The organism is Sphingobium sp. SYK-6 (assembly GCF_000283515.1).
In the GTDB taxonomy this organism is placed as follows: Bacteria; Pseudomonadota; Alphaproteobacteria; order Sphingomonadales; family Sphingomonadaceae; genus Sphingobium; species Sphingobium lignivorans.
The window spans coordinates 1,193,670-1,251,340 of the sequence record NC_015976.1; the positions used below are offsets into that span (position 1 = coordinate 1,193,670).

The 57,671-nt window shown below is 65.7% G+C and carries 37 protein-coding genes (2 of these 37 cut by a window edge); 25 read left to right on the forward strand and 12 right to left on the reverse strand.

Features of this window, described 5'->3' with window-relative positions:
* On the reverse strand, window positions 1-483 hold the 5' portion of the coding sequence (locus tag SLG_RS05505) for a hydroxymethylglutaryl-CoA lyase (RefSeq protein ID WP_041392708.1). The gene continues 480 nt to the left of window position 1, outside the view; only the first 483 of its 963 coding nucleotides appear in the window; the start codon lies at window positions 481-483; its stop codon lies beyond the left edge, outside the window.
* 116 nt (window positions 484-599) lie between these two features.
* Between SLG_RS05505 and SLG_RS05510 the strand changes: the two genes are divergently transcribed.
* Window positions 600-1,313 carry an IclR family transcriptional regulator gene (locus SLG_RS05510; RefSeq protein ID WP_051003701.1) on the forward strand — a complete coding sequence of 238 codons (714 nt, stop codon included), beginning with the start codon at window positions 600-602 and terminating at the stop codon, window positions 1,311-1,313.
* Between the two features lie 50 nt (window positions 1,314-1,363).
* Here the strand turns inward: SLG_RS05510 and SLG_RS05515 are convergent, their stop codons facing one another.
* The 5 genes from SLG_RS05515 to SLG_RS05535 all read right to left on the reverse strand — a co-directional run bounded on the left by SLG_RS05515 (window position 1,364) and on the right by SLG_RS05535 (window position 8,267).
* A complete protein-coding gene (locus tag SLG_RS05515; protein ID WP_014075451.1) occupies window positions 1,364-2,605 on the reverse strand; it encodes a CaiB/BaiF CoA transferase family protein in 1,242 nt (413 codons plus the stop codon).
* Between the two features lie 2 nt (window positions 2,606-2,607).
* Window positions 2,608-3,804, reverse strand: a complete 1,197-nt coding sequence (locus SLG_RS05520; RefSeq protein ID WP_014075452.1) for an FAD-dependent monooxygenase — start codon at window positions 3,802-3,804, stop codon at window positions 2,608-2,610.
* Window positions 3,805-3,856: 52 nt separating this feature from the next.
* Entirely contained in the window at window positions 3,857-4,804 is a 948-nt protein-coding gene (locus SLG_RS05525) for a cupin domain-containing protein (RefSeq protein WP_014075453.1), read from the reverse strand.
* A gap of 1 nt (window position 4,805) precedes the next feature.
* A complete protein-coding gene (locus SLG_RS05530; protein WP_014075454.1) occupies window positions 4,806-5,696 on the reverse strand; it encodes a fumarylacetoacetate hydrolase family protein in 891 nt (296 codons plus the stop codon).
* Window positions 5,697-5,936: 240 nt separating this feature from the next.
* Window positions 5,937-8,267 carry a TonB-dependent receptor gene (locus tag SLG_RS05535; RefSeq protein ID WP_051003702.1) on the reverse strand — a complete coding sequence of 777 codons (2,331 nt, stop codon included), beginning with the start codon at window positions 8,265-8,267 and terminating at the stop codon, window positions 5,937-5,939.
* A 346-nt stretch (window positions 8,268-8,613) separates the two neighbouring features.
* Here SLG_RS05535 and SLG_RS05540 point away from each other — a divergent pair, with 346 nt between their 5' ends.
* Window positions 8,614-10,089: a carotenoid oxygenase family protein gene (locus SLG_RS05540; protein WP_014075456.1), complete on the forward strand. Its 1,476-nt coding sequence runs from the start codon at window positions 8,614-8,616 to the stop codon at window positions 10,087-10,089.
* A gap of 80 nt (window positions 10,090-10,169) precedes the next feature.
* On the opposite strand, the gene SLG_RS05545 is transcribed toward SLG_RS05540, so the two are convergent.
* Genes SLG_RS05545 through SLG_RS05555 form a run of 3 tightly spaced genes read right to left on the reverse strand, consistent with a single transcriptional unit; the run spans window position 10,170 to window position 12,826 of the window.
* Complete coding sequence (locus SLG_RS05545; protein WP_014075457.1) at window positions 10,170-10,838, reverse strand: TetR/AcrR family transcriptional regulator; 669 nt, start codon at window positions 10,836-10,838, stop codon at window positions 10,170-10,172.
* A 6-nt stretch (window positions 10,839-10,844) separates the two neighbouring features.
* On the reverse strand, window positions 10,845-11,372 hold the full coding sequence (locus tag SLG_RS05550; protein WP_158512683.1) for a flavin reductase family protein: 528 nt from the start codon (window positions 11,370-11,372) through the stop codon (window positions 10,845-10,847).
* Window positions 11,373-11,377: 5 nt separating this feature from the next.
* The gene (locus tag SLG_RS05555) at window positions 11,378-12,826 is read right to left on the reverse strand and encodes a 4-hydroxyphenylacetate 3-hydroxylase N-terminal domain-containing protein (RefSeq protein ID WP_014075459.1); all 1,449 of its coding nucleotides are present in this window, start codon (window positions 12,824-12,826) and stop codon (window positions 11,378-11,380) included.
* A 137-nt stretch (window positions 12,827-12,963) separates the two neighbouring features.
* Here SLG_RS05555 and SLG_RS05560 point away from each other — a divergent pair, with 137 nt between their 5' ends.
* The 8 genes from SLG_RS05560 (at window position 12,964) to SLG_RS05595 (ending at window position 22,346) form a co-directional block, all read left to right on the forward strand.
* Window positions 12,964-14,508 carry an FAD-binding oxidoreductase gene (locus tag SLG_RS05560; RefSeq protein ID WP_014075460.1) on the forward strand — a complete coding sequence of 515 codons (1,545 nt, stop codon included), beginning with the start codon at window positions 12,964-12,966 and terminating at the stop codon, window positions 14,506-14,508.
* 184 nt (window positions 14,509-14,692) lie between these two features.
* On the forward strand, window positions 14,693-15,988 hold the full coding sequence (locus SLG_RS05565) for an MFS transporter (protein WP_014075461.1): 1,296 nt from the start codon (window positions 14,693-14,695) through the stop codon (window positions 15,986-15,988).
* Window positions 15,981-16,703, forward strand: coding sequence for a sulfite exporter TauE/SafE family protein (locus tag SLG_RS05570; protein WP_014075462.1), 723 nt, complete (start codon window positions 15,981-15,983; stop codon window positions 16,701-16,703). Before SLG_RS05565 ends, SLG_RS05570 begins: the two co-directional genes overlap by 8 nt.
* A gap of 43 nt (window positions 16,704-16,746) precedes the next feature.
* Entirely contained in the window at window positions 16,747-18,291 is a 1,545-nt protein-coding gene (locus SLG_RS05575; protein WP_014075463.1) for an FAD-binding oxidoreductase, read from the forward strand.
* A 14-nt stretch (window positions 18,292-18,305) separates the two neighbouring features.
* Window positions 18,306-18,731: a c-type cytochrome gene (locus tag SLG_RS05580; protein ID WP_014075464.1), complete on the forward strand. Its 426-nt coding sequence runs from the start codon at window positions 18,306-18,308 to the stop codon at window positions 18,729-18,731.
* Window positions 18,728-19,192: a hypothetical protein gene (locus SLG_RS05585; protein ID WP_148276503.1), complete on the forward strand. Its 465-nt coding sequence runs from the start codon at window positions 18,728-18,730 to the stop codon at window positions 19,190-19,192. The genes SLG_RS05580 and SLG_RS05585 overlap by 4 nt, the downstream gene beginning before the upstream one ends.
* A gap of 33 nt (window positions 19,193-19,225) precedes the next feature.
* Window positions 19,226-20,839 (forward strand): GMC family oxidoreductase, encoded by a 1,614-nt coding sequence (locus tag SLG_RS05590; protein ID WP_014075466.1) that lies wholly within the window; start codon window positions 19,226-19,228, stop codon window positions 20,837-20,839.
* A gap of 10 nt (window positions 20,840-20,849) precedes the next feature.
* Window positions 20,850-22,346, forward strand: coding sequence for an aldehyde dehydrogenase family protein (locus SLG_RS05595; RefSeq protein ID WP_014075467.1), 1,497 nt, complete (start codon window positions 20,850-20,852; stop codon window positions 22,344-22,346).
* A 533-nt stretch (window positions 22,347-22,879) separates the two neighbouring features.
* On the opposite strand, the gene SLG_RS20815 is transcribed toward SLG_RS05595, so the two are convergent.
* Window positions 22,880-23,785, reverse strand: a complete 906-nt coding sequence (locus SLG_RS20815; protein ID WP_083853321.1) for a tyrosine-type recombinase/integrase — start codon at window positions 23,783-23,785, stop codon at window positions 22,880-22,882.
* Between the two features lie 226 nt (window positions 23,786-24,011).
* Between SLG_RS20815 and SLG_RS20275 the strand changes: the two genes are divergently transcribed.
* The 11 genes from SLG_RS20275 (at window position 24,012) to SLG_RS05645 (ending at window position 52,919) form a co-directional block, all read left to right on the forward strand.
* Window positions 24,012-25,331, forward strand: a complete 1,320-nt coding sequence (locus SLG_RS20275; protein ID WP_014075468.1) for an EAL domain-containing protein — start codon at window positions 24,012-24,014, stop codon at window positions 25,329-25,331.
* Window positions 25,328-25,504 carry a hypothetical protein gene (locus SLG_RS21640; protein WP_158512684.1) on the forward strand — a complete coding sequence of 59 codons (177 nt, stop codon included), beginning with the start codon at window positions 25,328-25,330 and terminating at the stop codon, window positions 25,502-25,504. Before SLG_RS20275 ends, SLG_RS21640 begins: the two co-directional genes overlap by 4 nt.
* A 451-nt stretch (window positions 25,505-25,955) precedes the next feature.
* Complete coding sequence (locus tag SLG_RS05605; RefSeq protein ID WP_051003704.1) at window positions 25,956-27,740, forward strand: ShlB/FhaC/HecB family hemolysin secretion/activation protein; 1,785 nt, start codon at window positions 25,956-25,958, stop codon at window positions 27,738-27,740.
* Between the two features lie 34 nt (window positions 27,741-27,774).
* A complete protein-coding gene (locus SLG_RS05610) occupies window positions 27,775-44,661 on the forward strand; it encodes a YDG domain-containing protein (protein WP_148276504.1) in 16,887 nt (5,628 codons plus the stop codon).
* 262 nt (window positions 44,662-44,923) lie between these two features.
* Window positions 44,924-45,463, forward strand: coding sequence for an invasion associated locus B family protein (locus SLG_RS21645; protein WP_231848761.1), 540 nt, complete (start codon window positions 44,924-44,926; stop codon window positions 45,461-45,463).
* Window positions 45,460-46,032 (forward strand): invasion associated locus B family protein, encoded by a 573-nt coding sequence (locus SLG_RS05620; protein WP_014075473.1) that lies wholly within the window; start codon window positions 45,460-45,462, stop codon window positions 46,030-46,032. The genes SLG_RS21645 and SLG_RS05620 overlap by 4 nt, the downstream gene beginning before the upstream one ends.
* A gap of 28 nt (window positions 46,033-46,060) precedes the next feature.
* Window positions 46,061-46,651 carry a winged helix-turn-helix domain-containing protein gene (locus SLG_RS05625; protein WP_014075474.1) on the forward strand — a complete coding sequence of 197 codons (591 nt, stop codon included), beginning with the start codon at window positions 46,061-46,063 and terminating at the stop codon, window positions 46,649-46,651.
* Between the two features lie 144 nt (window positions 46,652-46,795).
* Entirely contained in the window at window positions 46,796-49,615 is a 2,820-nt protein-coding gene (locus tag SLG_RS05630) for a TonB-dependent receptor (protein WP_041391756.1), read from the forward strand.
* 64 nt (window positions 49,616-49,679) lie between these two features.
* Window positions 49,680-51,089, forward strand: a complete 1,410-nt coding sequence (locus SLG_RS05635) for a purple acid phosphatase family protein (protein WP_014075476.1) — start codon at window positions 49,680-49,682, stop codon at window positions 51,087-51,089.
* A gap of 29 nt (window positions 51,090-51,118) precedes the next feature.
* Window positions 51,119-52,192, forward strand: a complete 1,074-nt coding sequence (locus tag SLG_RS05640) for a phytase (protein WP_014075477.1) — start codon at window positions 51,119-51,121, stop codon at window positions 52,190-52,192.
* A gap of 133 nt (window positions 52,193-52,325) precedes the next feature.
* Window positions 52,326-52,919: a hypothetical protein gene (locus tag SLG_RS05645; RefSeq protein ID WP_014075478.1), complete on the forward strand. Its 594-nt coding sequence runs from the start codon at window positions 52,326-52,328 to the stop codon at window positions 52,917-52,919.
* A 186-nt stretch (window positions 52,920-53,105) separates the two neighbouring features.
* Here the strand turns inward: SLG_RS05645 and SLG_RS05650 are convergent, their stop codons facing one another.
* Together SLG_RS05650 and SLG_RS05655 are read right to left on the reverse strand one after the other, a co-directional pair.
* On the reverse strand, window positions 53,106-53,744 hold the full coding sequence (locus tag SLG_RS05650; protein WP_041391758.1) for a glutathione S-transferase family protein: 639 nt from the start codon (window positions 53,742-53,744) through the stop codon (window positions 53,106-53,108).
* Between the two features lie 195 nt (window positions 53,745-53,939).
* On the reverse strand, window positions 53,940-55,106 hold the full coding sequence (locus SLG_RS05655; protein WP_014075481.1) for a PQQ-dependent sugar dehydrogenase: 1,167 nt from the start codon (window positions 55,104-55,106) through the stop codon (window positions 53,940-53,942).
* Window positions 55,107-55,325: 219 nt separating this feature from the next.
* Here SLG_RS05655 and SLG_RS05660 point away from each other — a divergent pair, with 219 nt between their 5' ends.
* The 4 genes from SLG_RS05660 to nusA all read left to right on the forward strand — a co-directional run.
* On the forward strand, window positions 55,326-55,595 hold the full coding sequence (locus SLG_RS05660) for a hypothetical protein (RefSeq protein WP_014075482.1): 270 nt from the start codon (window positions 55,326-55,328) through the stop codon (window positions 55,593-55,595).
* 241 nt (window positions 55,596-55,836) lie between these two features.
* Window positions 55,837-56,643: a TorF family putative porin gene (locus SLG_RS05665; RefSeq protein ID WP_014075483.1), complete on the forward strand. Its 807-nt coding sequence runs from the start codon at window positions 55,837-55,839 to the stop codon at window positions 56,641-56,643.
* A 232-nt stretch (window positions 56,644-56,875) separates the two neighbouring features.
* The gene (rimP, locus tag SLG_RS05670; protein ID WP_014075484.1) at window positions 56,876-57,442 is read left to right on the forward strand and encodes a ribosome maturation protein RimP; all 567 of its coding nucleotides are present in this window, start codon (window positions 56,876-56,878) and stop codon (window positions 57,440-57,442) included.
* 4 nt (window positions 57,443-57,446) lie between these two features.
* On the forward strand, window positions 57,447-57,671 hold the start of the coding sequence (gene nusA, locus SLG_RS05675) for a transcription termination factor NusA (protein ID WP_014075485.1). 1,380 nt of this gene lie beyond the right edge of the window; 225 of the gene's 1,605 nt are visible here — the first part of the coding sequence; its start codon is at window positions 57,447-57,449; its stop codon lies beyond the right edge, outside the window.

The window sequence follows — 57,671 nt, forward strand, 5'->3', positions numbered from 1 at the left end:
ATCGACCGGCACGTCCCCATCAAAATTGCAGCCGAACGCAGCGGTGACGAAGCCGGTGCGCACCGGGATGCCATGCGCCTGATACATGTCGATCAGCTCGGGCTGCGCGGCGAGCTGCTGGGCCGGGTCGCGGTTCTGGTTGCGCTTGAGGAAGGCGTTGGAAGCATAGAGCGTCAGCTTGCCTTCCAGATGAAGCCTTCCGGTCGCGATCGCGCGCTCGAGGCCGCGCTGGTTGAGCCACAGGCCGGTATACTGGACGCCGGGACGCGGAGTCAGGCCGGCGACGACGGCTTCCGCATCGGCCATGCCCGGCACTTTTTGGGGATGCACGAAGGACGTGACCTGGATATGGTCGAGCCCGGTATCCGCCAGCGCATCGATGAGACGGATCTTCTGATCCGTGCTGATCGGTCCCTTCTCGATCTGGAAGCCCTCGCGGGGGCCTTCCTCCTTGATGTGGACACGCGTGGGCAGGCTGGTCATCATAGAGATCCCCGAGCGATGAGTGGAAGGTGACTTCCCGAGAAAGTCATTGACATAATGGACCGTTGTTCCGTTAAGTAGAACAATATGGACGGAGCAGTGAAGAGAGGATGGCCATGAATTCGAAGGCAGGCGTCGCGGCGGTGGACCGTGCATTCGACATTCTGCATGCCTTCAGCCGCGAGAAGCCGGTGCTCACGCTTGCCGAAATCTCCCGCAACACCGGTCTCTACAAGAGCACGATCCTCCGGCTGATGGGATCCCTGGAGAAATACGGCTTCGTCTGGCAGCGGGCGGATGGCAATTACCAGCTTGGGCCCGGCTTGCTCAGCCTCGCGAGCATCTTCCAGGACAGCTTCAGCCTGCGCGAATTCGTGGAGCCCGTGCTCGAGGAACTGGTGACGGCGACCAACGAAGGCGCGACTTTCTTCATTGACGACGGCAACGAGCAACTCTGCCTGTTCCGCGTCGACGGCCGTCACGCCATCCGGGATTACAACATCCGCGTGGGCGACCGGCGCCCGATGAACAACGGCGCGGCGGCGACGATCTTCCGCCGGTTCACGCAGGAGTCGGGCCTTGCGCTGACGCCCGAGATGTTCATGGCCGAATCCTTCGGCAGCGTCGAACCGGAGATGGCGGCGCTGGCGACACCCGTGTTCGGCGCCAATAACGCGCTGATGGGCGTCCTCACCCTGTCCGGCCCGATCACGCGCTTCAATCCCGAGCATGCCGAGGGGATCAAGCCTGCGCTCGTGGAAGCGAGCATTCGGCTTTCGATCAGCCTCGGGGCATCGCCCGCGCGGTTCGCAGCGTTGCGCGGCGGCTGAGCGCGCGGCACGCGCTGTCGCAAGCATGGATCCCGCTCCCGCCCGCACGATCAGATCGCGCCTTCGGCACGCAGCCTGGCCAGTTCGTCGGTGTCGACGCCGAGTGCCGTGAATACGACTTCATTGTCCGCGCCCAGCACGGGCGGGGCGGATCGGGCGCCCGGGCGACCGTCCCCCAATGCGAAGCCGGCGCGCACGACTTTCACGTCCTCGATCCCGGCCTGTCCCAGCGGCAGTGCCTGCACGAGGTCGCGCGCGACGATCTGCGGATGTGCGAGTGCGCCGGGCACCGTGAGGATACGTCCCGCCGGAATGCCGGCAGCGTTGAGCTGCGTTTCCCAGTCCTGCGCGGTCCTCGCCGCCAACGCTTCATCGAGAAGGGCATTGAGCGCTTCGCGATTGGCCTTGCGCGCCTCGCGATCGACGAAGCGAGGATCGCCTGCAAGGTCGGGGCGCGCGATGATGTCGCACAGCGCCTCGAACTGCTCCTGCTTGTTCGCGGCGATATTGAGCGGACCATCGGCGGCGCGGAAAGCACCGGAGGGCGCCGCGGTCATGTTCTGGTTGCCGATCGGCTTCGCCTCGACACCGGCGATGAGATAATTGGAGACGGCCCAGCCCATCGCGGAGATGGTGGAATCCAGCATCGAAAGGTCGATGTAGCAGCCCTTGCCGGTGCGCTCGCGCCGGAACAGGGCGCTGGCGACGGCGAAGGCGGCGCCCATGCCGCCCAGCGTGTCGCACAGTGGATAGCCCACACGCAGCGGCGCGGATTGCGCGTCGCCGGTGATGCTCATCACGCCGGAATAGCCCTGCACGATCTGGTCATAGGCCGGATTGGCGCTGAGCGGCCCGCTCTGGCCGAAGCCGGAAATGGCACAATAGACGATGCGGGGATTGATCTCCTGCACCGCGTCCCGGGAGAAGCCGAGCCGCTCCATCACCCGAGGCCGGAAATTCTCGACGATCACGTCCGCCGTGCCGAGCAGCTGGGTGAACAACGCCTTGCCGCCCGGCGTCTTGAGATCGAGCGTCACGGACTTCTTGCCGGCATTCTGGGCAAGGAAGGACGTACCCATCAGCGCCTCGTTGAGCGCCGGGGAGGCGCCGAGCTTGCGGGCGAGGTCGCCGCCCGCCGGGTTCTCCACCTTGATGACTTCCGCGCCGAGCATGGCCATCTGATAAGTGGCATAGGGACCGGAGAGCACATTGGTCAGATCGAGCACCCGCACGCCCTCCAGCAGATCGGCGGGCGGCAGGTGGCTTTCGTCGGCAGCGGATCGGGCAATCATGGTCAGATGTCCACGGTCTCGACATCGTAGCTATAGAGCCAGTCATAGCGGTCGTGGATCGGCGCGCGGCTCCACTCGCTTTCCATGTAGCGCACGGCGCCCTCTTCGGTCGCGAGAGCCGCTTCATGGAAGCGGGCGGTGTTGTCCTTGGCGCCGCGCACCATGCGGCTGGTGCGCTCGACACGGGCCCCTTCGTAGCGACGAAGGGCTTCCTGGGGATCGTCATACTTGTCCAGGCAGCGGCCAAGGATGACGCCATCTTCGATCGACATCACCGCGCCCTGTGCCAGGAAGGGCAAGGTGGCGTGGCACGCGTCGCCAAGCAGCGTCGCGCGGCCCTTGCTCCAGACCTGCCGTGGCGTGCGCTCCATGAACGCCCATTTCATGATCGCCGGCGCGGCATGGATCAGGGTCTGCACATCCTCGTGCCAGCCCTTGAAATCATTGGCGCATTCCTCGACGGACCCCTGTGTGTACCAGCTCTCGACCTGCCAGTCGTCGCGCTCGATGGTGCCGATCATGTTCATGAGCTGCCCGCCACGCAGCGGGTAATTGACGAGATGGCCGCCAGGGCCGATCCACGTCCAGCCGACCATCTGCCGCATATGCTCGGGCAGCCGCTCCATGGGGATAACGGCGCGCCAGGCGATCATGCCGGTGAAGCTGGCCTCGTCGTCGCCGAAGAGGGACTTGCGGACAGCGGATTTCACGCCATCGGCGCCGACCAGAACGTCGCCGCTGACGGTGCGCCCGCCGGAGAGGTGCAGGGCTGCCCCGTCGTCCGACACGTCCACATCCTCGACATGGCAGGAGAGATGCACGGCGTCCGGCTTGATGGCCTGCACCGCGTTGATCAGCGTGTTGAGAAGGTCCGGCCGGTAGACCGTCAGATAGGGGTAGCCATATTTCTCGACGGCCATCTTGCCGAGGTCGAACATCTCCCAGGCGCGGCCGGTGTTCCAGAGGCGGAATTCCTTGCGGCGCGGCTCGCAGGATGCCTGGCGGAGCGCGTCGAACACGCCGAGTGCATCGAGCGCGCGCGATCCGTTGGGGCTGATCTGCACGCCGGCGCCGACTTCACCCAGCTCGGGGGCCTGTTCGTAGACGTCGACGTCATAGCCGCGGCGCAGCAGCGACAGCGCGGCGCTCATGCCGCCAATGCCACCGCCGGCGATGATGATCTTTGGCGACTTGCTCACGCGTTGCTCCAGTCTGAAAAGGGGGAAGGGGAGAAGGTCGGGAAGGGCCGGGTCATGGCAGGCGGCTCCGCAGCCAGCCGAGCTTGCGCATCACCGGGTCGTCCGAGACGCGCAGGAGAACGGCGTCGTCCAGCGCGCGGAAGCTGTGCGGGCGCCAGGCCGGGACGGCGACGGTATCGCCGAACGCCCAGGCGTGATGCTCGCCATCGATTTCGGCGATTCCGCGGCCCTGCACGACCGCGAAGATGGCGTTGGCGGTGGTCTGCACGGGCGCCGTGGCCTGTCCGGCCCCGATGCGGTGCATGTGCAGCGCGATGGTGTCGAGCTGCGCCGGGCCGAGTTCGACTACGATGGGAACGTCCGGGCCCTGCCGGGCCTGTTCCGCCTCGAAAGCAGCAAGCGTCTCTTCCCAGCGGAAAGCGATGGGGGCCTGGTCGAGCCGTTCGACCTGCTTTTCGATGCCATCCGGGTGCGGCTCGTAGAACATCGGTTCGAGCAGATGGACGAGCGGCACGTCGAGAAAGTCCATCCAGTAGCATTGCGCCGCGCCGTCATTGGCGTGGGAATGCCAGGCCCAGTTGGGCGTGAGCAGCACGTCGCCGGGGCGCATCTCGACCTGCTTGCCGTCGACCACGGTCGAGGTGCCGCGCCCTTCGAGGATAAGCCGCAGCGCATTGGGTGTGTGCCGGTGGGCGCGCGCCGTCTCGCCGGGGCGGATCATCTGATAGGCAGCGACGATCGTGCGCACAGTGGAATAGACATTGCCTTCCACCGGGTTGAACATGGTGAGATTGCGCCGTTCGGCCTGCTGCGTGTCGATCAGTTCGCCGGCCCGGTCGAGGATTGGCTTCACATCCGCATAATGCCAGACATGCGGCAGGAAATTGCGGCGCGGCTCGGGCCAGAGCGCCGGGAAGCGGCGATGCCATCCGCCTTCCATGTTGAGGCTGGTGAAGCTCCCGTACAGAGCCGTCAGCGCCTTATCGCGATCCGCGCCCATCTCAGGCCTGCTTGATGATGGGCGGAACGTAGGGCTGCGCGAAGACCTCCGTCATGCCTTCCTGGCCCTGCACCACGTCCACGGCCATTTCGCCGACCTGGTCGATCACGATGCGGATGCGATCGCCGTCCACCACCGGGCCGACGCCTTCCGGCGTGCCGGTGGCAATGATGTCGCCCGGCTGGAGCGTCATGACGGCCGAGGCCGTCGCGATCATGCCCGGAATGTCGAGCACCAGGTCGCGCGTGTTGGCCTTCTGGCGCAGGTCGTCATTGACCCACAATTTCATGTCGAGCGTCGCGGGATCGTTCACCGCGTCGGCGGTCGTGATCCACGGGCCGACCGGGCAGAATGTGTCATAGGCCTTGCGGAACACACGTTCCTCGCGGCCGCGCACCACCATGTCGAGCAGGCAGGCGTAGCCGAAGACGACATCCTTCCAGTCCTCCCGCGCGACGCTCCGGCAGGTCTTGCCGATGATGATCGCCAGTTCGCTTTCGTGATGCACCTCGCGCCCCGGGACGGCGGGCAGCACGACCGGGTCGGTCGGGCCGGACAGTGCCGATCCGGGCTTCAGGAAGAAGCCCTGGTTGGTGGCGCGATACTGCGCCTGCATCTCGCGACCGTGCGCGTGGTAATTGACGGGGTAGGCGATGATCTTGTTCGGCCAGGGAACCGGCGTTTCGAGGCTGACCTGCGCCAGCGGGATCCGGGCGAGTCCGGGGAGAGCCGCTTCGATTGCGCCGCGCAGTCCCTCGAAATCACGGATCAGGCGGATCATGTTCATGTCCGGCCATTGCGCCGGGTCGGCCCCGGTCAGCGCCGTGATGTCCGCGATCTCGTCGCCGATCACCACACCCAGCCGTCCACCGTCAAATCTTGCCAGTCGCATCCCGACTCCTGTAAGTTCTATTAGACAGAATATTATTCTGTTTTAGCGAGAGAGAGCAGGGAATTCAACCCCATCCGCTGGCATCGGCTAGAAGTCTGCGCGAAATGCTGCGTGTTCGAGAGAATGGAATGAACGCACCCCGGGCCGGAGCGCAGCCGATCACCTCTGGCTAAAGCCCGCTGGAAATCATGGGGAAGGAAAGGGGGGCAGCCAGCGGAGAGACGGGCTGCCCCCGGGAGATCAGAACCGCACCCGGAAGCGCGCGCCGTATGTGCGCGGCGGAGCGATGTCCTGACCATTATAGTTGTTGATGAAGGGATACTGCTGCGTGCCGGTATAGACCGCCTCGTTTCCGATGTTCCGCACGAAGAGCTGGACGGAATAGCCATTGTCCGGCGCCCGGTAGGTGAGGCTCGCGTTGAACAAGGCATAGGCATCGGCCCGTGCGTTCTCGACGAACTCGGCGGCGAGCCAGCGCGAGGATGCAAAGCTCATGTCCGGCGAGAATTCGATCGCGGCGCCATTGGCCAGGTCGAATGTGTGCGTATAGCTGACCGTGCCGGACCATGTGGGCGTGCGCGGCAGCTGGAAGCCGGTGCAGTCGATCGTCCAGAAGCCGATCTGCGTCGTGCCCCCGGCGACCGGCGTCACGTCGCACGACGTGCGTGCCGAGGGATTGGCCGCCCGATAGTTGCGATAGGAGAATTCCTTGTATTCGCTGTCGACATATTCGACTGCGACCCGGAACTGGTCGTTGCGGGAGGGGAAGAGCGTCAGGTCGATGCTCGCGCCCTTGGCCACGGCCTTGCCGGCGTTGAACAGGGAGGAAACCTGCGCGCCGCCGCGATCCAGCGACGTGAAATTCTCCTGCCGGTCGCGATAATCCATATAGAACAGCTCGGCGTTGAACTGGACCAGACGGTTGAAGAAGCGGTTCTTGGCGCCCAGCGTATAGGCTGTCACTTCCTCGGGCTTGTAGGGGTCGATGTCCGCATTGGACTGGCCGCCGGACTTGAAGCCCGTCGCGACGCTCGCATAGAGCATGCTGTCGGGGCCGGCATCGAACTCCGCGCCCGCCTTGAAGTTCAGCTTGTTGACGCTGTAGGTGCCCTGCACGTTTGTGCCGGCCGACGTCAGGATCTCGCAGCTGTTCTGCGGTCCGGTCCCGGGCGTGGTGCAGCCTGCCGAGCCGAAGAGCGCATAGCGATGGCCGTCGACGCTCTTCTTTTCATCGGTATAGCGCAGGCCGCCCGTCAAGCGCAGCGCGTCCGTCAGCGAGTAGGTGAGTTCGCCGAAAGCGGCATAAGCCTCCGTGCTCAGGTCCGCGACGAAGGCGGTGTCCGAGGCGAAGCCCAGTCGCACCGAATTGTAGCTGTCCTGATCCTCGCGGAAATAATAGCCGCCCACGACCCATTTGAGCTTGTCGTTCGCATTGCCGAGACGGATTTCCAGGGTCTTGGCGTCGGAGGTGGATGGTGCGCCGGTGAACTCGTTGACCGTGTTGAAGTAGAGGGCCGGCATGACGAGGGAATCCGTTTCCACGCGCTGATAGGCGGGGATGACGGTGAGCGTCGCGGGGCCGAGATTCCAGTCGAGATGGGCATTGACGCCCCAGATCGTGATGTTCTGGTACACCTGGCTCGTATCGAGCGGATAGATGCCCGGGGGCGCGGTAACGCGGCCGATCAGCGCGTTCAGGCTTTCGTCGATGGATGTCCAGCGATCGTCGGGGATGATCGGCTGGGGATTGGTGATCCCGGGCGCGTTGGGCGCGGTGGGTTCATAGACCACCTTGCCGGGGCCACGGCCGCCGAGATGCTGGTAGTTGAGGCCGAGGCGCAAAGTGACGTCCGCGCTCGGTTCGGTCTTGAACTGCAGGCGAAAGGAATGATGCTTGTCGTCATCCGTGCCGTCGCTGATATAACCTTCGCGCGAGACGCCCTGGAACGAGGCGCGCAAGGCTGAGCTCGTGCCGATCGGGATGTTGATCGCGCCCTCGGCATTGAAGCCGTTATAGTTCTGAAAGCCCGCGCTTACATAACCCTCGAACGTACCGATCCGCGGCTCGACGGGAATGATGTTGATGGCGCCGCCGGTCGAGTTGCGGCCATAAAGTGTGCCCTGGGGGCCCTTGAGCACTTCCACGCGCTCGAGATCGAAGAAGGTGCCGGCGACATATTGGGTGCGCGCCGCGAACACGCCGTCATAGGCCTGCGCAACGGCCGAGTTGCTGTAGCCGGTCGTGGAGAAGTCGCCCGCGCCGCGGATATAGACCTGGAGCGCCGAACCGCCCTGTGTGATCTGCACGCCCGGTGAGAGGCGGGCGATGTCGGTGGCCTGGGAAACGCCGGCCTGCTGCAGCTTGTCGGCGGACAGCACGTCGATGGAGATGGCCGTCTTCTGGGCGCTCTCGCGCCGGAATTGCGCGGTGACCACGATTTCCTCGGTGGACGCGTCGTTCGCCCCGGCAGCCTCGTCGGGCGCCTCCTGCGCATGAAGCTGCATGGGCATCGTCATCGCACACAGGGCTGCGCCGGCCATCAGACGGACGACGCGGGTCTGCTGTTTCATCATTCCCCTCCAGAATCAGACTAGGTCAAGCGCTTGCCCGCTCTCGAACCGCGCCGTTTATTGTTCTAACTAACAGAACGATGTTCTTTTTAAGAGATCGTCGAGCGCTTGTCAATCGAGGCTGACGGCATGTCCTGGTCTCGCGAGCGGGGCGCGGCCTCCGCGCGCCTCGGAGACGCGGCGCCTTCTGCGGGGGGAGGAGGCGGAGTGGGATTGCATTGACCCGACCGCCAGAAAGCTACTGGACAAGATCACGACTCATTTTTAGAATGGTGTTCTATTTTTAGAACATCGTCGCGCCTTCGGCTGCCAGCTGGCTTCAGACGTTCTGCCTTAGGAGATGCCCATGACCACGTTTCCCGACGTTCCGGCCTTCACCGGTTTCAACACGCCCTCGCGCGTCGAAGCCAATGTCGAGGATCTCAACGTGCATGGGCAGATCCCGCCGGAAATGGATGGCGCTTTCTATCGGGTGCAACCCGAGCACCAGTTCCCGCCCAAGCTGGGTAACGACATCGCGTTCAACGGGGATGGGATGATTTCCATGTTCCGGTTCAGGAACGGCAAGGTGAACTTCACCCAGCGCTGGGCAAAGACGGACAAATGGAAGCTGGAGAACGAGGCCGGGCGGGCGCTGTTCGGCGCATATCGCAATCCGCTGACCGACGATGAGACCGTCAAGGGGAAGATCCGCGGCACGGCGAACACCAATGCCTATATCCACGGTGGCCGTCTTTATGCGCTCAAGGAGGATTCGCCGCCGCTGGTCATGGACTCGATAACGCTGGAGACGCAGGGCTACATCGACTTCCACGGGAAGATGAAAGGCGAGACCTTCTCGGCGCATCCCAAGACTGATCCCGCGACGGGCAATCTATGCAGCTTCGGCTATGCCTCCAAAGGCGTGCTCACCCGCGACATGACCTATTACGAGATCAGTCCGGATGGCGAGCTGCTCTACGATGTGTGGTTCGAAACGCCCTATTACTGCATGATGCACGACTTCGCGATCACGCCCGATTATGCGCTCTTCTCGGTCATGCCGATGACCAGCAGCTGGGAACGGCTGGCGGCCGGCAAGCCGCATTTCGGTTTCGATACCTCACTGCCGACCTATCTGGCGGTCATGCCGCGCAAGCCGGGGACGACGGCGGACGACATCCGCTGGTTCAAGGGCGGCAACTGCTTCACCGCGCATGTGATGAACGCTTTCCAGGAGGGCTCGAAGATCCATCTCGACCTGCCGGTGGCGGCGAACAACATGATGCCCTTCTTCCCGGACATCAACGATGCGCCGTTCGATCCGGTGGCGGGCGCGACCTATCTGACGCGCTGGACCGTCGACATGAACCAGAATGACGAGGACTATAAGTCCGTGCGGCTTTCCGAGATGATCGGTGAGTTCCCGAAGATCGACGACCGGTTTACCGGCCAGAAGAATCGCTATGGCTGGATGGTCGTGATCGATCCGTCCCAGCCGGTCGAGATGAAGGGCGGCAGCGCTGGCGGCTGGGTGATGAACACGCTCGGCTTTGTCGATCTGGAGACCGGCGCGGAGCAGAAATGGTGGTGCGGCCCGGTGTCCTCCATCCAGGAGCCCTGCTTCGTGCCACGGTCACCCGACGCGCCGGAAGGCGATGGCTGGATCGTCATGGTCTGCAATCGGCTGGAGGAGCGCGGCAGCGACCTGCTGATCTTCGAGGCGACGAATATTGCCGGCGGGCCAATCGCGACGATCAACATCCCGGTCCGCCTGCGCTTCGGCCTCCATGGCAACTGGGCCGACGCGGATCGGATCCGGCCGCTGGAACGGGCGGCCTGAGCGGAAGGAAGGCGACGGACCGGGCAAGGCGACGCATTGTCCGGCCGTTCCTCGCGAAGTGATCCAGCCGACAGGCCCCGTCAGCGGGCGAGGCCGCCGCTCACGAGATCGGCCAGCGTATCGCTGGCTCTGGACCAGTCCATCTTGCTGATGTCGAAATCCATGATCGCGGCCAGACGCCCGCCATGGGCCTGTGGATAGAGATAAGTGCCGAGCACGATGGTCATCATGAGGAAGAAGCGCTCCTCGTCGATATCCGGCATGGCCCGGCGCAGCAGCGCGATCAGGCGGCCGCGCACCGGCGTGACGAGGGGACGCGTGATGCTGCGCGCTTCTTCGGAAGGGTCAGTCAGCGCGCAGCAATAGACCATGTGGCTGCGCCGCGCTTCGCCTTCGCTGCCGCTGCGGCTGATGGCGGATTCGAAAAAAGCCTGGACGATATCGCGCACACCGGGCTTGCCCAGCTGCTCGATCCTGTCGAAATTCTCGTGCTGCGCCTTGTGGATGGGGTCGAAATGGCGCTGGAACACTTCCTCGAAAAGATGGCGCTTGCTCGTCCAGTTGCGGCTCAGGGAAGCGAGGCTGGTGCCCGCCTGCGCGGCGATCGCGCGGATCGTGCAGCGGTCATAGCCGTAGCGGATGAACTGTTCGTCCGCGGCGAGCAGGAAGCGGGCCTTGCTGGACTGATCGGCGCTCCCCTCCGCCATGACTTTGCCGGAGGTCGCGCGCCGGGGCGTCCTGTCGCTCATGCCCGGTCACTCATCAGCCGTCATTCCACCATAATGTCCGTCGAGATAGATCAGCGCATCGCTGGACGGATCGAGCGCGACATAATCCACCAGACCGCGAATGACCATATGACTGCCGAACGGTTCGGCCTTGTCCACTCGGCAGACCAGGCCGGCGAGCGCGGACTCCAGCAGGGGGATGCCGCTGGCATGCGTGGTCCAGTCGCCATGGCCGAAGCGCTCCGCCGCGGGTGCGGTGACGAACGCATGGCAAGGCGCCTGATGCGCCCGGGCGAGGATGTTGATGCCGAACAGGCCGCGCGCCAGCAGCGGCTCGCACAGCGAGGCATTGCGATTGATGGCCAGCAGCAGTGAGGGTGGCTCCATGCTCAGCGACATCAGCGCCGTCATGGCGATGCCGTAGCGCGCGCCTCCGGCATCTGCTGTCGTGACGAGTGCGACGCCGCTTGCGAGGCGTCGCATCGCGTTTCGGAAATCGGCCGCCAGCGTCTCGTCGATGCGGGCGGCCTCGCTCTGCTGGGGAGGCGCGTTCACGGACATCAGCCGGGCAGGATGCCCGACTTCTGCATGAACTCGCGCACCTGCCCCCATTCGCCGTCGCGTTGCGCGGTCATGTGGTCGCCGATGCGGGCGCGGCTCTGACTGGTGAGATAGAACATCTCATAGAGCTCGACGCGGCTGCCCAGCGCCGAGCCCGCGAAATCCCAGGCCATGCGCATGATGCGGGCGCGGTCTTCAGCCGCGATGCCGTTGGAGCCGGGCAGATATTTGCGCAGCATGTCGCCGATTTCCGGATTCTCGAACAAGGCGAGCGAAGGGGTGCAAAGCAGATTGTGCGAGCCGATGGCCCGAATGATCTGGTTCACCCGCGTCATCCAGCCGGGCATCACGCAGCGCAGCACGGAGAGGTCGCGGTGCGGGAAGAAGGCGCCCGCGCCCCAGTCATGCGCGCGCTCCTCGGCGGCGATGATCGCCGAGCGGGTGAGCGAGAGATAGGCGTGGATCTCGCCGAGCTGCACCGCCACGTCCGGCGCGTTCAGGCTGTTCGTCACCTTGGCAATGCTGGAGCACAGGTCATAGGCGAATTCGAGCTTCACCATGGCGCGGATCGCCGTCTGCTGAAGCGTGTTGCCCGGCGAAACGCCCTGATTGAGGATGTTATAGACGTTGAGGTCGCCTTCGCAGAACAGGCGCTCATAGGGCACTTCGACATCGTCGAAGATCACGAAGGCATCCTGCTCGTCGAAGCGCGAGGAGAAGGGGGCGTCGGCCACGCTGGCGTTCACGCCATAATGATCGCGGCAGATCTGGATGACGCCCTTGGTGTTGACCGGGATCGAGAAGATGAGAGCATAATCCTCCGCGCCAGTGGGGATCGGCGCGGACGAGTAGACATAGATTTCGTCGGCGAGCGGCCCGAGCGTGGCGAGCACCTTGCCGCCCCGCACGATGACGCCATTCTCGTTGCGGCCCACGATACGCAGGGTCAGGTCCGAGTTCATCCCGGCAAGCGGTGGCGCACCCTTGTCGATGTTGGCATGCACGATGGTGTGCGTCATCGAGAGATCGCCCTCGATCACTTCACGATGGAAATTGCGCAGGCGCTCATAGCCTTCCGGCTTGCCCTGAGCCCAGATGTCCGCGCGCGCCGTATGGCCGGAGAGCACGACGTTTACATAATCGGGGGTGCGACCGAGCATGCCGTTCGAATAGCGGGCGAGACGCTCCAGCCCGCGATGGCGGATCATGAGATCCTCCTTCGACTTCGGCAGCATCAGGCTGACGTTCATTTTCTCGCCAGGCTTCTCCGGGTCATCGACAAGGCATTCGTCCGCATAGTCGAGCTGCCAGTCGAAATAGCCGGCCATGCCGTCGATCGAACCGGCGAGGCCGGGATCAGTGGCGACATCCACCTTGCCTTCGCCCAGCCAGACGACGCGGCCGTCATCGAGTGAAGCTTTATACTGCTTGCCATTGCGAACTGCCATGTCATCTCTCCTAAAACTGAAAACGCCTGTATTCACGATTCGCACTTGATGCAATATGGAACGTAACGAAGTTCTGTTTGAAAGAACGATTCGGCGAGCGGTCGCTGCCCCGCGCGCAAGCCAGGAGAGGACAGAGAATGCCGAACATCGATCACGCCCGCGCGCCGCAACACCTGCCCACCAGCACCGTCGAAGCGCTGAAGCGGCTGCTTGGCAGCGATGCCGTGCTGAATGAGGGGGCCGGTCTGGCCGAGTTCCACGATCCGTTCGAGGGGCCAGGCGCGCGGGATCATCAGCCGTCAATCGTCGTGCAGCCCTCCAGCGTGGAGGAAGTGCAGGCCGTGTTGCGCCTTGCCGGCGAGCAGGGCTTCCATATCTGGACCTCTTCCATGGGGCGGAATTATGGCTATGGCGGGTCGGCTCCGGTGGTGAATGGCGCGGTGGTGCTCAACTTCCGGCGCATGAACCGCATCCTGGAGATCGATGCCCGGCAGGGCCATGCGCTGATCGAGCCCGGCGTGAGCTTCCGCCAGCTCTACGACGCATTGCGCGCGGACGACGTGCCATTGATGATGTCCGTGCCGGATCTCGGCTGGGGGAGCATCATCGGCAATGCGCTGGACCATGGCTATGGCTACGGGGTGTGGGGCGATCATGCCGGGGCGCTATGCGGGCTGGAAGTCGTTCTGCCGGGCGGTGACCTGCTGCGCACGGGGCAGGGCGCCATCCCCGGCGGCCCGCTCTGGTCCAGCCATCGGCGCGGCTTTGGCCCTTCGCTGGACGAGCTGTTCAAGCAGAGCAATCTCGGCGTGGTGACCAAGGCGGGTCTGTGGCTGATGCCCCGCCCCGAGCAGTTCGTGATCGGCACGATCCAGTGCATGAAGACGACGGACATCGTGCCGCTGATCGAGACGCTGCGCTCGCTGCTGCAGGCCGGCGTGCTGCAGGGCATTCCCATGATCGTCGGCACGCCGGGGGACGACGAGGCCGTCGAGACGGGGCAAGCGCCCTTCACGCTCGCCAATATCAAGACGGTGCTGCGGCCGGGGCGCTGGAATGTCCGGCTCGGCCTTTACGGCCATGCCGGGATGATCGCGGCGCGGCGCGCGCTTCTGGAACATGCAATCGCAGGCATCCCCGGCGCGGAGCTGGAATTGCGCACATATCCCGGTACCGCCGGTCCGGACGACGTCGAGCCGCGCGACTATATCTCCGCCGGGATTCCCAACCAGCTGCTGCTGGAGCGCTTGCGAGGCTTGTTCGGCCAGAGCTTCGGCCATATGGATTTCTCGCCCGTGCTGCCCTGCACCGGCGAAGCGGCCCTGCGGCTCGACCATGCCGTGCGAGAGGTCTCGGCGCGTCATGGGTTGATCGGGCCGGTCGGGATGCTGCTCAACCAGCGCAGCATGGTGGCCGCCTGCATGCTGATGTTCGACGCGAGCGATCCGGCACGGGTCACCGCCGCGCGCACGGCCATGGCCGAGCTGTACGGGCAGGCGGCGGAATGGGGCTGCGCGCCCTATCGCGCACATGTGGCCCTCGCCGATCAGGCGCTTGGCATCTTCAGCTATAACGATCACGCGCTGGCCAGAACCTATGGGCGGATCAAGGACGCGCTCGATCCGGCGGGTCTGCTTTCGCCCGGCAATCATGGAATTTGGCCCGGGCGCCCGGCCCCATGAAACGACGGGCGCCCACAGCCTTCGACGGACCGGCCGGCCGGACGCGATTGACAGTCCGAAGACCATTCAATAAAAAGAACATCGTTCTGCTAAAAAGAACGATAAGCAGCACTGCTTGTGAGAGCAGGGTTTGCGGGTCGGCCCGGCGGCCGTCTTTATCACCCGACTGGGAGAGGATTTGCGGATGAGTGAGGACGGGCGCCCTTCGATCGGCACCATGCGGCGCTATGCATGGATGAACATATTCACCGGCTTCCTGGTATGGGGCGTCGCTCTGGCTGGCGTCTCGATGATGATGCCCATCATGTATGGCACCATCTCGCAGGACATGGGCTGGACGATTACCCAGACGACCAGCTTCATGGCGATCAAGTCGGCGGTGTCAGGTGTCGGTGGCCTCTTTGCCGGCGGGTTGATCGTGAAGTTCGGCCTCAAGCGCGTCTTCGTGCAATCCGTGGCGGTCATCGGCATTGCGACGCTGCTCCTCTATTTCGTCGATAGCCTGCCCATTTATTATGCGCTGGCTTCGGTCTCCGGCTTTGCCTCGATCCTCAGTCTCATCGCCATTCAGGTGACGCTGGCGAAATGGCATTCGGCCAGTATCGGGCGCATCACCGGCGTGGCGATGCTCGGTGGCGCGGCTGCCGGCACGATCGTACCTCTGGCGACGGCTTATGGATTGCAGCATTTCGGCTGGCACGCGACTGCGGCGACCGCCGGCGTTCTGGTGCTGGCCTTTGTCCTGCTTGCGGCCATCTTTCTCTTCCGCGAAGCACCGGAAGCTTATGGCTATACTGCCGACGAACTGGACCCGGGTCCGGCCGGTGGCAGGAGCAGGAAGGCCGGCGCAACGCCTGCAACCGATGCGGGCCCCGAGTTCCGCTCCATCCTGAAGACGCGCCAGTTCATCCTGCTCATCGTGGCGGCAGCACTGTCCGGCGCGATCAGCAACGGGGTGAATGAATATATCCCGCTGTTCGTTGAGCGGCAGGCCAATCTCGGCGCCTATATGGCGGCGCTCGGCTTCACGATCGTCATCGTCATCTCGGGGCTGGGCAAGATCCTGTTCGGCTGGGTGTTCGATCGCTTCTCGACCCGGGGCGTAGCGGCCTGCTGGGCGCTGTGCGGCGTGGCTGTGCTGCTGTCCTTCCCGGTTGCGGGGTTCGCCACCTTCCTCATCTTCATGCTGGTGCGCGGCGTGTCACATGGCGGTGTCGTGGTGCAGGCGCCGGTCCTGGCGCGGCATCTTTACGGCATCAGGCCGATTGCGCAGGTCATCGCTTTCCTCAATGCCGCTTTCCATCTCGGCGCGTCGCTCGGCATCTGGGCGATCGGCATCGGCGTCGATCTGACTGGCGGCTTCGGCATTCCGTTCATCGCCGTCGCGGTGGTGGCAGCCATATGCGCGCTCATCGGTCTCGGCCTCGAACCCCGTTACTGGGCCGGCTACACCGCCCGGCGCGCGCCTTCCCATGCATGAGGGGGAACGCCTGCTGATCCTGGGCGCGGCGAGCCTCGTCGCGTCCGCGATCAGCGCCTGCTTCTCGGTAGGCGGCGGTTATGTCCTCTTTGGCGCGCTGACATGGATCATGCCGCTTCCTTCGGCGATCGCGATGCAGTCGGTCCTGTCCTTTGGGTCGCTCGTCTCCCGGTCCTTCGCCTTCTGGGCCGAGATCGACTGGCCGATCGTGCGCAGCTTCACGGCCGGCTCGCTGCTCGGCGTCGGCGCGGGGCTCTGGCTCTTCGTGCGGACGCCCGAGGGCATTTTGTCGCTGCTGCTCGGCCTGCTGCTGCTGGCGCTTGCCTGGGCGCCGGGCGTCCGTTGGGGCCTGCGACAGGGCGCGTCCTATTTCGGCGTCGGCATCCTCCATGCGGTAGTGGGCACGCTCTTCGGCCTCGGTGCGGTGCTCCAGCCGGTGCTGCTCCGCTCGAGCCTCAGCCGCACGGCCATTGTCGGGACTTTCGCGACCTGCATCATCCTGCTCGAGACGCTGCGGACTGCGGGCTATGCCAGTGCCGGCTTTGCTTATGCGTCCTATTGGCCGGAAATCCTCGTCGCGACGGTGACTGGTCTGGCCGGCACATGGATCGGCAAGCGCATGGTGCCGAGGATCTCGGAGTGCCATTTCCGCTTCGTCCTGCGCCTTTTCATCACCGCGCTGGGGCTGCGCTTCGTCCACAAGGGGCTTGCCTGATGATCCGCGCCGCTTCGCAGCTCCATTCCGACAGGAGAATGAGATGACAGCCGTCCTTCCCGGCACGGTCAGCCCGGCCGCCTTCGCCCGGGCGCTGGCCGGATTTCGCGCCATCGTCGGTTCACAGGCCGTTCTCGACAGTGACGAGGACCGGCAGACCTATATCGATCCCTATGCGTTGGGCGACGGGCTCGCGCATGACTGCTCGGCCATCGTGGCACCCGCCTCCACGGAGGAAGTGCGGGCCATCCTGCGCGTCGCCAACGAGTTCAGCGTGGCGCTCTGGCCGGTCAGCCGGGGCAAGAATCTCGGCTACGGCGCGGCCTCGCCGGCGGAGCGCGGCAATGTGATCCTCGATCTCAGCCGCATGAACCGCATCATCGCAGTGAACGAGAAGCAGGCCCATTGCTTCATCGAGCCCGGCGTCAGCTTCTTCGATCTCTATCGCCATCTTGCCGAGAAGAAGATCCCGCTGTGGATGTCCACGCCCGGCAACAGCTGGGGGAGCATCATCGGCAACGCGCTGGATCGCGGCATCGGCTACACACCCTATGGCGACCATTGCGAGCAGATCTGCGGCATGGAAGTGGTCCTGCCGGATGGCGATCTGGTGCGCACCGGCATGGGTGCGATGGCTGGCAGCGCCGGCTGGCAGCATTATAAATATGGCTATGGCCCCGGCTGGGATCAGATGTTCTTCCAGTCCAATCTCGGGGTGGTGACGGGCGCCGGCCTATGGCTGCAGCCGGAACCGGAAATGACAGCCAAGGTCGAACTGGCCTTCCCGAAGTTCGAGGATGCGGAATGGGCGATCGACCTGCTGGCGGACTTGCGGCGGCGCGACGTCATCCAGCACAATATCGTGTTCGGCAGCCCCGTGCGTTCGGCCTCTGTCCTGTCCCAGCGCGCGGAATGGTATGACGGCCCCGGCGCCATTCCGGACAGCGCCTGCGAGGCGATGATCCGCAAACTCGGCATTGGCTGGTGGAATGCCAAGGTCAGTCTGTTCGGCCATGCAGCGACCGTGAAGGCGCAGGTGGAGATCATCCGCAAACTGTTCGAGCCCCGTCTCGGCAAGGAACTGAAGTTCGAGCTGTGGGAACAGGGCGATCCGCCCGAGAAGTCCGCGCGGGGCATTCCCACGACCATCGGCCTGCAAAGCGTCAACTGGTATGGCGGGCGGGGCGGGCACCTCAGCTTCGCGCCGGTGATGCCGTCGGACGGCAAGCTGATCCTGGACTATGCCCGCAAGATCAAGGCCTATTACGAGCAGGTCGGGCAGGACTATTATGCCAGCTTCACCATCGGGCGGCGGCACGTCAACAATGTGAGCCTCATTCTCTACGACCGGGACGATCCCGCGATGGTGGCGCGCGTGGACAAGCTGTACCGTCATCTCGTCACCGAGGCGGCCTCGCAGGGCTTCGGCGAATATCGCGGCCACATCTCCTACATGGATCTGGTCGCCGAAACGTTCGACTTCAACGATCATGCGCTGCGCAGGCTCAACGACAAGGTCAAGGCCTGTCTCGATCCCAACAACATCATCGCGCCGGGCCGCAACGGCATCGGGACGAGGCGCGCATGAAGAGGGAGGGAAGAATGAGCGCTTTGGCAAAAGCGGCTCGCGGCGTCGCTTCACCGTTGCTGGCGGCTGGTTTGCTGGCGGCGATGAGTGGCTGCTCGGAAAAAGCGGCGGAGGCGCCGGCAAAGCCGACCGGCCCCGCCATGATGCCGCAGTCGCAGGTGGTGATGTTCGGCGCCGGGTCCTCGCAGGAGGGCGAACGGCTCTATGGCGAGAAATGCGCGTTCTGCCATGCCGGGCGCAACACCGGGACGATCATGCTTGGCCGTCGGCTGGATCCCGCTACCGCCGAACTGCACAAGCGCACGGACCTGCAGGCCGATTATGTGAAGGCGGTCGTCCGCAACGGGCTGGTCAACATGCCGCCGCTGTCCCGCGTGGAAGTGTCGGACGAGGAGTTGGACAGGATCGCGGCCTGGTTGGCGCGAAACGGGCGGAAATGATGCGGATCGACCGACGCAGATTGCTGCAGGGGCTCGCCGTGCTGCCGGTGCTCGGCGCGCCGGCGGCGGCTCTGCTCCAACCGCGACTTCGAGACGGTGCCGCGCCGCGGTTCATTGCCGATGCGCGGATGCCGGGCGCGCGGGCGCTGGCGGCAACGGCGCGGGGGCAGGGGCTCGCCTTCGCCGATCCGCAGGGCGAGATCGTGACCTATTTCCTGGGCGAAGGGGCGGCGTGGCTGCGGACGCCCGGGCCGATCGTCGGCCTCACCAGCTATACCGACATGATGCTCATGCGCGATCTGGCGCGACAGGCGGGCAGAAGGCTGCATCACGCGGCGATCGATGACAAGGCCGGGGCGCCGGGGGGTGGGCTGGCGCCGGCTCAGGCCAGGCTGGTGGCGACATTGCGCGACGCCCCCGCCGCGCGCGGGCAGCCGCGCGCCTTCGTCTGGCTTGTCTGAGGCTTGCGATTTTCCAGGGGAGGGTAGAACGGGATGGAAGCCGGGCGTTTTGATTTCATCATCGTGGGCGCGGGATCGGCGGGCGCGGCGCTCGCCAACCGGCTATCGGCTGATCCGGCCAACCGGGTCCTGCTTCTCGAGGCCGGCGGTGAAGCGAAGCATCCCTATGTGCAGATGCCGCTTGGCTTCCTGCAGGCGCTCCGTAACCCCGACCTGACATGGCAATTCGCGTCCGAGCCGGAAGCGGCGGTGGACGGAAAAGTCTTTCCCCTGCCGCGCGGACGCCTGCTGGGCGGCTCCTCGTCGATCAACGGCATGGTGCATTTCCGCGGGCATCCCGCCGATTTCGACGATTGGGCGCGGCTGGGCTGCGAGGGGTGGCGCTATGAAGATGTGCTCCCTTACTTCAAACGCTCGGAGGATCACTGGAGCGGCGGTAACGCGTGGCGCGGCAAGGGCGGTCCGATCAGCGTTGCGCCGGTCGATACCACCCGGCTGATGGCGCAGGAGATCCGCGCTGCGGCGGCGCTGTGCGGCATTGGCTACAATCCCGATTATGACGGCGCGGACAATGAAGGCTGCGCCGACGTGCAGATCGCGATCCGGGACGGGCGGCGCTGCGGATCGGCACGGGCCTATCTGGACGACATCCGCGGCAAGCGCGCCAATCTGTCCATCGCCACGCGCGCGCATGCGCGGCGCATCCTGTTCGAGGGGCGGCGGGCCGTCGGTGTGGAATATGAAGCGGGTGGCGAGATCCAGATCGCGCACGCGAGCCGCGAAGTCATCCTGAGCGCGGGAACCTATGGCTCGCCGCATTTGCTGATGCTGTCTGGCATCGGCCATGGCGCGGACCTTCGGGCGCACGGCATTGATGTCGTGCTGTCGCTGCCCGGCGTCGGACGCAATCTCCAGGAGCATGTCCGCCTCGCGCATCAGTATGATGCAACGCCGCCCTACAGTTTCGCGAAGGAACTGCGCTTCGACCGCGCTGCCATGTCCTTCCTGCGCTGGTATCTTTTCGGGACGGGCACCTTCGCCAATCAGATTGCCTCGGCCTGCATTCTTGCCCGCTCGCAGGACGGGCTGGACCGGCCGGATCTGCAGATCATGGTCAGCCCGGTGCGGGTGGACGCGAACATCTGGTTTCCCGGATTCAAGGCACCCAAGAAGGATTGCTTTTACAACGGCATCTGCCTGCTGCGGCCGGAAAGCCGCGGGCAGGTGAGCCTGCGCGATGCCAGCCCTCACAGCAAGCCGCGCATCGAGCTCAACCTCCTGCAGCATCCCGACGACTGGGCAACGCTCAAGAAGGGCCTGGCGCTCTCCCGCCGCATCTACGCGCAGGGCCCGATATCCCGCTATATCGATCGCGAGACGCTGCCGGGACCGGACGTGCAGACGGAGGCGCAGCTTGACGCGATGAAGGCGGAGCTGACCGGCGTGGTCCATCATCCGGTCGGCACCTGCGCGATGGGGCGCGGGCCGGACGCGGTGGTCGATCCCCGATTGCGCGTTCGCGGCATCGAGGGGCTGCGTGTCGCCGACGCCTCCATCATGCCGCTGCTTGTGGGCGCCAACACCAATGCCGCCGCCGTGATGATCGGCGAGAAGGCGGCCGATCTCATCCTTCACGAAACCGCCTGAGGACCCATTCATGGCAGACGCCGAAGCGCCCCGCGACATCCTGTTCGATCGTGCCCGGGCGCGCATTGCCGGACTGAACCGGCATTTCATCGCCGGGCACTGGCAGGCGCAGCAGGGCGGCGCACCCATCCCTGTCCTCAATCCCGCCGATGAGCGGCAGATCGGAGAGATCGCCGCTGGAACCGCGCATGAAGTGGATGCCGCGGTGAGCGCCGCGCGCGCCGCCTTCGATCATCCCGGCTGGCGAGCCATGCCCGCTGCGCGACGCGAGCAGTTGCTCCTCCATCTGGCCGATCTCATCGAGCGGCAGGCGGACGAGATCGCTGCCATGGAGACGCTCGACAATGGCATGCCCTTTGCGCACGCGCGCGGCGCGGTGGCGGGCGCCGTGAGCGCCATCCGCTACAATGCCGGCTGGGTGCGGCGGCTCGGCGGCGAGACCGTGCCGGTCTCCGTACCGGGTGACTGGCATGGCTATACGACGCGCGATCCGCTGGGCGTCGCCGCGCTCATCGTGCCCTGGAATGCGCCGTTCGCGATCACCTGTTCGAAAGTGTCTGCCGCGCTGGCGGCCGGCTGCACCGTCGTCCTCAAGCCTGCCGAACTGGCGCCCATGACTGGACTGCGGCTTGCCGAGCTGGTCGCGGAGGCAGGTTTTCCGGACGGGAGCGTCAACGTCGTCACGGGGCTTGGTTCGGTTGCGGGCGCTGCGCTGGTCGCCCATCCCGATGTGGACAAGATATCCTTCACCGGATCGACCGCAACCGGTCAGGGCATCCTGCGCGCCAGCATCGCGGACTTGCGGCGCGTGTCGCTGGAACTGGGCGGCAAGTCCGCCGTGCTGGTGATGGAAGACGCCGATCTCCGCAAGGCCGTGCCGGGAGTCGCCATGGGCATTTTCGGCAATAGCGGTCAGGTCTGCGCGGCAGGGTCCCGGCTGTTCGTGGCGGATGCCATTTATGAGCCTTTCATGACCGCACTCCTCGATTTCGCGCGTGGGCTGAGGGTCGGGCCGGGTATCGCCGAGGGCGTGGTGATGGGACCGCTCATTTCAGCGCAACAGCGCGACCGGGTACTCGGCTACATCGAGGCGGGCAAACGCGAGGGCGCTACGTTGGCCTTGGGTGGCGATTGCCCGGACGGGCCCGGCTATTTTGTCAACCCGACCATCTTCGTGGACGCGCGGCCGGAGATGAGCATCGTTCGCGAGGAGATTTTCGGCCCGGTCCTGAGTGTCATGCGCTTTGGCGATGCGGACCTCGACGCGCTAGCTCGCGCCGCGAACGACAGCGTCTATGGGCTTTCCGCCTATGTCTGGACGCGCGATCTGGCGGCGGCCCATGGCCTCGCGAAGCGGCTGCGTGCCGGATCGGTGAAAGTGAACGGGGCTGGGATGGAGTTCGCCTTGCCGTTCGGCGGTTTCCGTCAGTCCGGGCTGGGTCGCGAAAATGGCCGCTATGGCGTGGAAGCGTTCACCGAGACCAAGGCGGTGATGATCGCTTACTGAAGCGGGAGCCAAGTCCCTCTGCGTAGAACGACCGGCTCCCCAACGCCCACGGGTGAGCCACACGCCTTGCCGCCTGCGATAATCGCCGGCCCTGTTGCTCATTGACGCCGGAGGCTGTAGGGCCAGGCAAGGCGTGTTCGCCTTCCCACGCTGCCAGACGCCCGAACAAGGCGAGGTGAACAGGGTTTCGACGCGCCGTTTCCGGGGTCGATGAGCCGCCCATTTGCGGATGATGGCAAGCCATCGGATGGGAGAGGTGTTCACGAAGGTCGGCGGGCCGCTGCAAGCGAGTTCGTGTCCAGGGTGAAACGCCACTGACCGTCAGTGAGTTTTTTGACGTCGTCGGCCCGGGTTATCATGTATCAAGGAGAGGGCGTTGCGCCGGCGAGGTTCATTCAGGGCCTGGCAGGATGCAGCGATCGGCGCACCGTATATGGCGAGCAGGACATCCCGAGGGGAGCCTGCGGAACCATAAGCCATGCGGTGCGTATGTTGCGGTGCGGTGGGTCGCATCACTGATCCGCAAAATTGGATCAAATCGTGCTGCTTATGGAGTAAGATGTTGATATATATCGTTTTTCCATGTTACAGTTTAGCCAAAAGTGTAACAGGCAACAAGACGGAATTGCTCCAGATTGCTCTCTATGCCTGATGACCGTTGCGAATTTGCCTGATCCGCTCGGCGGGCAGGCCAGTTCACTGGTCGACCCCTTGCCTCCAACGCATGAATCAACATCCTGATAAGGCGTGAGGAAATGGGGCGTCAGGCGCACGGTCGCCGGAGCCTCCATACCCGCTGGCGTTGCTTGAACCGTACCCCGTATTACCGATCGTTTCGGACCAGATTGTCCATGCCTGACGCCGCGTTCTGACCGTCCTGACCACAAACGGGACGCCAGTTCCCGCTCTTCCGGGCCCGTGGCGTTGGTATAGATCGCAGTGGTCTTGATATCGGCGTGACCCAGCCAGCGCTGTACAAGATTCAATGGAACGTCCGACTGGATGGCGCGCACCGCGAAACCATGACGAAGGCCCTTGGGTGTCGCGAAACTCCCGGCAATACCGGCTTCGCGCATGATTTGGCAGACATGGCGATACGCCGTCATTCGCGACCAGGGCCAAAGTCTCGGACGTTCCAGGACACCCTGTTTCATCCAGTTGTTCAGACTGACAAGCAATTCCGTCGGTAGGGGAATAGCCCGGTAAACGCGCTTCTGCCTCTTCTTGAGGCAACGGATGATGACTTGCTTTGATTCGAAGTCAATGCTCTGATCTGTAAGGGAAAGCGCTTCAGAAATTCGGCAACCGGTGATCGCCAGTATCCAGCAGAAAGCATATGTAGACGCGGAATGTCTTTTAGCTGACCTCAAAAATGCCTTTATCTCGTTATGGGTTAAATATTTTCTCTGACCATCATTGCTATAAACTGTCCAAGACATACCCGAAAACCTTTTCCTATTGATTTTGCATCGCCGAAATTAGGGCGGGTTGCGAAGGTTTGTCGGGAAGTGATGTTACACTTTTGGCTAAACTGTAACAGACTCATCAATGGAGATGGATCGAATCTGGAGGCAATTGATGCCCGGTGCGATCAGGAGATATGGCGAGCCCGGACTGGATAATGTCCGTCTTCTTCGCCGTGGCACGGTGTGTAGCGATAAAGAGGTGGCACGTTTCACGTTACGGGCCGACAATTTCACCCAGGTCCGGCTTGCTTATGGTGAGGAAGCGGCGGCTCTGGCACTGGACGAGCTTGCGGGGCGCGTGAACCGGCTGCTGCGGGGGAGCGGCAGCGCGACGCCGGAACCTGACGGGCGGGTCGATTGCCGGCTCTCCAGCCTTGCGGCGATGGAAGATGCCGCGTGTGCGGACGCGTGCCGGGCCTGGCTCTGGTCCCTCTGCGCCGCCATGTCATGCCTGCCCGTCGAGGCGGGTGAGGGCAACGTCCTCCTGCTGCTCTCGGGTGCATGGGACCTGCCGCCGCCTTCCGTCGCGCCGGAGAACCTGCGCGGCATCGCTCCTTGGCAGCATGAAACCGTCGCAGGCGATGCCGATCGCGCGCCGGGTTCCCGGGCCGAGCGCTACCGCGCGGACATGGCGCTCGCGGTGGACTTGATGAGTGCGATTTCCCCCGATGTGGCGGCCCGGCCGGACGGGGACCGTCTCCTGCTGCTCTGGCAGCCGGTCCGCGATGCGCGGGAACTGGAGGACAGTCTCTATTATGAAGCGCTGCTGCGCATCGTCGACCGGGATGGCGAGAGGCTGTCGCCCCAGTCGACTCTTGGCGCTTTCGAGCGGCTGGGCCTCTCGCGGGTCCTGGATCATCACATTGTCTCCCGCGTGCTCACCGAGCTGGAGCTGGATCCCGACGTCCGTCTCGGGGTGAACATCTCCGCCTACAGCGCGCGCCGTGACCCCTGGTGGGACGACGTGGCACGGCGGCTGCGGGCGATGCCGTCCGTGGCGCGGCGACTTACCATAGAGATCACCGAGACAGCGGCCCTGCCGGATATCTCGGCTGCGGTGCGCTTCGTCACAAGCATGAAGCGGCTCGGCTGCCATATCGCGCTCGACGATTTCGGCGCGGGCTATGCGTCGATCCGGCATCTGCTCGCGCTCGCGCCGGATGTCGTGAAGATCGACCGGGCATTCCTGCAAAGGGCGACCCTCGATGATCGGGGACGGGGCGTCTTCACGCATCTTGCCGGTCTTGCCGCGTCCCTCGCGCCGACCGTCATTGCCGAGGGTGTGGAAACGGAGGATCAGGCGGCGTTGTGCCGGTCCCTGGGCATCGATTGGCAGCAGGGTTATCTCTGGGGTCGGCCGAGCGCGGGGCGCGTCTGGCGGGTTGCGGGCGACTGGAGAAGTGCTGCGGTGCTCGCGCGTCGCAGTGCTGGTCACCTCTCCGTAGCGCCTCCCGCGATGCTGCCGGGCGCGTCGCCTGTTGCGGCGGCCTTCATCGGCCCTGCTGGAGCGGGCGCGTGAAGATGGGGCCGCAGGGCATTGGCGCGCCGGTCGCGCCGGTGGCGGCGTCCCCAGCGGGTGACGAGCTTGCGGAAGACTGGCCGGATGGCGCCGGCTTCTTTCGCGGTTTCATTCTGGCCTTGCCGCCGGCTGGCCTGCTCTGGTGGGGTATCATGAAGCTGATTGCACCGTGAAGAATCGGGTGGGGCCGATCATCGCTGGCGCACCGAGACCGAGGGTTCAGGCCCGGGTGAGGAAGGCCGCGCAGCGTGAAGATACAGGGCATGCAGCCATGCAGCCCATGGAAATTCGATGTTCCTTCGGGTCGCCCCGAAGGCAACGGGGAAGCGGCGATCACCCAACCTCCCACTTGGGCCGCCGCTTCCCATCCCTTGCGCGCTCCGGTGTCCGGCCGGGATGCGTATCCGCGCGTCCGGTCGGCCATCGGCGCCCTTCGGAGGCGACGACCCGGGGGGACAGAGGCGTGATGCTCCTATCTCCAGCCCAATCAACGGGTGCATCACGTCTCGCCTCCGCGGTCGGCGGAGGCAGCGGGAATTGGTCCAAACTGGCGCGGTCTGCGGCCGTGGCCACCCATCGATCTGGTACAGCGCTGTCCGATCCCGGAAATTTCGGAGGGGGATAGTGTTTTTCCACATCATCGGTTCAAAGCGCCTGTCGACTTTCGGTCAGGCGGAGGCGGGAACTTATCTGTGCCGGATCGGCGCGATGGCCCGGCCCGCGCTGGCAGGCCTGGTACTGGCGGCTTGTCCCGCCTTTGCCCAGCAGAGTCCGACGCCGCCGCCCGTGCCCTCCACGCTGGATCCGAACCGGATCCGCGAGAACATCGAGCCGTTGCCGGAGCTGCCGCGCGCCCCCCCGCCCTTGTCGGGACCCGCGAGCGAGCAGCAGGCACCGGAAGCCGCCGCAGCCGCGCGGTTCGTCTGGCGGTCCATCCGGATCGAGGGGGCGCAAGCGCTGCCGCTGGATCGGCTCATGGCGGAATGGGACCATGCCCCGGGCGCCGAGGTGTCCGTGGAAGACGTGTTCCGCTTCGCCAACGCGATCACCCGTCTGTATGCGCGGGAAGGCTATCTGCTTTCCTTCGCCGTGGTTCCCCAGCAGCGGATCGAGGCGGGGGACGTGACGATCCGCGTGGTCGAGGGCTTTGTCGAGGCGATCCGCTTCACGGGCGATCCGCTGCCGGGCGGGCCCGGCGGGCCGGTGGCAGCCCTGGCCGACCGTATCACGCGCGCCCGTCCTCTGACCAATGCGGATTTCGAGCGCTATCTGCTGCTGATCAACGATATTCCCGGCGTTCGCGTCGCTGCCACCGTCTCCGCGTCACCCGGGACGCCGGGCGGTTCGGTCGTCACGCTTAACATCAGCCGGGACAAGGCCGCGGCCGAGGTCGGTTACAACAGCTACCTGCCTTCTTCGCTCGACACGCATGTGATCGGCGGCTCGCTCAACCTGTATGGCACGGTGGCGGCGCGCGACCGCATCCGGATCGACGGATGGAAAAGTGCGCTTGGCGATGCGCATTGGAGTCTCGGCGGCGAATATGCGACGTTCATCGGCACGGACGGGCTCGCGGTCTCGCTATCCGGCTTCTACTCGAACACCGATCCCGTCGCGCCCCTGCTCGAGCTGCTCGATTATCAGGGCAAGGCAGTCAATGTGCGGTTGGCGGCCCGCTATCCGCTGATCCGCTCGCGCGTGCGCAATCTGGATGTCGAGTTCGCCGCGAGCCTCGCGAACAGTGAGTCGGATATCCTCGACGTCGCCGAGATGCGGGATCGGCTGCGGACGGTGTCGCTGGGCGTTTCGTACAGCTTCTCCTCGGGCGACCAGTCCTCCACGGCGATCCGGCTGGGGACCGAGCATGGCCTGCGGGTGCTGGATGCGCGCGGCAACAGCCGGGCCAACGGCGTGCCGGATTACATGGTGCTGACCATGGAGGCGCAGCGGCTCCAGCCGATCGGTCGGGCGCTGGGCGGGCAGATGTCTCTCCTGATGGCCGCGCAGGCACAATATGCGAGCCGGGGGCCGCTGCTGAGCGCGGCGGAATGCAGCCTTGGCGGTCGCAGGTTCGGGCGGCGCTTCGATTCCGGTGAGGTGACGGGCGATCATTGCCTGCTTGGCAGCATGGAGTTGCGCTGGAGCCTGCCGGTCCGACTGGGCGGCGACGCCCCGGGCGGGCTGCAGCTTTATGGCTTTCTGGACGGCGGCACGCTGCGACAGAAGGGTGCGCTGCTGGCCGGAGAACGCCGGCAACGCGGCGCCATGTCCGCCGGGGGCGGCGTCCGGATCGAGACGAGCCGGTACATTTCTGGATCATTCGAAGTGAGCCGCGCGCTCACCGCTCCCACCGGTTCGCCGCTGGAGCGGAGCGTGCGCGCGATGGGAAGCGTCTGGCTTCGGTTCTGAGCCGCGCCGGAAGGCAAAGGGCAGTGAGGTGTTCATGGGTGGGGTCGCGATGATGGGCAAGAGGCAGAGCCGCAGCAGCCGCTGGTATCGGGAAGCGAGCATCCTGGCTGCCATCGCGGCGGCAGGCGTGCTGGTCGGGTCGAAGACGGCGCTCGCCGATCCCAGGGGCGGGGCAGTGGTCGCGGGACAGGCGAGCATCGCCGGGGAGGGCAGCGGCCGCCTGCTCGTCACCCAAACGACCGACCGTGCCATCGTGAACTGGGACAGCTTCTCGATCGGTGCTGGCGAGAGCGCGATCTTCCGGCAGCCGGGCGCGCGCTCCGTCATCGCCAATCGGGTGACCGGCGCCGACCCCTCGCAGATCCTGGGCTCGATCCAGGCGGACGGGCAGGTCGTGCTCATCAACCGCAATGGTATCCTGTTCGGCAAGACATCCTCGGTGGATGCGGCCGGGCTGGTCGCGACAACGCATGACATGAATGACGCTGCCTTCATGGCGGGCGGATCGGTGCTGCGTTTCGAGAATGGCGGGCGATCCGACGCGGAAATCGTCGTCGAAGGCCGGATCAGCGTGCGCGATGCGGGGCTTGCCGCGTTGGTGGCGCCGCATGTGCGCAACAGCGGGCTCATCACTGCCGATCTCGGCCGCGTGGCCATCGGTGCCGCGAAGGGCTTCAGTGTCGATCTGTTCGGGGACGGCCTCATCAGCTTCGCGCCCGGAGACGCGCTTTCACAAAGTCTCACAGATGCGTCCGGCAATCCCATCGGCGCCCTGATCGAGCAGCAAGGCACCATCACCGCCTCCGGCGGTCGCGTCCTGCTGACCACGAGCGCGGCCCGGGAAATCATCAACGCGTCCGTCAACGTGACCGGAATCGTGCGTGCGGATAGCATCCGCAGCGAAGGCGGCACCATCATTCTCTCCGGCGCCGGCGGCGTCGCGGCCACCGGCCTGCTGTCCGCCAGCAGTGCGGAAGGGCGCGGCGGCACGATCGCGATCGAGGGGCAGTCTGTGACCCTCGGCGGCGCGGTCAATGCGTCGGGCGCCTCCGGCGGGGCGGTCACGGTGAGAGCGGACGGCCTGCTCTCGCTGGCCGACACAGTGCTGGCGACCGGCACGCGCGGCGACGGCGGCACGATCGATTATCGGGCGGCTCGCATCCTGGAGACCGCGACCGGCCGAAGCGACGCATCCGGACTGATCGGCGGCGGGGCGATCAGCGCGACGGCAAGCGGTAGCCTCGTCACGTCCGGCAGCTATCGGGCCGAGGGCCTCTATGGTGTGGGCGGGCGCATCGACCTGACGGCCAGCGAGGTCACGCTGCTTTCCGCGGGACTCGATGCGCGCGGACGCAGCATTGGTGGGCTGGTACGCGTGGGCGGCGCATTTCAGGGGGGCAAGGCTCCCGACATCTCCAAATCCTATTTCGCGAGCCTGCTGGGTCGCTGGGGGGACCTGCCTGCCCTCGCCAGTGCCGGCAACCTGCTCGTCGGCAGCGGCAGCACGATCGATGTTTCCTCCACGCGCGGCGCGGGTGGCACGGCCATCCTGTGGTCGCAGGACCGCACCACGTTCCTCGGCAGCATCGATGCGCGCGGCGCGTCCGGCGGATCGGTCGAGATTTCCTCGGCGGGCGATCTGCGCCAGGCGGCGCTCGATGGCGTTCAAACCGGGGCGGGCGGTCACCTGCTGCTCGATCCCAAGAACATCGTGATCGGCACGGTCGATGACGTGGAGAGCTGGCAATATGCCGGCGTGCTCGGTGCCGTCTATTCCGGGAGCAGCAACCCACCGGAGCTGGCCGATAGCGTTCCGGCAGCGCTGGATACATTCGATTCCTTTGGCGAGGCGGTGGCGCTCAACGACGATGGAACACGCATGGCGGTCGGCGCCAGCGGCGATGATGGTGCGGCCAACCAGTTGACCGGTTCCGGCGCCGTCTATCTGTTCAGCTTTGCCGATGGCAACTTCTCGAACGGCACGCTCAGTGGCATCATCGGCAAGGGCTACAGCGGTGGCAAGAATGTCGATGTCGCTTTGCTCGCGGGATCGGATGCCTTCGGCAATTCGGTGGCCCTGAACGCGGCAGGAGATCGGCTGGCAGTCGGCGCAACTGGGGACGATGGGCTTGCGGAGGATGCCAGTGGCTCCGGAGCGGTCCATCTGTTCAGCTTCGCCGATACCAGCTTTTCGGGCGGCGCGTTGATCGGTACGATCGGCCGGGGCTATACCGGCGCGGGCAATATCAACATCGCCGCGGAGGCAGGTGACGGCTTTGGCCGATCTGTCGCGTTGAACGGCGCCGGTGACCTGCTCGCCGTAGGCGCCTGGAATGACAGCGGCGCAGGCAACGTCGCCAATAAGTCCGGGGCGGTCTATCTCTTCACGTTCGACGATACGAGTTTCGGCGGCGGCGCTCACAGCGGGACCATCGGCTATGGCTATGCCGGGGCCGGGGATCTGGCTCTCACGCTCGACATCGGCGATTATCTCGGTGTCTCCGTCGCGCTGAACGATGCGGGCGACCGCCTCGCCGTGGGCGCGCATGGCGATGCGGGCTTTGGCAACAGCGCCGCCACCAGCGGCGCGGTCCATGTCATCGGCTTTTCTGACACGAGTTTTGGCGGCGCTACTCATCTTGGCACCATCGGCAAGGGTTATGTGGGCGCTGGCGATACTGATGCCACCGTCGTCGCCGGGGGCGACCAGTTCGGCTATTCGGTCGCGCTGAGCGCGGACGGTACGCGCCTCGCGGTGGGCGCGGTGACCGATAACGGCAGCACGAACAACATGGCGTCCGCGGGAGCAGTGCACCTCTTCACTTTCGCCAACGGCAACATGGCGAATGGCACGCATGCCGGCCTCATCGGCAAGGGCTATACCGGCGGCAAGAATATCGATGTCGCGGAGATCGAGGCGAGCGACTTGTTGGGCTTTGGTGTCGCGCTGAACGGCGCTGGCGATCGTCTGGCGGTCGGCAGCTATGGCGATGATGGCGGCACCAATGCCGCGAGCGGGACGGGCGCTGTCTATCTGATGCGTTTCGGGGATGGCAACTTTTCGGGCGGCACAGTCGCGGGCGTCATCGGCCGGGATGCGTGGCGGAGTGACATCGGGGTCGAGACTCTGCAAGCGGGCGACAGGCTGGGAATTGCGGTCGCGCTCAACGCCGTCGGAGACCGGCTCGCCGTTGGCGCGATGTACGATGCCGGGGCACTCGACGACACGCCCTCGACGGGCGCGGTCTATCTGTTCAGCTTCACGGACGGCAATTTCTCCGACGGCACGCTCTCGGGGATCGTTGGCAAGGGGTATACCGGCGGCAAGAATATCGACATCGACCGCCTCGCCACGGACGACTTTTTCGGCTCGTCGCTCGCGTTCAATGCGGAAGGGACGCGGCTCGCGGTCGGCGCGATCGGTGACGACGGCAGCGACGAAGCCACCAGCAACGCGGGCGCGGTCTATCTGCTGGACTTCGCCGACCGGGATTTTACAGGCGGCACGATTACCGGCATCGTCGGAAAGGGATATTCAGGAGCGAGCGGCGTCAACGACTTCGATGTCGGCAGCCTCGAAGATACCGATCGGTTCGGCCGTGCGGTCACCCTCAATGCAGCCGGCGACCGAATGGCCGTCGGAGCGAGCGCCGACGACGGTGCAAGCAACGGTGTCACGGAAGCCGGGGCCGTACACCTGTTCACTCTGGATGGCACGGTGGCGCTGGTGGGCACGATCGGCACCGGCTACGCAGGCGCCAATGATCTCAGCATCGCGCTTGCGGGGAACGACCAACTCGGCAACTCCGTATCGCTGAATGCGGCAGGCGATCGGCTTGCCGTCGGCGCCCTTGGCGACGACGGGAGCGACGACCTTACGAGCGGCGCAGGCGCCGTCTATCTGTTCTCCTTCGCAGACACCGATTTCACCGGTGCCTCCCACATCGGCACCATCGGCAAGGGCTATGCGGGCGCCGGGAGTGTTTCGCTGTCGCTGGATGCCAACGACCAGCTGGGCATCGGTGTATCCCTGAACGCGGCGGGCGACCGGCTCGCGATCGGCGTGCCTGGCGATGCCGGCAACAGCAACACTGCGGCGAATGCGGGCGCGGTGTATCTGCTGAGCTTCACGGATACGGATTTTTCCGGGGGCACGCTCTCTGCTCGGATTGGCAGCGGCTACAGCGGCGGGAAAAATCTCAGCCCCGTCAACCTTGAAGTGGGCGACCGCTTCGGTTTTTCCGTTGCGCTGAATGCCGCCGGCGACCGGCTCGCCGCCGGTTCGTTCCTGGATGGCGGTGCGAGCAATCGGGCGGCCTCTTCGGGCGCAATCTATCTTTTCGGGTTCACAGATCGCGATTTCAGCGGAGGCCAGCTCGCAGGCCTGGTCGGCAATGGCTATCAGCGGCATCAGGATATCGCTCTCAACCCCCGCCCAGACGCAGCGGACCAGTTCGGTATCTCGGCGGCGCTGAACAGCGCAGGCGATCGGCTGGCGGTTGGAGCCTTCGGGGACCACGGGGTCGCTCACGGCACGACAACCTACGGCGCCGTCTATCTCTTCAGCTTCAGCGACGATCAGTTCTCGGACGGTGCGCTCGAAGCGATTGTCGGCAAGGGTTATACCGGCGGCAAGAACGTCGATCTCGCCTCGCTGGAATCGGGCGATGGTTTCGGCTTCTCTGTCGCGCTGAACGACACCGGCAATCGCATGGCAGTCGGCGCGCACGGCGACGATGGCTTCGCGAACGGTGCAACGGGCTCCGGCGCGGTACATCTCTTCAGTTTCACGGACGACGCTTTTTCGAATGGCACCCATTCAGGCACCATCGGTGCTGGCTATGTTGGCACCGGTGATATCGCCGTGACGCTTGGCGTCAGCGATTCGTTCGGTGCGGCGGTCGCACTGAATGCCGCGGGCGATCGGCTTGCCGTCGGCGCATATCTCGATGATGGAAGCACCAACCTCACCACGAACGCTGGCGCGGTTTACCTGTTCCGCTTCACTGACACCGATTTCGGCGGGGGGATTCACGCGGGCACCATCGGGAGCGGCTACGCTGGCGCCAGCGGATTGCCCACGCTTGAAGACAGCGACTTTTTCGGTATTTCGGTAGCGTTGAATGCGGCCGGCGACCGGCTGGCCGTCGGAGCCTCGGGCGACGATGGTTCCGGCAACGCGGCGAGTGCCTCCGGCGCCGTGTATCTGTTCAGCTTTACCGATGCGGATTTTGGCGGCGGCGCCTCCGTTGCGAGGATCGGCGCTGGTTACTCCGGGGGCAAGAACCTCAATCTCACTCCGCTCGAGGACGGCGACCAGTTTGGCCGATCGGTCGCTTTCAACGGGGACGGCAATTACCTCGTGGCCGGCGCCAATCTGGACGACGGTTTCGGCAACAGCGTGCAGAACGCGGGCGCGATCCATCTGTTCAGTTTCACCGACACGACCTTTTCGGGTGCGGCGCACAAGAGCACAATCGGCTCGGGGTACACGGGCACATGGGACACGAACATTGCGCTCGACGTCGATGACAATTTCGGCGTGTCGGCTGCGCTGAGCGCGAACGGTCTGCGGCTGGCGGCGGGGGCGAATGCCGACGACGGCGCCAGTAACGCCATCTCCAACAGCGGTGCCGTGTACCTGTTCTCGACCGAGCGCGCGGTGGACGGTGGGCTGATCTACGCCGACCAGCCGGAGGCGACTGTCAACGTGTCGGCTGCCTCGCTCGCGGCCCTGCTGGCCGCCGGCACCAACCTGACGCTCCAGGCCTCGAACGACATCAGCCTGACAGCGGCGCTCGCGGTGGACAATCCGCTGGGCGATGGCGGCGACCTCACGCTGCAGGCCGGCCGCAGCATTCTCCTCAATGCCACCAGCATCACGACGGACAATGGCGACTTGTCGCTGATCGGGAACGACCGGCTCGCGAACGGCGTCGTCGATGCCTATCGGGACAGCGGCAATGCCGTCATCACGATGGCAAGCGGCGTCTCGATCAACGCCGGAAGCGGCGCTGTGTCGATCGACCTGCGGGACGGCGCCGGCAAGTCGAACAGCGGCAGCGGTGACATCACCCTGCGCGCGATCACCGCCGGCTCGCTGGACGTCATCAACAGCGGCAGTGCCGGAGACATACTGCTGCAGGGCAATATCACCACGAGCGGCGCTCAGGACTATCTGTCCGAGCGCGATCTGAAGCTGGCGAGCAGCACGAACCTGACGGTGACCGGTGCCGCCACGCTCAGCATCGATGCTGCGCGGCAAGTTCTGCTGCTGACAGGCTCGAAGATCGAGAACAGCTTCAGCGGCAATCTCACGCCGTTCGATGCCGTGGCCATATCGTCGAACCGCCGCAGCGTGCAGGCGGCCGGTGCGCTCGCCGGGACCCAGCTCGAGGGGGGCGCCATCATCAGGACCGCCGCCGGCGGCGCGGGGGCCATCGACATCTCCGCTCGGGGCGGGACGGACGACAGCCGCGGCATCAATCTGATCGGCGGCTCGAAGATAGAAGCGCTCGGTGCGGGTGCGATCACGCTGCATGGCACGGGCGGCTCCGGAGCTGGCACCACCAACTACGGCGTCTTCCTCACGCAATCCTCCGAGATCACGGCGGCGAATGGGGATATCGACGTCACGGGCGAGGCTGTGGGAACAGGGCCGGCCCCAGGGCTTTTCGTCTTCAACGGGTCGCTCCTGCGCACGACCGGCACCGGGAACATCGATCTCACCGGCAGCGCGTCGGGGGCCGGAGCGGGCGTCTGGATCTCCTCCAGTTCCGCGAGTGTTCGCGCCGCGTCCGGCGCCATCACCATCACGGCGAGCAGTGCGCCGGGTGGCGCCTCGGACTTCGAAGTCGTTTCGGGCGGGTTGCTCGGCGTCGCCGGCACCACCGACATCACGATCAATGCAGACACGGTTTCGTTCGCCGGTGCGGTGTCCGGCAGTGGTGTCCTGACCATCCAGCCCCGCACCTCGGGCCGCACCATCGGCCTTGGCGCCGGGGCGGGCGACCTGTCGCTGAGTGCTGCCTCGCTCGCCAATATCCAGAACGGCTTTGCCGGCATCCTGATCGGCAAAGCGGATGCCGGGGCGATGACGGTCGGCACTGGCCTCTCTGCGTTCAGCGATAATCTTCATCTGCTGAGCGCCGGCGCGCTCGCCATCAACGGCGCGCTCAGCGTCGGCAGCAATCGCCTCACGCTGGAGACGGCGGGGGGGGGCACGCAATCCGAAGCGATCACTGCCGGGCAGCTTCTGTTGCTGGGGACGGGCGCCGACTACACGCTCGGATATGGCGGCAATGCCGTGGGCACGCTGGCGGCCAGCCTGGGCACCGGGAATGTTCTGGTCACCAGCGGCGCGGCTGCCAATCTCGTCGTCGGGACTGTCGGCACCACCACCGGCGTCACCGCCGCGTCGCTCTCGCTGACCAGCAGCAACGCATCAGCGGACATCGCGATCAACAATGCCGTCACGACCACCGGCGCGCAGGACTATGTCTCCGAGCGCGATGTCCAGCTGGCTGCGGGGACGGCGCTGACGGTTTCGGGCGCCGCCATGCTCAGCATCGATGCCGCGCGGCAAGTGAGCCTCGGCGCCTCCTCGACGATCGAGAACAGCTATGCGAGCGATCTTACGCCGTTCGATGCCATATCGATCATGGGCAACCGGCGCGCGATCGCGGATGCGGGCAGTCTTTCCGGCGTGGAGATGGCTGCCGGATCGGTCGTCCGGACGGCTGCGGGCGGCGCCGGCAACATCGTCCTCTCGGGCCGTGGCGGCGCGGTCTCGGGCCACGGCATCGCCATGGCCACCACGGCCACGGTCCAGTCGCTCGGCGCGGGGAACGTCACGCTCACCGGGGAGGCGGTGAACAGCACGAGCAACTATTCGGGCGTCTATCTCAGCGGCGGCAGCGGCATTTCGTCCAACCTGGGGGACATCGAGGTCACGGCGCTGGCCTCGGGCGCCGCCGGCAATTTCCCGGCGCTCTATCTCCTGGGCGGCGTCGGGGCGTCCATCCAGTCCTCCGGTGGCGGCGATATCACGCTCCAGGGGACACGGCAGACCGGCGACGGCGAAGGGGTCTGGATCGGACTCACGGGCGCGCTGGTCCAGACGAGCACGGGCGATATCAGCATCACCGGTGCGTCCGCCAATGCGGTTCGCGACGCGGTGCGCATCGCGGGGGCAGGGCAGGTCCTGACCTCGGCCGGTGGCGACATCACCATTACGGGAACGGCGGCAGGCGGCGGTGCCGGGCGGGACGTGGGCACGCTCTCCACATCCCTGCTCGGCGGCGCCGGCACTGGCGATATCACCCTGAACGCCGATACCATCGGCCTTGCCGGCACGACGACGGGCGCCGGCATCCTCACCTTCCAGCCGCGCACCGGCGGGCGCCTGATCGGGATCGGCGCCACCGGGAGCGAGCTGGTGATTTCCGCGGCGACGCTCGCGACTGTGACGAATGGCTTTGCAGAGATCGTGATCGGCAACAGCACCGCCGGGGCGATCAGCGTCGGCAGTGGCCTTGCCACGTTCCAGGATCATCTGCGGCTGATCGGGAGCGGCGGGCTTGCCGTTGGCAGCGCGCTGAACGTCGGTACAAACCGGCTGACGCTGGACGTCGCGGGTGCGACGAGCCAGAGCGCCGCGATCACCGCAGCCCAGCTCCTGCTGCTGAATGCGACGGGCGCCTACACCCTCACAAATGCCGGCAACGCCATCGGTACGCTGGCGGCCGACACCGGCACGATCGCGCTGACCCATGGCGGCGCGGGCGATCTCATCGTGGGCACTGTCGGCACGCAGGCCGGCATCGCCGCCACAAGTGCCGCCCTCACCACGACCGCAGCAAGCGCCACGCTGCAGATCGAGGAGGACGTCACGACCAGCGGCGCGCAGAGCTACACCGCCACGCTGGGCGACATCAGCGCGGTGAGCGGCGTCCATCTGCTGGTCAGCGGCAAGGCCGCCCTCACCATGACGGCGGGGACACAGATCACGCTGACCGGCGCCACGATCGAGAACAGCTATGCGGGCGACGCAAATTCCTTCGACGCTATCGTCCTGCGGGCCAATGACGATGGCACGTCCTTCTCCGCCGCGGGGAGCAACCATGGCGTCCTGCTCGACGCGGGCGCGCTCGTCAGGACCGCCGCAGGGGGCGGCGGCAATGTCGATATCTTCGGGCGCGCCGGAGAAGGCAGCGCCACGGCGATCGGCGTGCAGATCAACTTCAGCGTGGTGGAGTCCCTCGGGGCGGGCACGCTCACGATCGAGGGGCATGGTGGCGCCGGCACCGCAGGCAGCAGCCGGCATGGCGTCCTGATCCATGATGCGCCGACCGGAGCGAATGGCGGCTCGCGGATCGAGAGCCATCTCGGCGATATCCTCATCACCGGCACAGGTGGCGCCGCGACCAGCGGCGCCAGCAATTACGGCGTCGCGATCGTCCATAACTCGAAGATTCTGTCCACCGGGACGGGCGCGGATGCCGCGCGGATAACGATCTCCGGCACGGGCGGCGGCACCGGCGCCTCTTATGACAATGTCGGCGTGCGGATCTCGTCGGCCGCGACCCGCATCGAAAGCATCGATGGCGATATCGAGATCACCGGTCGGGGTGGCGTGAATGCAGAGGGCACGACGAGCGGCAACCAGGGCATCCTGATGGCCGGCGGCGCGGTCATCCAGTCGACCGGCCTCGGCGCCAATGCCGCGGCGATCAGCCTGGATGGCGTGGGCGGCGGCAAGGGCGCGTCGGGCGCCAATGCAGGCGTGCTGGTGACCGGGGCCAACACCGCGATCCTCGCCGCCGATGGCGATATCGATCTCCTCGGCACCGGCGGGGCGAGCGCGGAGGGGAGCGAGAACCATGGCATCGCCTTGTCCGCCGCGGCCTATGTCGCATCCTCGGGCACCGCTGCCGTCACGCTCACGGGGCAGGGCGGCGGCAAGGCCACATCCGCTTCGGCCACCAATATCGGCATCTATCTCTCCAGTGCCGGCACCTACGTGGAGAGCGAGCGCGGCGATATCGCGCTGACCGGGACAGGCGGCGCGGGCGCCGATGGCATCGATGCGAGCCATTACGGCATCCAGATCGGCAGCGGCACGCAGGTGCGCTCGACCGGGACCGGGGCAGACGCGGCGGCGATCCACCTGATCGGCACGGGCGGCTCGGGCACCGGCAACAAGCGGATCGGCGTCTATCTCAATGCGGAACAGGCTGTGCTCAGCGACGCCGGCGCCGCGACGATCATCGCCCGGGGCGGCGGCGGGACCGAAGGCACCGGCAATGATGGCCTCTATGTATCCGGCACCGGCCCGAAAATCGCCAGTGGCGGCGGGGAGATCGTGGTCGATGCGGCCAAAGGCGGCGGCACCGGCAAGGACTTCAACAATCTCACCGGCAGCCTGGCCGTGGAGACCGCGTCCGGCCGCTGGATCTTCTATCTGGGCGATCCCGCCGACAGCAGCTTCAGCGGCCTTGCCAGCGGCAGTCTGCCTGTCTGGGGCGCCAACCGGCTCACATTGGCGCCGGCCTCCGTCCCTGCGGGCAATCGCTACGTGTTCGCGCATCAGCCGACGCTCTCCGTGGCAACCGCTTTCAGCGACACCAAGACCTATGGCGATGTCTACACATTCCCGACCGCCGTGCTGGACACGCATTTCACGCTGTCGGGACTGGTCGCTGCCTCAGGCTATGGCAATGTGTGGCTGCAGGAAACGACGGTGAATATCGGCCTCTCCGGCGCGCCGCTGCTCTCTTCCGCCGGAAGCGTCGCGGATGCTGATGTCGCAGGCTCGCCTTATGATGTGGACCTTGCGATCGGGACGCTCGCCAACACCGCAGGCTATCTCTTCGCGACGCCAACTTCCTCGGGCACGCTTACCCTGGCCGCCAAGCTGCTGAGCCTGACCGGGGTGGTCGCGGCGGACAGGGCCTATGATGGTGGGACGCTGGCCGACCTGTCCGGTGGTGCTCTGGTGGGTGTGGTCAACAGCGATGATGTGAGTTTCACGGCCGGGACCGGCGCCTTCGCGGACAAGGACGTCGGGACCTGGGCCGTGACGGCCAGCGGCTATGGCCTCGCTGGCGCCGATGCCGGGAACTACACGCTGGCGCAGCCGCTCGTGGCCGATGCTTCGATCTCGGCGAAACTCCTCAGTCTCACTGGCGTGGTCGCAGCCGACCGCGCCTATGACGGCAGCACGCTGGCCGACCTGTCCGGTGGCACCTTGGTCGGGGTGGTGAACAGCGAGGATGTGAGTGTCACGGCCGGGATCGGCAGCTTTGCGGACAAAGATGTCGGCACCTGGGCCGTGACGGCGAGCGGCTATGGCTTGGCCGGTGCGGATGCCGGGAACTACACGCTGGCGCAACCGGTGGTGGCGGATGCCAGCATCTCGGCGAAGCTGCTGAGCCTGACTGGGGTGGTCGCAGCCGACCGGGCCTATGACGGCAGCACGCTGGCTGACCTGTCCGGTGGCACGCTGGTCGGGGTGGTGAACAGCGAGGATGTGAGCTTCACGGCCGGGACCGGCAGCTTTGCGGACAAGGATGTCGGCACCTGGGCCGTGACGGCGAGCGGCTATGGCTTGGCCGGTGCCGATGCGGGCAACTATACGCTCGCACAGCCGAGCATCGCCGATGCTTCGATCTCGGCCAAGCTGCTGAGCCTGACTGGGGTGGTCGCAGCCGACCGGGCCTATGATGGCAGCACGCTGGCCGACCTCTCGGGCGGCACGCTGGTCGGTGTCGTGAACAGTGAGGATGTGAGCTTCACCGCTGGCACGGGCAGCTTCGCGGACAAGGACGTCGGCACCTGGGCAGTGACGGCGAGCGGCTATGGTCTCGCTGGCGCCGATGCGGGGAACTACACGCTGGCGCAGCCGCTCGTGGCCGATGCTTCGATCTCGGCGAAACTCCTCAGTCTCACTGGCGTGGTCGCAGCCGACCGGGCCTATGACGGTGGGACGCTGGTCGATCTCTCCGGAGGCACGCTGGTCGGTGTCGTGAACAGCGAGGACGTGAACTTCACCGCCGGCACCGGTAGCTTCGCGGACAAGGACGTCGGCACATGGGCGGTGACGGCCAGCGGCTACGACCTCGCGGGCACCGATGCCGGCAACTATACGTTAGCCCAGCCGGTGGTGGCCGATGCCAGCATCTCGGCGAAGCTGCTGAGCCTGACCGGTGTGGTCGCAGCGGATCGTGCTTATGACGGCGGCACCGTGGCTGACCTGTCCGGCGGCACGCTGGTCGGTGTGGTCAACAGCGATGATGTGAGTTTCACGGCCGGGACCGGCAGCTTCGCGGACAAGGATGTCGGCACCTGGACGGTGACGGCGAGTGGCTACGGCCTCGCTGGCGCCGATGCCAGCAACTATACGTTGGCCCAGCCGGTGGTGGCCGACGCCACCATCTCGGCGAAGCTGCTGAGCCTGACTGGGGTGGTCGCAGCGGACCGGGCCTATGACGGCGGTACGGTGGCCGACCTCTCGGGCGGCACGCTGGTCGGTGTCGTGAACAGTGAGGATGTGAGCTTCACCGCTGGCACGGGCAGCTTTGCGGACAAGGATGTCGGGACGTGGATGGTCACGGCGAGCGGCTATGGCTTGGCGGGCGTCGATGCCGGCAACTATACGCTGGCGCAGCCGGTGGTGGCGAACGCGTCGATCAGCGCCAAGCTGCTGAGCCTGACCGGTGTGGTCGCAGCCGACCGGGCCTATGACGGCAGCACGCTGGCTGACCTGTCCGGCGGCACACTGGTCGGTGTCGTCAGCAGCGAGGATGTGAGCTTCACCGCCGACACGGGCAGCTTCGCAGACAAGGACGTCGGGACCTGGGCAGTGACCGCGAGCGGCTATGGCTTGGCCGGTGCCGATGCGGGCAACTACACGCTGGCCCAGCCGAGCATCGCCGATGCTTCGATCTCGGCGAAGCTGCTGAGCCTGACTGGGGTGGTCGCAGTCGACCGGGCCTATGACGGTGGGACGCTGGCCGATCTCTCCGGAGGCACGCTGGTCGGTGTCGTGAACAGCGAGGACGTGAACTTCACCGCCGGCACCGGTAGCTTCGCGGACAAGGACGTCGGGACCTGGGCGGTGACGGCGAGCGGCTATGGCTTGGCCGGTGCCGATGCGGGCAACTACACGCTGGCCCAGCCGAGCATCGCCGATGCTTCGATCTCGGCGAAGCTGCTGAGCCTGACTGGGGTGGTCGCAGTCGACCGGGCCTATGACGGTGGGACGCTGGCCGATCTCTCCGGAGGCACGCTGGTCGGTGTCGTGAACAGCGAGGACGTGAACTTCACCGCCGGCACCGGTAGCTTCGCGGACAAGGACGTCGGGACCTGGGCGGTGACGGCGAGCGGCTATGGCTTGGCCGGTGCCGATGCCGGGAACTACACGCTGGCACAGCCGAGCATCGCCGATGCTTCGATCTCGGCCAAGCTGCTGAGCTTGACTGGCGTGGTTGCGGCGGACCGGGCTTATGATGGCGGCACCGTGGCTGACCTCTCGGGCGGCACGCTGGTCGGTGTCGTGAACAGCGAGGACGTGAACTTCACCGCCGGCACCGGTAGCTTCGCGGACAAGGACGTCGGGACCTGGGCGGTGACGGCCAGCGGCTATGGCCTCGCCGGTGCCGATGCCGGGAACTACACGCTGGCACAGCCGGTGGTGGCGGATGCCAGCATCTCGGCGAAGCTGCTGAGCTTGACCGGCGTGGTTGCGGCGGATCGTGACTATGACGGCGGCACCGTGGCCGACCTGTCCGGTGGCACGCTGGTCGGGGTGGTGAACAGCGAGGATGTGAGCTTCACCGCTGGCACGGGCAGCTTCGCAGACAAGGATGTCGGCACATGGGTAGTGACGGCCAGCGGCTATGGCCTCGCCGGTGCCGATGCCGGGAACTACACGCTGGCGCAGCCGGTGGTGGCGGATGCTACCATCTCGGCGAAGCTCCTCAGCTTGACCGGCGTGGTTGCAGCCGACCGCGCTTATGATGGCGGCACGCTGGCCGACCTCTCGGGCGGCACGCTGGTCGGTGTCGTGAACAGCGAGGATGTGAGCTTCACCGCCGGGACCGGCGCCTTTGCGGACAAGGACGTCGGCACATGGGCCGTGACGGCGAGCGGCTATGGCCTCGCGGGCACCGATGCCGGCAACTATACGTTGGCGCAGCCGGTGGTGGCCGATGCCAGCATCTCGGCAAAGCTCCTCAGTCTTACCGGTGTGGCTGCAACGGACCGGGATTATGATGGCAGCACGTTGGCCGATCTCTCCGGCGGCACGCTGGTCGGGGTGGTTAACAGCGAGGATGTGAGTTTCACGGCCGGCACGGGCGCCTTTGCGGACAAGGACGTCGGGACGTGGGCGGTGACCGCGAGCGGCTATGGTCTCGCCGGGGCCGATGCCGGGAATTATACGCTGGCGCAACCGGTGGTGGCCGATGCCAGCATCTCGGCCAAGCTGCTGAGCCTCACCGGCGTGGTCGCAGCCGACCGGGCCTATGACGGCAGCACGCTGGCCGACCTCTCGGGCGGCACGCTGGTCGGTGTCGTGAACAGCGAGGATGTGAGCTTCACCGCCGGGACCGGCGCCTTTGCGGACAAGGACGTCGGCACATGGGCCGTGACGGCGAGCGGCTATGGCCTCGCGGGCACCGATGCCGGCAACTATACGTTGGCGCAGCCGGTGGTGGCCGATGCCAGCATCTCGGCAAAGCTCCTCAGTCTTACCGGTGTGGCTGCAACGGACCGGGATTATGATGGCAGCACGTTGGCCGATCTCTCCGGCGGCACGCTGGTCGGGGTGGTTAACAGCGAGGATGTGAACTTCACGGCCGGGACCGGCGCCTTCGCGGACAAGGATGTTGGGACATGGGCGGTGACGGCGAGCGGCTATGGTCTCGCGGGTGCCGATGCCGGCAACTATACGCTGGCCCAGCCGGTGGTGGCCGACGCCAGCATCTCCGCGAAGCTGCTGAGCCTGACCGGCGTGGTTGCGGCGGACCGGGCTTATGACGGCAGCACCGTGGCGGACCTGTCCGGCGGCACACTGGTCGGTGTCGTGAACAGCGAGGATGTGAGCTTCACCGCCGGCACGGGCAGCTTCGCGGACAAGGATGTCGGCACTTGGGCGGTCACCGCCAGCGGCTATGGCCTCGCCGGGGCCGATGCCGGGAACTACACGCTGGTCCAGCCGAGCGTTGCTGATACTACCATCTCGGCGAAGCTGCTGAGCCTGACCGGCGTGGTTGCGGCGGATCGTGACTATGACGGCAGCACATTGGCGGCGCTCTCGGGGGGCGCGCTGGTGGGCGTGGTTGGCAGCGAGGATGTGAGCTTCACTGCTGGCACTGGCAGCTTTGCGGACAAGGATGTCGGGACCTGGGCAGTGACGGCGAGCGGCTATGGCCTCGCCGGTGCCGATGCCGGCAACTATACGCTGGAGCAGCCGGTGGTGGCCGACGCCAGCATCTCGGCCAAGCTCCTCAGCTTGACCGGCGTGGTCGCGGCGGATCGTGACTATGATGGCAGCACATTAGCGACGCTCTCCGGCGGTGCGCTGGTGGGCGTGGTCGGCAGCGAGGATGTGAACTTCACGGCCGGGACCGGCGCCTTCGCGGACAAGGACGTCGGCACATGGACGGTCAGCGCCAGCGGCTATGGCCTCGCCGGGGCCGATGCCGGGAACTACACGCTGGCGCAGCCGAGCGTGGCCAACCTTGCGACGATCCATCGCCTTGCCCAGGTCGTCTGGACCGGCGGCGGGGACGGGATCAACTGGTTCGATGCCGCGAACTGGAGCGGGGGCGCGGTGCCGGACGGGGCGAATGTCGCCCGGGTCGTCCTGCCTGCCAATGTGAGCGTGACGTTCGATCCGGGGCAGACGAGCGGCGGCGCCCATGGCGGGCCGGTCTCGATCGACTGGCTGGATACCAGCCCCGATGCCGACAGCGTTCCAAGCGCGACGGATACGACCTTCTCGATGCTGGGGGGGAGCCTGAGCGTCGCCGGCGGCCTGACGGTGGACACATTAGGACAGTCTGGCGGCGCTATCCTGGGCACGGGTGCGATCACGGTGCTCGACAGTTTCGTGCAGAGTGCCGGCTCGATCTCGGTCGGTGGTAATATCTCGATCAATCAAGGACTTGGCGATCTTTCCTTCATATCCATCTCCGGCAGGACTCTCGATCTTCGCGCTGCCGGTTCGGTGCTTGCGGGCGCGCTGACGTCGATCGGTGACACGACAGTTAGCGCGGGCGCCAAAGTGGCGCTCGGTGGACCGACGATCGTGGGCGGAACGCTGACCATCCATGCCGGTCCCGGCGCATTCGACGGCATTTCGCAGGGCCTGCCCGTGACGGTTGGCGGCGATCTGCTGATCTCCGGCAATGGGCCCATCACGCTCGACAATCCGGCCAATCATGTTGGCGGCATCATTCGCTGCGCGTCGAACGGCGGGTGGCCGCGGATCGGCGGGGTCTGCGGCGCTGGCGGCGGGGCGGGGGCGTCCGGGCGGCAGGCCGATGATCTGGTCAGCCGCTCGCTGTCCGTCGGGACGGCGGGCGACGGCGTCTTCGCCGATGGGGGCGGGCAGGGGGCAGGTCCGGCCTTCGCGCCGTGGGGCGGCGGATCAGGCGCGGCTTCACGCGGGGGCGGCGGCTCGGCCGGTCTCATGGCCGGGGCGCAGGCCGGCGGGCTGGAGACCGTCGCGGCCTCGTTCGTGCTGGAAGGCGGTGCGCGCCTGGTGCTGCGCAACCTGCTGGGCGCGGCCGGACGGGGCGGGTCGCTCTATGTCACGGCGGATCTGGATGGCGACGATGAGGACACGCCGCATCGCTATCGGCGCATCGTCCCGCGCACCAACCCCGGCCCGGAGGTCTATTATGTCGGCAATTGATCGCACATCCCGGGGGACGGGTGGGATGCATGGGAATCCGACCTGTCGCGCGGCATGTGGTGGCACTGCGATCGGCGAGAGGCTCTTGCGGTTAGGGCGAATCGCCATTCAGCGCTGGCGGCCTGCAAATGGCGCTTTCCCGGTCTTCCGGTGCTCACATACCTTCAGTACGCTGCGCGCCGGGTCCCGAAAAATCACCATTTTCGCTACGCCATCATCTGAATGTCGATCAGCCCTAGCGCTCGCGCTTCTTGCGTTCGGGTTGCTCCTTGCCCGACCGGTGCCGGCCATGGCGGCGGAGGCGCCTACCGTCGTCGCGGCCGTGCATGGGGACTGGTCGGTCCTCTGCTTCGCCGACCCCCGGGTCGTCCCGGCCTGCGAGATCGCACAGCTCGCGCGGAACCGTGGGGCCTCCGGCACTTATGTCGCCCAGTTCAGCCTCTCCTGCATGGGGGCGCAGGGGCCGTGCGGCGTGCAGCTGCTTCTGCCACCCGATGTCGATCCGGCGGAGAAGGTGCTGGTCGTCCTGGAGGAAGAAGGGCAGCCGCTCCTTGTTCCGGTCTCGGATTGCACGGCTGCGTCCTGCATGGCTGCCGGCTCGCTGCCTGCCGCCATGCTCGATGGACTGGAAGCGTCGGCAGCCTGTCGGCTCGAATATCGGGACCGGCGCGGCAGCACGCAGGCCATTCCCGTCAGCCTGACGGGCTTCGAGGCCGCCATGGCCGAGATGCTGCTTCGCAATGGCGCGGGTGATGGCGTCAGTGATGCCGATGCCGATCAGCCTCTGGAGAAGAACCCATGAATCGATATTCTTCCATGTCCCTCCTCACGGCCGCAGCGATCCTGCTCATTGCGCCGGTGCAGGCCGCCGAGCCCGCCGCTGCGCCGGAAAGCCGCGTGCAGCATGGCGACTGGACTCTCCTCTGTTCGCCGCGGGACGCGTTGCCGCCTTGCGAGCTGGCACAGGCGGTCACCGATCGAGCAGGCGGCAAGCCGGTCATGCGCCTGTCAATCGCTTATGGCGGCAAGGACGATCGCTATGGCGTCCAGTTCGAGGTGCCGACCGGCATCTTCGTGCAGGGCGACGTGCCAGTGCGTCTGGGCGAGGGGCAGCCTTTGCCCGGTTTCCGCGTCACCCGGTGCGAGACGACGGGCTGCTTCATTGACCGGATCATGGCGCGAAAGGAGCTCGATCCCTTCTTTGGCAGCGAGAAAGGCGCGATCGCGCTGAGGACCAGCGCTGGCGAACCGATGGTGATCCCGCTGTCCTTCAAGGGCTTCGCTGACGGGATGCGGGCGATGGAGGAGCGCAACCGGACCTGGGCGAAAGGCAAGGGTGGCAAGGCCGATGCCGCGCCGTCCCGGCCGTGATGCGCTTCCGCCCATCGGGAGGCGGACCATGAGCGAGGAAACGCCGCTGGAGGAAGAACTGCGCTATCATCAGCTCGCCGAGCTGCTGCGTTGCGCGGCGGAGGCGGTGACCACTGCCCGCTGTCTCCTCGAGCAGACCCGCTATGCGATCTCGCCTTTCGCCCTGGATGCCTTCGCGGCGACGGCCCCGCTGGAATCCTTCTCGACATTCCTCAAGCGGCAGCAGGAGGCGGCGGGCGCAGCACCGCCCGCCGGCCTGCCGCCTGCCATCCCGCCCCGGCCGAGTGGCGCGTGGCAGGATGTGCTGTGGCACGGCCATGTGCCCGAGCGGATCTGCGAATGCCTGCCGCCCGTCGGCCTTGCCTGCGCGCGCGTGCTGCTCCGGCTGATGGAGGAGCCGGGGCGCTCCGTGCCGGTCCGGGAGCTTGGCGCCGCCGCGGGAACGCGGTCGAGCTCCACGAGCGTCGTCAAGGTCTATGTCTGCCGCCTTCGCAGCGCGCTGGCGCGGCAGGGCATTTCTCCCGCCGTGATCGAAACGGTCTCGCGCAGCTACAGGCTGCGGCCGGACGGGCTGGTGTCGCTCAGCCAGTTGCTCGCGGCGCGACGGCCGGCCGCCTGATCCGCGCCGGGCGCGCAGCTGGCGCCCAGCTCCGGCGAGCAGTCCACAAGTCACTGTCACCGTTCCGTCACGAAAATGGCGCGAGAGTGTAAAGAAGCCCTCCTAACGGCGCTCCCGAGAAGAAAATCCAGGGGGCAGATTATCATGAAGACTCGGGTTGCAATGAAACTGGCGGCGGGCCTGCTGGCCGCGGCTTCCACCACCACCGTGGCACGCGCGGGCGAACTGGCCGGGCAGGTGCTGGATGTATCGGGCACGCGGGCGCTGCAGTCGGCGCGCGTCGTGATCGCCGAGATCAACCGGACGGTGGAGACCGCGCGCGACGGCAGCTTCCTCATTCCCGATCTGCCCGCCGGCACCTACACGGTGCAGGTCAGCTATGTCGGCGCGGAGACGAAGAGCGAGACGGTGACGGTGCCGGCGCAGGGGCGCGTGACGCTCAACTTCGGCCTGAGCGGCTATGGCCCGGACGACATCCTCGTGGTGGGTCAGGCGGCCAATCTTTCCAGTTCGCTTTCGCGCCAGCGCGCCGCCGATGGCGTCGAGAATGTGCTGACGCGCGATTCGATCGGCCAGTTCCCGGACCAGAATGTGGCGGAATCGCTGCGTCGCCTGCCGGGCCTCAATATCCTGAACGATCAGGGCGAGGGGCGGTTCGTCTCGGTGCGCGGGCTCGATCCGGAGCTCAACGCCGCGTCGATCAACGGCACGCGCGTCCCTGCGCCGGAGAGCGACGTGCGCTCGGTGGCACTGGACGTCATCCCGAGCGAGCTGATCGAATCGATCGAGGTCAAGAAGACCCTGACGCCGGACATGGATGCCGACACCATCGGCGCGTCCATCGAGATCAACACGACCAGCGCGTTCGACCGCAAGAAGGACCTCTTCTCGGTGAAGCTGGAAGGCAGCTACAATGATTATGCCAATGCGCTGACGCCCAAGGGCAGCTTCGATTTCTCCAAGCGCCTCGGCGACAATTTCGGCATCGCCGGCGGCTTCAGCTACTACAAGCGCAAGTTCGAGACGGACAATATCGAGGCCGCGGACTGGACCGAGTCCGATGCCGGCGTCTATTATGCCGAGGAAGTCCAGTATCGCGATTATGACGTGGAGCGCGAGCGCATCGGCGGCTCGCTGAACCTGGACTGGCGCGTGAGCGACAGCACCAAGCTTTACGCGCGGGGTCTCTACAGCGAGTTCTCGGATCAGGAATATCGCGGCGACATCATCCTCATCATGGACGAGGAGCCGCGCGCCGGCACCGCGACGAGCGCTTCCTTCTCGGACGAGGACGGGCGCATCGAGGTCCGCCGCCGGATGAAGGATCGCTTCGAGAAGCAGCGCATCAAGTCGCTGACCATCGGCGGCGAGACCGAGGCCGGCCCGTGGAAGGCGGTCTATGCGGGGTCCTGGTCGGAAGCATCGGAGCGGGAGAACGGCTCCGTCGATCCGACACGCTTCCGCGCGCGCTTCGACGGCGACGGGGTGGGCGTGGACTTCGATTATTCCAATCCGCGTCGCCCGCTGTTCACGATCACCGGGGACACGGACCTCTTCAACGATCCGGAGGAATATGGCTTCAACGAGCTGGAGCACACGGTGCTCTCGGACTCGAAGGACCGCGAATATATGCTGAAGGGCGATCTTTCGCGCGTGTTCGCCTCGGCCGCCGGCTCGTTCACGGTGCAGGGCGGCATCAAGGCGCGCTGGCGCGAGAAGTCCTACGGCCTCCAGTCGGACGTCTATGATGATTATGACGGCGACTATACGCTGGCGGACGTGCTGGGGCGGCAGAGCTATCGCATCGCTGATCTGGGGCCGCTCCCCAGCCACACCGGCCCGACCGATTTCTTCAACCGCAACCGCGCGAACTTCGAGCTGAACCAGGTCGATACCGACGTCGCCTCGAACGCGTCCGATTATTCGGTGAAGGAAGACGTCCTCGCCGCTTATCTTCTGGGCCGGTGGGACAGCGAGAAGGTGCGGGTGATCGGCGGCGTGCGCATGGAGCGCACCTGGAACGACATCCGCGCCAAGCGCACGCAGATCGTGGCGGAAGGCGACGAATATGAGGGCGTGGAAGTCGAGGAAGACACGGTCTTCGTCACGCCCAACCGGTTCGAGCGCAGCTATACCGACTGGCTGCCCAGCCTGGCGCTGCGGTACGAGCCCTCCGACGGACTGGTGCTGCGCCTGGGCGGCTACAAGAGCCTCGTGCGCCCCAAGCTCTCCAACCTCGCGCCCCGCATGGAGATCAATGAGGATCGCGAAGTGACCGTGGGCAATCCCGATCTGGCGCCCTATCGCGCATGGAATATCGATGCCTCGGCGGAATGGTATTTCAGCAAGAATGCAGCGCTCACCGGCGGCTTCTTCTGGAAGTCGATCGACAATTTCGTGGTGGAGCAGCGCATCACCACGCCGGGGACCATCGATGGCGTGGCCTATACGGAGCTGACGACCTACATCAATGGCGATACCGCCAAGGTGAAGGGCGTGGAGCTCTCCTACAACCAGCTCTTCACTTTCCTGCCTGCGCCGTTCGACGGCCTGCTGCTCAACCTCAATTACACCTATACCGACGCGACCGGCACGGTGCTGACCGATGGCGACATCGCCGATCCGCGCAACATTCCGCTCGCTGCCTCGGCACAGAACACCTTCAACATCGTGCTCGGCTACGAGAAGGGGCCGCTCTCGCTGCGTGCGGCGGGCACCTATCGCGACAAATATCTGGACGAGCTGGGCGGCGAGGCGGAGCAGGACCGCTATGTCGACGAGCATTTCCAGCTCGACCTTTCCGCCAAGTATCGGCTCACGAAGAATGTCCGCCTGTTCGCGGAATGGATCAACGTGACCGACGCGCCTTACTTCGCCTATCAGAATTACGGCAATGCCAAGCGCGTCCTGCAATATGAGGCGTATAACTGGACTGCCAAGTTCGGCCTTACCGCCAGCTTCTGATCGCGCGAGCGACTGGCCGGCCGCGTCCCTTGCGCGGCCGGCAGTTCATTTTGGGAGGATGCCGATGTCACGATCCGGTCTTTCGTTCAGGCGGGCGTTTCTGCCGGCGCTGCTGCTGGGCGCATCCTTCGCGGCGCAGGCCCAGGCGCCGCTTCCCCGGTCCGCCGGCACGCCCTATGCGCCGCGCACCCTGCCGGACCGCATCGTTCTGACGCCGGGAGCGGACCCCAGCCGGGAAATGGCGGTCGCTTTCCGCACGGACCTGCTCCAGCGCACGGCCGAGGCCGAGATCGGGCCCGCCTTGGATGGCCCGACGCTGGAGGAAAAGGCCGTGCGCCTGACCGGCACCAGCCGCCGGATCGAGAGCAGCAATGGCCCCGCGCTTTATCACCAGCTGCGCTTCACCGGACTGACGCCGGACACCGCTTATGCCTATCGGGTGAAGGGCAGCGCGGGCTGGAGCGAGTGGCTGCAGTTCCACACCGCCGCGCAGGAGCCCCGGCCTTTTCGCTTCATGTATCTGGGCGATATCCAGAACGGCATCCTCACTTATGCCTCGCGCGTCATCCGGCAGGGCTTCCATGCGAATGGCGGCATCGCGCTGGTGCTTCATGCCGGCGATCTCGTCGCCCAGCGCGACGACCTCGATCATGACGACGAGTGGGGCGAGTGGAACCAGGCGGGTGGCTATAATTATGCCATCGTCCCGCAGGTGCCGGCCACCGGCAATCACGAATATGTCGACGTCCCGGCTGCCGACGGCAAGGAAAGCCGCGCGCTCGGTCCCTATTGGCCGGTGCAGTTCGCGCTGCCGGACAATGGCGCGGCGGACGTGAAGGCGACCACCTATTTCATCGATTATCAGGGCGTGCGCTTCATCGTGCTGGATGGCACCTCGGCGATCGACCTGGGGACGATGGCGGCGCAGACGCGCTGGCTGGACGAGACGCTCGCGAGCAGCAAGGCGCGCTGGAACGTGGTGCTGTTCCACCAGCCGGTGTTCACCTGCGCGCGGCCGAACGACACGGCGCAGATCAAGGCCGCCTGGAAGCCGGTGTTCGATGCCCGCAAGGTGGATCTGGTCCTGCAGGGCCATGACCATTGCTACAGTCGGCTGACGAACGAGGCCGGGAGCGCGGCGGGCATCGCGGCACGCGCGGGCGGCGCGGTGCAGGGGCCGGTCTATCTGGTCTCGGTGACGGGCTCGAAAATGTACGGCCTCAATGACCGGGCATCGACGCAGCCGGACAAGGTGGCCGAGGCGACAGAGCTCTACCAGATCGTGGATGTGGCGGGCGATCGCCTCAAGTTCCGCACCTTCACGGCCTCGGGCAAGCTCTACGACGGGTTCGATCTGGAGCGCCGGGCCGATGGCAACCATCTGGTCGAGACCGACGAGCCGACGATCGCGCGGCGCACCTGCACCGGCAATGTCGGGCCGGATGGCGGGGCCTGCGTGGCCAGATCCAAATGAAGGACCATGACATGGGACGGGCTGCGCGCATGAGATACGGGGCCGGGATCGGCGGGGCGCTGCTGGTATCGCTGCTGGCGCTTTCCGCCTGCGCGGAGCGGGAAATGCCGTTGGCCGAGCGCATCGCCAATGCGCTGCCCGCCGCTTCCGTCACGGCGCGCGGCGAGACCGAGCCGGTCGGCACCGCGAATGCCGATGCGGCGGACGATCCGGCCATCTGGCGCAATGCCGCCGATCCGGCCGCCAGCCTCATCGTCGGGACGGACAAGAAGGCCGGCCTCTATGTCTATGGGCTGGATGGCAAGCGCCGCGACTTTCTCGATGCGGGGCGCGTCAACAATGTCGACCTCAAGGACGGCGTCATGATCGGCGGCGCGCCCGGCGTGCTGGTGGTGGCGAGCGACCGCAACGACCCGGCGCAGGCGAAGCTGGCGCTGTTCCGGCTCGATACCGCCGCGGCGAAGCTGGTCGCGCTCGGCACGCTCGATGGCGGCGCCGGGGAAGCCTATGGCATCTGCCTCGGGCGCGATGCTGCCGGCCTTTCCGCTTTCATCGTGCTCAAGGACGGCACGATCAATCAGCTGCTGATCGATGCCGCCGGTGCGGCGCCCACGGGGCGGATCGTGCGCACGATGAAGCTCGGCACTCAGGCGGAAGGTTGCGCGGTCGATGACCGCACGGGCCGGCTCTACGTCGCGGAGGAGGATGTGGGGCTCTGGCGCTTCGGCGCGTCCCCCACGGCGCCCGTGGAGCCAGTGAAAGTCGCGGCGGCAGATGGCCGGCAGATCGTGGCCGACGCGGAAGGCGTCGCGCTGGTGCCGGAGGGGGAGGAGGGCGGCTATGTCATCGTCTCCAGCCAGGGCGACAATGCCTACACGCTCTACAGCCTGCCGGACGAGCGCTATGTCGGCCGCTTCCGGATCGTGGACGGCACGGTGGGCGGCGCGCAGGAAACGGACGGCATCGAGTTCATGGCGGGCGATTTCGGCCCGGAATTTCCCGGCGGGCTGTTCATCGCGCAGGATGGCCAGAATGGCGCGCAGGCCCAGAATTTCAAGCTGGTGGCCTGGGCTGACATCGCGGCCGCGCTGGGGCTGGAATAGACGCGCCGACAGACCGGCCTCGGCACGGCATTCCCCGGGCCAGTTGCGCGCGCCGCCTGGGGGCCCCGGAAGCCTCATCCATCGCCGGAGGGAACGCGATTGCGCGGGCCCTGCCGCCTGCTAGGATGGGCCGATGTCCAGATCGCTCCGCTGCCTCGCTACTCTCCCGCTTGCCGCCACGCTGTGCGTGCAGGCCGCCGCGCAGACCCCGGCGCCGGCGCAGGACCGCTTCCTCGCGTCCCTCGCGGCGCTGTGCGGCCATGCCTATGAGGGCAAAGTGACGAGCAGCGATGCGGCGGACGCGGACATGGCGGGCAGCAGGCTGGTCATGCATGTGCGCTCATGCACGGCGGACGAGGTGCGCGTGCCGTTCCATGTGGGCGAGGACCGCTCACGGACCTGGGTGGTGAGCCGGACGCCCGCCGGGCTGCGGCTCAAGCACGATCATCGCCATGAGGACGGCAGCGAGGACAAGCTCACGCAATATGGCGGGGACACGGTGGCCCCGGGCACGGCGGAAAGGCAGGAGTTCCCCGCCGACGCCTATTCGCGCGCCATGTTCATCGCTCAGGACATTCCCCGCTCCGCCACCAATGTCTGGGCAATGGAGATCGTGCCCGGGCAGCGCTTCGTTTATGAATTGCGCCGTCCCGGGCGGCATTTCCGGGTCGAGTTCGACCTCACCCGGCCGGTCGCGCCGCCGCCGCCGCCCTGGGGTGCGGAATAGACCGCCGGGGCTGATGTCGATCGGCCCGAAATGCGGCAGTAATGGCGTGGTGAGCGGACTGCCATGTTCTAGCGCACCGTTCTGTCGACCAGGCCCCAGACGTAGAAGAAGTGCCATGTGATCGGGCTATACGAAACACTTGGTCGTAGACGTACCGAGCGGTTCGTATGCAACTCCCACTATTGTTTAGCGCAATTTATCCGCAGTTTCGAAATGCGAGCATTGGTCGGACAATGCCTTTTGAAAGGCAGGGCGGGATGTGACCCGCTCGATATAGGACTCGCTTGCGGTTCTTTCACCGAAACTGCGTACGAGTTCGACGCGCAGTACATCGGCCATTATGAGGTCGGCGAGTGTGAAGCGATCACCTACCAACCATTCGTGATCAGATAGCACCGCTTCCATTTGGTCGAGCCGCTTAGACATCCATTGCGTTATTTCCAGGACGTCCTTCTTCGACCACTGCAGTACGATCCAGGGCATCGTGACTATCTCTAATGAATTCAGGGCAGCAAAAGTCCATTGAAGGACTTCAGCGCGCCCCCGCTCATCAAAGGGGATCAGGTTTTCGCTTTTGTGACCAAGGTGCAGAAGGCTTGCTCCGCTTTCGAAAAGACGAACATTGCCATCTTCGAGCATGGGCACCTGACCAAAGGGCTGACGGTCGAGGTGGTTGGTCTCGCGGTCATCAAACGCGATAGTGTCGATACGGTAGGGAATACCGGCCTCCTCGCAAGCCCAGCGTAACCGGATATCGCGCACGAAACCTCGCGGCATTTCAGGAACCCAATCGAGGGTCCAGATAGTGACAGGTTCCTTCGTCATCGCTTGCGTCTCCCACCCCAGCAAGATTCCGTGCCGTCGAAATCTAGAGAAGTGCGAAACCGAGTGTCAGGTTCCGGGTGATCATTAAATTGGACTGGATGTTCGCGATGTTGTCGCATCCGGAAGGTCTGATACGCGCTTGAAATGTCCAGATAGCGGGCGTCTTTATCGACTTGGGAATCTGTCCACGCGCCCTCAGCCTTTGGGCGTCAGCTTGAGCATCTTGCCGTTGGGGCCGTCCTGCAGCAGCCACAGAGCGCCGTCCGGCCCCACGCGCACATTGCGCAGGCGCATGCCCATCTTCCAGTGATCGGCCTTGGTCGCCTTCTCGCCATCGAGCGAGATGCGGGCCAGCGCCATGCCGGAGAGGCCCGTGATGAACAGCGAGTTCTTCCAGGCGGGGAACAGGTCCGCGTCATAATAGGCCATGGACGCCGGCGCGAGCGACGGGTTCCAGTAGAGCCTGGGCTTCACGAAGCCGTCATCCTCGCTGTGATCGGGGATCGGGCGCTTGTCATAATGGTCGCCGTAAGAGCGGACCGGCCAGCCATAGTTGGCGCCCGGCTTCACCAGATTGAGCTCGTCGCCGCCGAGCGGGCCCATCTCGACTTCCCAGAGCCGCCCGTCGCGATCGAAAGCGATGCCGGTGAGGTTGCGCTGGCCGTAGGACCAGATCGCGGGATGGAAGCCCTTGTCCGCCAGCGGGTTGCCGGCCGCCGGCGTTCCGTCCAGATTGAGGCGCAGCACCTTGCCGAGCGTGGACTTGGGGTCCTGCGAGGGATCGAACTTGGCGCGCTCGCCATTGGTGAAGAACAGATGTTTCCGGTCCGGCGAGAAGGCGATGCGGCCGGACCAGTGGGCGCCGCTCTCGATAAAGGGCTCGGCGCGGAAGATCACTTTCATGTCGTTCAGCGCGGCCCCGGCCTCGTCCAGCGTCGCGGTGGCGAGCGCGGCGCCGTTGGTCTTGCCTTCGCCTGGCTCGGAATAGCTGAAGTAGATCTTGCGGCTGGTCGCGAAGTCGGGGGCCAGCACGATGTCCATCATCGCGCCCTGACCGGCGCTGACCACCGGGGGCGTGCCGGACAGCGTCCGCTTGGCGCCGCTCGCCGGATCGAACAGTATGATCGCCCCCTGCTTCTCCGTCACCAGGATCTTGCCGTCCGGCAGGAACGCCATCGACCAGGGCGAATCGAACGTGCCGATCTCCGTGACGGCGAAGGGCTGCTCGGTCTCCTTCCCGGCTGCCCCGTCGCCGGACGGCATGGCGTTCGTCTGCGCGTCGCCGGGGGTGGAGACGCCCGAGCAGGCAAGCAGCATGAGCGAGAAAGTGCAGGCGAGGCCGACGGTCTTGCGGGCATTCATGGCATCTGGTCTCCGAGCGATCGCGTTCTTGTTGGCCCGGACATAATCGCAAAGCCGTCGGCAGGGTAGGGTGCGAGCCGGAATTTCGGCTTGGCTGAGCTGGCACTTTGCCGGCCGCGTTGCCCAAAACAGCCGGGGGAAATGATTTGTCACACAGCCGCGGGGATCGGGAAACAAACAAAGGGCACTCGCAGGGGATTAATTTTCCCGGAGGTATGCATGGTTTTCAGGTTCTGGCACGTCGCGCTGCTCGCCATCGCGCCCGCGTCTCTCGTTCCCGCGGCCCTCTCCGCGCAGCCCATCTCTTCGACGCGCGACAAGGTCTCCTTCCCCGCCAAGGCATCGGCCGAGCGTCCGTCGCGCGACAGCGATGGGTCTGCAGTCGCGAAATGCCATCCCGATGCCACCAAGGCGCTGATGTGCAAGGCTGCGGCGCGGCTGAAGAAGGCGCAGGCCGCCCAGGACGCAGCGAGCCGGGACAGCCTCTGACCATCGCCCGGCCGGTCGCATCCGGCCGGCGAAAACCGACTGGTGCATGATTGCATCAGTGCCCGGCCCGATGGCGCCGGCAATATTTTGTCACGATCTGGCAAACTATCGGACAGGTCGCCGATCTAATTTTCAGGTTCTCTGCAGTGACGGAGCACCGGCCCGCTTTCCGTAGCGTCCGAGATGCGAAGCCTGCAGGGCGCAGGATGGAACAGACACATCTTTCAAAGGGGTTTGTTCCATGAAAAAATATATGTTCGCCGTAGCGTTCGTCGCGACGAGCATGTCGCCCGCTTATGCGCAGGAAGAGCCGGAGGTTTCGGTTTCGGGTTCCGTCGCGCTGGTGAGCGATTACCGGTTCCGGGGCGTTTCGCAGACAGACGAAGGCATGGCCATTCAGGGTGGCTTCACCGTGTCTCACGCCAGCGGCGCCTATATCGGCACCTGGGGTTCGAACCTGGCGGGCTGGGGCACGTTCGGCGGGTCCAGCATGGAGCTGGACATCTATGCCGGCTACGCTTTCCCCGTCGGTGCCGCGACCATCGACGTCGGCGGCACCTGGTTCATGTATCCCAGCGGCGCTGACACCACCGACTTCTTTGAAGGCTATGTGAAAGTGAGCGGCGATCTCGGCCCGGTCTCCGGTCTGGTGGGCGTGGCTTATGCGCCTGCCCAGGAAGCGCTCGGCAACTGGTCGAACACGCCGCAGAGCGTCGTCGGCGACAAGGAGGACAATCTCTATCTGTGGGGCGACGTCTCGGCCGGCATCCCGCAGACGCCGCTGACGCTCAAGGCGCATCTCGGCTATTCGGACGGCAATCCCGGCCTTGGCCCGAACGGCACGAGCATCGCGCCGACCGGCACCTATTGGGACTGGATGCTCGGCGCGGACGTGGCGCTGGGCCCGGTGACGGTGGGCATCGCCTATATCGATACCAGCATCACCAATTCGGACCGGCAGTATATCCTCCCCGGCTTCGCGAACTCGCGTGACGGCACGAACATCGCCGCCGGCAAGGTGATCGGCTCGATCAGCGTATCCTTCTGAAAAACAACGGAGCGCGGCGGCTGGCCTGCCGCGCTCCTGTTCCCGGCCGGAGCCCTTATGCCCCGGCGCCGCAAAAGGCTTCGCCAGCGACGCGACGGCTTGCCTTCCGGGGCGACTCCGCCTATATGCGCTCTGCTTTCCTGACATCGTCAAGAGGTTGGGGCCGGCTCCGCGAGGAACCGGCGACGAAGCTGCTTGGTTTTTTCGCCCGATCGTGGGCAGCGGAGCATGAATGTCGGACGTCGACCAGACTGTCGAAGCGCAGATCGCGCAGATCGTGGAGCCGGAGGCGAAGGCCCTCGGCTTCGATCTCGTGCGCGTGCTGCTGTTCGGTCAAGGAGACGATCGCACGCTCCAGATCATGGCCGAGCGGCCGGACACGCGCCAGCTCACCATCGATGATTGCGCTGATCTTTCCCGCCGCGTCTCGGACCGGCTGGACGCGCTGGAAGAAGAAGGGCGCGACCCGATCGACGGCGCCTATCGGCTGGAAGTCAGCTCGCCGGGCATCGACCGGCCGCTCACGCGGCTGAAGGATTATGTCGACTGGGCGGGCCATGAGGCGCGCGCTCATTTCGTCGAGCCGATCGAGGGCGGGCGCAAGCAGGTGAAGGCCGTGATCGCGGGCGTGGACGGGGAAACCGTCCTGTTCGACGACCCCAAGTCCGGGCGCATCGCCATCCCCTTTTCCATCATCGCGAGCGCCAAGCTGATACTGACGGACGCGCTGATTTCTGCTACTGTGCCGCTCTCGACCGAGGGGGCGGACGACATCGTTACCCAGGAACAGGAAGACTGACCCCATGGCCAACGTTATCTCCGCCAACAAGGCCGAACTGATCGCCATCGCCAATTCCGTGGCGAGCGAGAAGATGATCGACAAGGCGATCGTTATCGAGGCCATGGAGGACGCGATCCAGCGCTCGGCGCGGGCACGCTACGGCGCGGAGAACGACATCCGTGCCAAGCTCGATCCCGAGACCGGCGACCTGCGCCTGTGGCGCGTCGTCGAGGTGGTCGAGGCTGTG

What these genes read in the sequence shown, in the direction of transcription:
- SLG_RS05510 (WP_051003701.1), top strand. Translation starts at nt 600, where the DNA reads ATGAATTCGAAGGCAGGCGTCGCGGCGGTGGACCGTGCATTCGACATT.
- SLG_RS05515 (WP_014075451.1), bottom strand. Translation starts at nt 2,605, where the DNA reads ATGATTGCCCGATCCGCTGCCGACGAAAGCCACCTGCCGCCCGCCGAT.
- SLG_RS05525 (WP_014075453.1), bottom strand. Translation starts at nt 4,804, where the DNA reads ATGGGCGCGGATCGCGATAAGGCGCTGACGGCTCTGTACGGGAGCTTC.
- SLG_RS05530 (WP_014075454.1), bottom strand. Translation starts at nt 5,696, where the DNA reads ATGCGACTGGCAAGATTTGACGGTGGACGGCTGGGTGTGGTGATCGGC.
- SLG_RS05535 (WP_051003702.1), bottom strand. Translation starts at nt 8,267, where the DNA reads ATGAAACAGCAGACCCGCGTCGTCCGTCTGATGGCCGGCGCAGCCCTG.
- SLG_RS05540 (WP_014075456.1), top strand. Translation starts at nt 8,614, where the DNA reads ATGACCACGTTTCCCGACGTTCCGGCCTTCACCGGTTTCAACACGCCC.
- SLG_RS05545 (WP_014075457.1), bottom strand. Translation starts at nt 10,838, where the DNA reads ATGAGCGACAGGACGCCCCGGCGCGCGACCTCCGGCAAAGTCATGGCG.
- SLG_RS05555 (WP_014075459.1), bottom strand. Translation starts at nt 12,826, where the DNA reads ATGGCAGTTCGCAATGGCAAGCAGTATAAAGCTTCACTCGATGACGGC.
- SLG_RS05560 (WP_014075460.1), top strand. Translation starts at nt 12,964, where the DNA reads ATGCCGAACATCGATCACGCCCGCGCGCCGCAACACCTGCCCACCAGC.
- SLG_RS05565 (WP_014075461.1), top strand. Translation starts at nt 14,693, where the DNA reads ATGAGTGAGGACGGGCGCCCTTCGATCGGCACCATGCGGCGCTATGCA.
- SLG_RS05570 (WP_014075462.1), top strand. Translation starts at nt 15,981, where the DNA reads ATGCATGAGGGGGAACGCCTGCTGATCCTGGGCGCGGCGAGCCTCGTC.
- SLG_RS05575 (WP_014075463.1), top strand. Translation starts at nt 16,747, where the DNA reads ATGACAGCCGTCCTTCCCGGCACGGTCAGCCCGGCCGCCTTCGCCCGG.
- SLG_RS05580 (WP_014075464.1), top strand. Translation starts at nt 18,306, where the DNA reads ATGAGCGCTTTGGCAAAAGCGGCTCGCGGCGTCGCTTCACCGTTGCTG.
- SLG_RS05585 (WP_148276503.1), top strand. Translation starts at nt 18,728, where the DNA reads ATGATGCGGATCGACCGACGCAGATTGCTGCAGGGGCTCGCCGTGCTG.
- SLG_RS05590 (WP_014075466.1), top strand. Translation starts at nt 19,226, where the DNA reads ATGGAAGCCGGGCGTTTTGATTTCATCATCGTGGGCGCGGGATCGGCG.
- SLG_RS05595 (WP_014075467.1), top strand. Translation starts at nt 20,850, where the DNA reads ATGGCAGACGCCGAAGCGCCCCGCGACATCCTGTTCGATCGTGCCCGG.
- SLG_RS20815 (WP_083853321.1), bottom strand. Translation starts at nt 23,785, where the DNA reads ATGTCTTGGACAGTTTATAGCAATGATGGTCAGAGAAAATATTTAACC.
- SLG_RS05610 (WP_148276504.1), top strand. Translation starts at nt 27,775, where the DNA reads ATGGGTGGGGTCGCGATGATGGGCAAGAGGCAGAGCCGCAGCAGCCGC.
- SLG_RS05620 (WP_014075473.1), top strand. Translation starts at nt 45,460, where the DNA reads ATGAATCGATATTCTTCCATGTCCCTCCTCACGGCCGCAGCGATCCTG.
- SLG_RS05625 (WP_014075474.1), top strand. Translation starts at nt 46,061, where the DNA reads ATGAGCGAGGAAACGCCGCTGGAGGAAGAACTGCGCTATCATCAGCTC.
- SLG_RS05630 (WP_041391756.1), top strand. Translation starts at nt 46,796, where the DNA reads ATGAAGACTCGGGTTGCAATGAAACTGGCGGCGGGCCTGCTGGCCGCG.
- SLG_RS05635 (WP_014075476.1), top strand. Translation starts at nt 49,680, where the DNA reads ATGTCACGATCCGGTCTTTCGTTCAGGCGGGCGTTTCTGCCGGCGCTG.
- SLG_RS05640 (WP_014075477.1), top strand. Translation starts at nt 51,119, where the DNA reads ATGAGATACGGGGCCGGGATCGGCGGGGCGCTGCTGGTATCGCTGCTG.
- SLG_RS05645 (WP_014075478.1), top strand. Translation starts at nt 52,326, where the DNA reads ATGTCCAGATCGCTCCGCTGCCTCGCTACTCTCCCGCTTGCCGCCACG.
- SLG_RS05650 (WP_041391758.1), bottom strand. Translation starts at nt 53,744, where the DNA reads ATGACGAAGGAACCTGTCACTATCTGGACCCTCGATTGGGTTCCTGAA.
- SLG_RS05655 (WP_014075481.1), bottom strand. Translation starts at nt 55,106, where the DNA reads ATGAATGCCCGCAAGACCGTCGGCCTCGCCTGCACTTTCTCGCTCATG.
- SLG_RS05660 (WP_014075482.1), top strand. Translation starts at nt 55,326, where the DNA reads ATGGTTTTCAGGTTCTGGCACGTCGCGCTGCTCGCCATCGCGCCCGCG.
- SLG_RS05665 (WP_014075483.1), top strand. Translation starts at nt 55,837, where the DNA reads ATGAAAAAATATATGTTCGCCGTAGCGTTCGTCGCGACGAGCATGTCG.
- rimP (WP_014075484.1), top strand. Translation starts at nt 56,876, where the DNA reads ATGTCGGACGTCGACCAGACTGTCGAAGCGCAGATCGCGCAGATCGTG.